This window comes from Cylindrospermopsis sp. CR12 (genome assembly GCF_001432185.1).
GTDB classification, from domain to species: Bacteria; Cyanobacteriota; Cyanobacteriia; order Cyanobacteriales; family Nostocaceae; genus Raphidiopsis; species Raphidiopsis raciborskii.
Genome location: NZ_LMVE01000048.1, coordinates 115,344 through 173,014, shown reverse-complemented (window position 1 = coordinate 173,014; position 57,671 = coordinate 115,344). Strand labels below are relative to the sequence as shown.

Here is a 57,671-nt window from a genome sequence, read left to right as displayed (position 1 = left end):
GATTATTTCAGATGTTGATCAAACCATTCCATTGGGACTGACATTTTCTTCCTGGTCTTTATGCTCTGAGAATTCTATGGGTGGTAATTCCTTGAGGATGGTAAACCGAATGTGGTTAATGGCTAATTCACCAATGGATAACTCTTCCTTGGTTAATCTTTGACCATTGCTGCTTATGGTTTCAAAGGAAACCCCTTTACCAATTTCAATATGGTACCAACATAAACCCATGAAAAATCTGGTGGGGTAGGGACCATAATCTCCAATGTCGTCTGGATTGGATTCCATGGGTAACCAACCAAAATTGGGAATGTAAAACTCTAACCACACGTGATTAAAGTCCGGTTGCAGGGGAACGCCTTTTAATTCTGGGTAGGGTGGACATTTATATCTACCCACTGTGCGACAGGGAATGCCATTTAAACGACATAAAGCTAGTAATACACCTACGTATTCTCCACAGGAACCAACTCCTCGATCTAGCACTATATCGGGTGTGTCTATATGGGGTTTGATTCCATACGATAGTTCATCATAAACGTAGTTGCGAATGCTATACATTTTGCGCAGCAGGTTGGTTTCTGAACCTACAGCTTCATGAGCAGCACGGCGCACGATGACCGTATTCATCGCTAAATCGTCGTCATCTACTAAATAGCGTGTCTGTAATTCCAAGTTTGGTTCTGGAATTTCTTCCGTATCTTTGGGAGTAATACGATACTTAATACCTCGTACTTCCAATAGTGCCTTCCACCCAAATATATGCCTTTCACCGGGAACAAGGGTATCAAATTTGAACACTGCAATCCTTTGTCCGGAAATTACCTCTTCGGTGAAGGGTAGACCAATGGGCTCTACCTGTTTGACTTTTTGCCTTTCAGTTTCCGATGGGAGTGCAATACGCCATTCAATATCGGTTAAGTAAACTTCTTCTAGGGGAGCAATTTCTTCAACATAGGACATTTCCACCAAATAACCATTAGATAGTCCATAGCGTTTATCTGAATCATAATGATAGTGCAATGGATGAATAAAGGTTACGTCCCGATAGGTTAATTCGTGATTAGGATCAGCATTAGGATTGTCACGAATGTAAGGCTCCTCCAAAGAATAGGAGACGTATAAAATATCTTTATCTGTATGGTCTTGATGGTATATGGCAATACCAGTTGGAGATGCAAAGGGAGTAAGGACACTAAAACGAACTTCTCCAGTGGCCCGATCCATTGAGTAGACAGTTTGTTCCGTGCGATCGCAGATCCAAAGGGTTTCCTGACTGACTGCTAAATTTTGTTTACCTACTCCAGGGGCGTAGAATCGGGTAATTTCTTTACGTGTGTCCCTGTCAAAAATCAGGATATAACCCATTCTTTGACAGCTAATATAAACAGTGGCATCCCAAACAGCAATGCCATCAGCATTATATGGTAAGGTGGCAAAATGTTCCAAACCCAGGGAGTTTAGTTTACATAAATAGACGCTATTACCACGGGTAACCCAAAGGGTGTCTTCCCAAACTGCTAAACCAGTGACATCAGTAAATTCTTTTACCTGGTGAGGATTGAGAATTTTACTATTGTCGGAAACCGGGTCAATTTGGAGTAAATGTCCCTTGAGGGAGTCAATGGCAAGAAGTTGATCTTTAATAAAAGCGATACCATGGATGGTAGCAGCAGTCACTGGTCGAATTGTTTTTTGCCCAAACATCTGGCTAACATTGAAATTAGGGAGTATCAAACTCATATTATTCCGTCATATTATTCATATTATTCTATTGGTGGTCTCCACTGTTTACAGTAACTACCTCACCAATAGGGTATTTGATGGAATTTCTGCCATCACTCAATTATGATCGAATTTTGTAACCATTTCCCGTAACTTACACAAACTTACACAATGTCTGCCCATTCTTTGCCTGAAGATGCCGCAGTTTGGCATAGTTTAGAGATAGATAAAGCTTTAGAGCTGCTTGACAGTAATGCTGATGATGGCTTAACACCATCCCAAGTTGAAGAACGTTTACTCAAGTATGGTTCTAATGAACTGGAAGAACACGGTGGACGTAGTCCCTGGCAAATTCTCCTCGACCAGTTCACTAACATCATGTTGTTGATGCTGATTGGTGTGGCCTTCATTTCTGGTTTTTTGGACTTTTTGTCCCTACAACAGGGGACCTTAAAGTTAGGGGAAGTTCCTTTTAAAGATACAATTGCAATTATGGCAATTGTGATTCTTAATGGTGTACTTGGATATGTCCAAGAAAGCCGAGCAGAAAAAGCTTTAGCAGCTTTGAAAAAGCTATCATCTCCCTCAGTGCGTGTACTTCGCAATGGCAAATTAGCGGATATAGCAGGGAAAGACCTTGTACCCGGTGATGTGATGTTGCTGGAAGCAGGAGTGCAGGTAGCTGCTGATGGACGTTTACTGGAACAGTCAAACCTGCAAATCAGAGAGTCCGCCCTGACCGGTGAAGCTGAAGCAGTAAGTAAACAAGCTGTACTTACCTTGCCTAAAGATGCTGCATTGGGCGATCGCCTAAATTTAGTTTTTCAGGGAACAGAAGTAGTTCAAGGTCGTGCCAAGGTTGTGGTCACTAATACTGGGATGACAACGGAGCTGGGAAAAATAGCTGCTATGCTCCAGTCGGTGGATAGTGAACCCACTCCTTTGCAGCAGCGCATGACCCAATTGGGTAATGTGTTAGTCACCGGTTCTTTAATATTAGTAGCGATTGTTGTTTTAGCTGGTATTATCCAAGCGCGTGGTTTTAGTAATATACAAGAACTGCTGGAAGTATCCCTCAGCATGGCGGTAGCAGTGGTTCCAGAAGGGTTACCTGCGGTAATTACCGTAACTCTGGCTTTGGGAACTCAACGCATGGTCCGTCATCAGGCTTTAATTCGCAAACTCCCAGCAGTGGAAACCTTGGGATCGGTAACCACTATCTGTTCTGATAAAACCGGGACTCTAACTCAAAACAAAATGGTGGTGCAGTCAGTTTACACCAATCAAAAAGGTTTTAGAGTTACAGGGGAAGGTTATGCTCCCCTGGGTAATTTTCAATTAAAAGGGCAGAATATTGATTTAGAGGAACATCCAGAAATATCTGGTTTATTAGTGGCCTGTGCTGTATGTAATGACTCCGTACTACAAAAGGAAGCTGGAGAATGGGCAATTTTGGGAGACCCCACTGAAGGAGCTTTAATGACCTTGGCGGGGAAAGCTGGTATTGAAAGAGATCAGTGGAATAGCAAATTACCCCGGGTGTGTGAGTTTCCCTTTTCTTCGGAACGCAAACGCATGAGCGTAATCTCTCAAATACAGGAAGTGGCCACTGGTAATCCTGGTATTAGTGATGTTGACCCCATAATAGCTGGATTTGTCAGTTCAGAACCCTATTTAATGTTCACTAAAGGTTCCCCGGAATTAACTTTAGCTCGCTGTAATCAAATTTACTTGGGTAATGGAAGTTTTCCCATAGAAGAGGAACAACGTAGTCAAATTCTGGTTGCCAATGACCAAATGGCTTCCCAGGGTTTACGAGTTCTGGGTTTGGCTTATAAACCTTTACGGGAAATCCCACCAGAAGCATCGGAGGATACCTCGGAAAATGAGTTGGTGTGGTTAGGTTTGGTGGGTATGTTGGATGCACCCCGCCCAGAAGTACGTGCAGCTGTCGCAGAATGTCGTCAAGCTGGAATTCGCCCCATTATGATTACTGGTGACCATCAGTTAACCGCACGGGCGATCGCTGTGGATCTGGGTATTGCTGATAAGGATGCTAGGGTGGTTACCGGTCAAGATTTACAACGAATGAGTGACAAGGAAATAGAAGACCAGGTAGATTTAGTCAGCATTTACGCTAGAGTTTCTCCGGAACACAAATTACGCATTGTTCAAGCATTACAAAGACGCGGTAGATTTGTGGCCATGACAGGTGATGGGGTAAATGATGCTCCTGCTCTTAAACAGGCTGATATTGGTATTGCAATGGGCATTACTGGTACGGATGTGAGCAAGGAAGCTAGCGATATGGTGTTGTTAGATGATAATTTTGCCACCATAGTAGCAGCTACTAAAGAAGGTAGAGTAGTTTACACGAATATTAGACGGTTTATTAAGTACATTTTGGGCAGTAATATAGGTGAGGTTCTCACCATTGCAGCAGCACCAATTTTAGGTTTGGGAGGTGTTCCCCTCACCCCTTTACAAATTCTGTGGATGAACCTGGTAACTGATGGTCTACCAGCTTTGGCTTTAGCTGTGGAACCCCCGGAACCGGATGTGATGCAGCGCCCCCCCTTTAGTCCCCGAGAAAGTATTTTTGCCAGAGGACTGGGATCTTACATGGTTCGCATTGGCATTGTATTTGCCATCATTACTATTATTCTGATGGAATGGGCTTATTTCCATGTTAAGTCCGCAACGGGAGATGGTCTGAGTCCTGAACGCTGGAAAACTATGGTTTTTACCTCTTTGTGTATCGCGCAAATGGGCCATGCGATCGCCATTCGTTCTAATAACCAACTGACAATTGAAATGAATCCCCTATCCAATATATTTGTGTTAGGAGCAGTAATTGCAACAACTATTTTACAGTTGTTGTTAATCTATGTTCCACCTCTGAGGGATTTCTTTGGTACCCATTATTTACCTTTGCATGAGTTGTTCATCTGTATAGGGTTTAGTGCCTTAATGTTTGTTTGGGTTGAGTGCGAAAAAATATGCTTCCGGTTTATGGGTAAGAAGAATGTTTAAGGGTTAATTGGGCAAATGGGGAAATGGGTTAAATCTTCCAGATCAAAATGTATTTACAATCTTTAGAGCTGCGACATTTTCGCAATTACCAGGAACAAAAAGTTGAGTTTACAGCGCCGAAAACCATCTTAGTTGGTAATAATGCCCAGGGAAAATCTAATTTATTGGAGTCAGTAGAGTTATTGGCCACATTAAGATCCCATCGTTTGGGTAAGGATCGTGATTTTATTCAGGAGGGTGCAGAAATAGCACAAGTCAGTGCCATATTAGAAAGAATCACAGGAGTGAATGACTTAACCTTACATTTGCGTCGAAATGGTCGTCGCAGCGTGGCTATAAATGGGGAGAAGGTTCGCAGACAAATGGATTTTCTGGGTATTTTAAATGCCGTAGAATTTTCTAGTTTAGACTTAGAATTAGTTAGGGGTAGTCCCGCCATTCGTCGGACTTGGCTGGACACTCTTTTAGTGCAGTTGGAACCCCTATATGCCCATATCTTACATCAATATAACCAGGTTCTGCGTCAACGTAATGCGTTTTTAAAAACTAGTCAACAGAAGGGAATCAAAAATCATGATTCTGAATTAGCAATTTGGGATGCGCAGTTAGTCACTACGGGAACAAAAGTTATGAGAAGGCGAAATAGGGCAATTCAGAGACTAGCACCCATTGCGACTAATTGGCATTCGAGCATTAGCGGTAAAACGGAAAAACTAGAAATCAATTATATGCCCAATGTACCAATACTAATAGATGAAGAATTACCACAATTTTTTTTGGACAGAGTGCAACAGCATTCTCCTATAGAATTACATCGGGGTACAACTTTAGTTGGACCTCACCGAGATGAAATAGAATTAATAGTTAATGGAACTCCCGCTCGTCAATATGCTTCCCAAGGTCAGCAGCGTACATTGGTTTTAGCGTTAAAATTGGCGGAACTACAGTTAATTGAAGAAGTGGTTAATGATACTCCTTTACTATTATTGGATGATGTGTTGGCAGAATTAGATCTTTCGCGCCAAAATCAATTATTGGATGCTATTCAAGATCGGTTTCAGACTTTAATTACGACCACCCACTTGGGAGCATTTGATGCCCAATGGCTAAATTCTTCACAAATTCTCTTTGTCAAATCCGGAACTGTTTCTAAATAATACAATGGAAATCAATCAACTAATCCACACCACCATACTGGTCACTGACTTAGAAAAGTCAGAACAATTTTATGGCACCATATTAGGACTGGCTAAAATTGAACGCCCCCTGAAATATCCAGGTGTATGGTATCAAATTGGTCACCATCAAATACATTTAATTCTCGCTCCATCTGTTCCTACTCAAAACCAAAATCAAAAATGGAGTCTGAATCCCCATATGGCTTTCTCTGTTCTAGATTTGACTACAGCACAGCTAGAACTACAAAACCAGAATGTGACCTTTCAAACCAGCTCATCTGGTCGTCGCGCCATTTTTATCCAAGATCCAGATGGTAATATTGTGGAGCTGGCCCAAGCAGGATAATTCCTGGTAAAATGACTTTCTATCACAAATTTTTTATCCCCAAGGAATCCAGGAAATTATGGCCCGTCTGGCATTAATAAGTGTATCTAATAAAACAGGTATAATTGACTTGGCCCGTACCTTAGTAGAGGAATTTCAGTTTGATATTGTTAGTAGTGGAGGAACAGCTAAAACCCTGAAGGAAGCTGGAATACCTGTCACTAAAGTGTCTGATTACACTGGATCTCCTGAAATATTAGGGGGACGAGTTAAAACTCTTCATCCTCGTGTCCATGGTGGTATTTTGGCACAACGTGACATTCCTCAAGATATGATGGATCTGGAAAACAATCAAATTCATCCCATTGATCTGGTTGTTGTCAATCTATATCCCTTTGAAGAAACTATTGCCCACTCTGATACCACCCTAACCCAAGCAGTAGAACAAATTGATATTGGGGGCCCAGCAATGTTGCGCGCTGCATCAAAGAACTTTGCCCATGTAACGGTATTATGTAATCCTGAACAATATGGTAGTTATTTGCAGCAATTACGCGAAAATGCCTCTGTCTCTTGGGAATTTCGCCAAAAATGCGCCTTGCAGGGATTCTCGCACACAGCTAGTTATGATCATGCGATCGCAACTTATCTCTCACAAAGAGAAGACCCCAGTTTATCCAAAAATGACCTGACAGAAAACTACAATATTTCGGGTAAACGAATTCAAACTCTACGTTATGGTGAAAACCCTCATCAACCTGCAACTTGGTATGGGACAGGTAGTAACCCAACTGGTTGGACCACAGCAATAAAGTTACAAGGTAAGGAACTTAGCTATAATAATTTAGTAGATTTAGAAGCTGCCAGACAAATTATTGCTGAATTTACAGATCTGCCAGCAGCGACAATTATTAAACATAATAATCCCTGTGGAACTGCTGAAGCTGATACTATTTTTACCGCCTATCAAAATGCCTACAATGCTGACAGTGTATCGGCTTTCGGTGGAATTGTGGCCCTCAATCGCCCTATTGATACTCTAACCGCATTGGAACTAACTAAGACATTTTTAGAATGCGTAGTTGCTCCCGATTGTGATCAAGAAGCACAAGAGATTTTAAATAAAAAGGGTAATGTCCGAGTCTTAATTTTACCAGACCTAGGGAGTGGACCAAAGGAAACAGTCAAAGCAATAGCAGGTGGTCTTTTAGTACAAACTGCTGATGACACAATTTCTGATAGTGCTAAATGGCAAGTTATCACTAAAGTTAAACCTACTCCAGAAGAATTGGCAGAATTACTATTCGCTTGGAAAGTTTGCAAGCACGTCAAATCTAATGCTATTGTAATTAGTAAACAGAGAACTACTTTAGGTGTGGGTGCAGGCCAAATGAATCGGGTTGGTTCAACCAAAATAGCTCTAGAACAAGCGGGAGCAGGAACTAAAGGTGCTGTTTTAGCCAGTGACGGTTTTTTCCCCTTCGATGATACAGTGAGAACAGCTGCTGCTGCTGGTATTACTGCTATTGTACAACCAGGAGGAAGCTTACGAGACCAAGATTCCATCAAAGCTGCTGACGAGCTTGGTTTATCAATGGTGATGACCGGTGTGAGGCATTTCTTGCATTAGCATGACAAGTAAAAACTAACACTAATTAACACTAGGTCAAAATTGCTCCTTCCATTAAACGCTTATACCTATACTGTAACTCATCCTTCATCAAAGGCCAGCGCTCTAAACTAACATCCATGTCAATCACCTTCTCCGCTGCTTGTCGCGCTAAGAGCAATACTTCCTCATCTTCCACTAAACTAGCGAGAGTAAAATCTGCTACTCCAGATTGACGAGTTCCCATGACCTCTCCTGGACCGCGAAAGCGCATATCCATTTCAGAAATAAAAAACCCATCTTGTGACTGCTCTAAAACCTTCAATCGTTGTTGAGCATCCGGGTTTCTGGAACTACTCATTAAGAGACAATAGGACTGGGCCATACCTCTACCTACACGCCCCCGCAGTTGGTGTAACTGGGACAGTCCAAATCTCTCCGCATGTTCAATTAACATTACAGTAGCATTAGGTACGTCTACACCTACTTCTACCACAGTAGTAGAGACCAAAATTTGGGTTTGGTTATCTCGGAACTGATTAATAGCTTCTTCTTTTTCTGCGGAAGTCATTTTTCCATGTAATAATCCCACTTGAAAAGTGGGAAAAACAGTTTCTTGTAATTTTTGATATTCATCTATAGCTGAGCGTAAATCTAATTTTTCCGACTCTTCTACCAGGGGTAAAACTACATATACTTGTCTACCTTGGGCAATTTCTCTTCTAATTAAATCGTAAGCTTGTGGTCTTTGATGACTTGTGAGGAGAGAAGTTTTGATTTGTTGTCTTCCTGGTGGTAACTCATCAATTTGACTTACATCCAAATCTCCATGTACTGTTAATGCTAAAGTTCTGGGAATGGGTGTAGCAGTCATGGTTAGGACGTGAGGTTGTTCCCCTTTTTGTTGTAGTTTAGCCCTTTGTTCTACGCCAAATCGGTGCTGTTCATCAATCACGACTAGACCTAAACGGTGAAATTTCACCTTGTCTTGAATTAAAGCATGGGTTCCCACCAGAAGAGGTAATTCTCCCGTTTCTAATTGGGAGTGAATTTCTCTTCTTTTGCTAGTTTTAGTAGAGCCAGTTAGTAATTCTACTGGTAAGTGCAAAAGATTAAACCAAGCTACTAATTTACGATAATGTTGTTCTGCTAATACTTCTGTAGGAGCCATTAAGGCTGCTTGATAACCTGATTGAATGGCTGCTAAGATGGCCACTACAGCAACAACAGTTTTACCTGAACCTACATCACCTTGTACCAAACGATTCATGGCTGTGGGTTTTTGTAAGTCATTGAGTATATCATTAATCACTCTTTGTTGGGCGTTAGTAAATTTAAAAGGTAAAATTTCATGAAATTGATCCAATAATTTACCACTAGGTGTAAGAATAGCACCAGTTTGGTTAGCTTTGGCTTGTTTTTGCCTTTGTAATAAACCTACTTGTAAGTAGAAAAATTCATCAAATACTAACCTTCTCCTAGCCATTTTCAAGGTGTCACTATCTTGGGGGAAATGAATGTTAGGAATTGCCTGTTTTAATTCAATTAAGTTGTATTTTTTACGTAGACCAGGTGGTAAAGGGTCTTGTAAACTTTTGGCAGAGGGCAAAACTGCCATTACTGCTTGTCTAACTGTGTTAGCAACCACACCCTCTGTTAAACTATAAATTGGTACAACCCTACCAATAGTGAAAGAGTCTATAGCATCCCCGGAATTGGCCAAGACTTCTATTTCTGGATTATCTAATGTTAGTCCATATCTACTAGGCTTGACTAACCCACAAGCTGCAACCAAGGTGCCAGGTGTATAACGTCGCTTTAAACCTTCTTGCCAACCTTTACTACTAAAGCGAGAACCAGCGTAAAATCTACTAACCTTTACTTGTCCAGTTTGGTCTTTTAACATCAGTTCTAAAATTGACAATTTCTGATTTTTAGGACTGGTAAAACAATTACAACGTCTGACCTCCCCAATGATGGTTACCGTTTCACCTCCTTTTAATTCTCGAATATTTACCTGACGTGCATAATCAATATAATCCCGTGGGTAATAAAACAGCAGATCTCTCACAGTTAGCAATTCTAACCGATACAGATTTTCAGCTCTTTTGATGCCAATTTCGGGTAAATCACGAAGTTTTTGATCGATTTTTGGAGCTGGTTTCTGGTTAACTTCATTCACAATGGGAGTGGTTTTCACCAATCTGGTGGTAGTTGGTTGATTTTCCCATGGAGATGATTCCATATCTGGTTGAGATTGTAATCGGTGTTGTAACTGACCCAGATAGGTTCCTAAGTCTTTGACTAGTTTCTCTCGAATTTCTATGGCTAAATGGGGATATTGGATAAATTGGGAGGTTATATAATCCCAATGTAATTTCTCTTCCCCTGGTAAACCCTGTGGAAACTGGCTAAAGGTTAAACTAATAAATTCACTAAAGCGGTATTGTTTACCTACCAAATCCCCAAAACCGGAATCGGCTTCTATTGATAATGCCTTATATATTCTTATCCAGTCAGGTGTTTGATTAGTCATAGTTATCAATTAGCTTAATTGATTCAATATCATCCTCAAATATCCTCAAACCAACTAGCACGCCAAGCGGATTCCGCTTGGGCTGTTTTTAATTCTTGATGTTTTTTATTATACTCCTTAGCTAAGTTGTTAATTTGCAGCAAAATAACACGAATTTGCTTTCTCTTTTCTAATAGTTTCTGATCGGCAAATTCAACATCTCCCAATCGCAAATTGACGGTGACTAACTGGGTGAAGGTGGAATCTTCCGATTCTTTTTCATTAGTAATTTCTATGACCAAGTTTAACAAATTTGGTGGTCCTGCTATTACTTCTGTGGTTGCTTCTGAAGCTGCTGCTGCTAAAATCGGTTCTGGTAATTTCTTGGGTAAAAGTCCTGCTTTTTGCAGCAGCAGGTTAGCTTCTAAGGAAACTGTCTTTAGTGTGTTTTGTATCCCCTCTTCTACATTGCGATGCCATTGTACCACTTCCATGGGATTAGAAAAATCTAAGGATTCTACCTGGGGAACCTGTGGATTTTCCGTATTTTCCATATTCTCTGGTTTGTTTATTTCTAAGTAACCCAGTAGTTGTTGGGCAGCTTTTCTTCCCAGTTGACGGGCACTTTGTTGTAGTTGTTGACGTTGGTTAAGGGATAGATGTAAGAACTTCTCTGGATATCCGTGAGTACATAAATGGTAAACAGCTAAAATTAATTGTTTGTGTATGGATTCTCCTAATTGAACTAGATAATCACCATAATTTTTTTGCAGTTCTGTTGCTACAGAACTAAAGTTTTGTTTTAAGTTGTGGATGTCTTCTTCTATTCGCTCTACTGGTCTTGTCATACATATAATAAGTCATAATAAATTTGAGCCACCCCCCGGATCAATCCGGGAGGTTTCAGTCTATCCTAACAACCAACTCACTTAGCGCCAATTTGAGCAGCTACTTCTTCCGCAAAGTTGCTTTCTTGCTTTTCAATGCCTTCACCTAAGATATAACGCACAAACTGATGTACTTTAATTGGCTCTGACACTTTTGATTCCACTTGCTTGATTAGTTCCGCCACGGAAATATTTTGATCCCGGATATAAGGCTGATCTAACAAGGTCATTTCTTTCAGACGTTTGTCAATCCTTCCTTGGACAATCTTTTCTTTAATGTTGGCTGGTTTATTGCCTAGATCTTCCTTACCCATTTCAATCTCTTTTTCCTTTTCGACAACCTGGTCAGGAATTTTATCCACACTTACATATTCAACATTGGGACAAGCTGCTACCTGCATGGCAGTATTCTTAGCCAGGCTTTGCAATTCTTCGTTTTTTGCAGCGGTTTCTGTGTCAACACCAATGGAAACTAACACACCTACTCTACCACCAGTGTGAATATATCCATCTATTGCTCCCGGTGCACCTTCCAAAGAAAAATTCACAAAACGACGCACCTGAATATTTTCACCCAAGGTAGCAATGGTTTCCTTTATATACTCATCTACCGTCACATCGGTCTTTTCAATGTACGGTTGGTCCAGCAAAGAGGCCACATTGTCAGCATTTACCGCCTGTTTAGCTAAATTCTTAACTAATAACTTAAAAGCGTCATTCCTAGCTACAAAATCTGTTTGGCAGTTAACTTCTATTATCACTCCCCCACTCTTATCCGGTGTAGTGTAGATGTCTACTAACCCTTCTGCAGTCACGCGATCGCTTTTCTTCCCTGCTGAAGCAATACCTTTTTTCCTTAGCCAATCTATAGCTTCGTCTATATTGCCCTGAGTTTCATTTAGAGCTTTTTTACAGTCCATCATGCCTGCACCAGTTTTCTGGCGTAGATCTTGCACGAGTTTTGCTGATATTTCTGCCATGTTTCCTCAATTTTGTTGCGATTGAATACTTAGTTAATTACGTTGTTAATTGTCACGACAAGAGTTACCAGGTTGATAAATTTTGGGATTATGGGATCAAGTGATCTACCTGATCCCAAACTCTCAATTTTTATTATTCTTCATCATCGTCATCTGAGAAAGAGTCTACAAACTCCGATTCATCGTATTCGTAATCTTCCTCAGCACTTTCGTACTCTTCATAATCAGATTCTACTTCTAGTTGACCATGACGACCTTCATAAATGGCATCTGCCAATTTGCCTACAATCAGCTTAATAGAGCGAATAGCATCATCATTGGCTGGAATAGGAATATCTACGGTATCTGGATCACAATTGGTATCCAGCATGGAAACAATGGGAATACTCAGTTTTTGACATTCCTGAACCGCATTATACTCCCGTCGTTGGTCAACAATTATCACCACGTCGGGTACTTTTCGCATGTTCTTAATGCCACCCAGGTATTTTTGTAACTTAGACATTTCTCGCCTCAGCATTGATGCTTCTTTCTTTGGCAATAAATCTAAGGCACCATTTTCTTCTCGTCGTTCTAAATCTTTTAGACGGTCTGCTCTGGTTTTAATCGTTGCCCAGTTGGTGAGCATTCCACCTAACCAACGCTGGTTAATATAGTGAGAACCACAACGGTTAGCTTCTTGGGCAATAATCCCTGCTGCTTGTCTTTTTGTGCCTACAAACAGGAACTTTTTTCCTTGCTCTGCTTGACTTCGCATATAATTGTATGCATCATCCATCAACTGTGCTGTTTGCACTAAGTCAATGATATGTACTCCATTGCGAGCAGTGTATATGTAGGGAGACATTTTGGGGTTCCAACGTCTGGTTTGATGACCAAAGTGAACTCCTGACTCCATCATTTGAGCCAAAGAAACTACGGGCATATTTAATCACTCCTATTCGGGTTAAACCTCCATCCAGGCGTATTTCTACAGCGGAAACACCCGAATCCCTGGATGTGCGGAATTTAATGAACTAATCTAGGATAGCAGAATCTTGGCCAATTGTGCCACTCCTGGCGGGGAATTCCAACAATTTTCATTTTTAAAAATAGGATACCTAGAAGAATTCTTCCCACTTCCCAAAAATATGACGGAAATTATGATACTATCTTGAGCGGATAGTGTTTTTACATTAGGGCCTAATAATGTGTGTGCAAAATTCCTATTTGTCAGTGATCTAGACCATACCTTAGTAGGTAATGACCTAGCTATGGTAAAGCTTTTGGACGATTTACAACTCCATCGCAGTCAACATGGTACAAAAATTGTCTACTCCACAGGGCGATCGCTTCACTTGTATCAAGAACTCCAAGAATCTCAAAAAAGGAAACAAAGGGAATTAATCAAACCGGACATTTTGGTTTGTGCAGTGGGTACAGAAATATACCACTGTAATAGTAAGGAGGAACTAGTTCTAGACCAGGAGTGGTCTAAGCATCTGTCTTATAATTGGGACAGGGAATTGGTAGCCACAACAGCAGCCAATTTTCCCAGCTTAAAACCCCAACCAGAAAGCGAACAGAGACCGTTTAAGGTCAGCTATTTTGTCCGAGAAGAAAAAGCTGTGCAAATTGTCTTAGAGTTAGAAAACTTGTTAGTCAAAGAAGCCAAAGTAGAAATTCAAATTATTTGTAGTCATAGTGACCATAAAGAATACAATAGAAATCTAGACATTTTACCAAGTTCAGCAAACAAAGGTATGGCTATGACCTTTGTGCGAGAAAAGTTGGCAATAGATGTAGAAAAAACCGTTGCCTGTGGTGATTCTGGTAATGATATTGCCCTGTTTGATAATAGGCAAGAAAAAGGCATTATTGTTGGCAATGCCCAACGGGAATTACTAGATTGGCATCATAATAATCCCAACCCCAACCGTTACTTGGCAAAAACTAATTTTGCCGATGGTATTGCTGAGGGTTTACGGTATTTTAGTCTGCTTTAGTCCTTGTCAAATTTTGCAGCTCTACCCCAATAAATCCAATAACATCTAAACTAATATGACCGATCACAGATCTTCAACAAAAAACAAACAAGCCGATCTTCTTGAAACCTACCTAAAGTTGTCTCCTGCTTATCAGAACATCCTGCAAGTATTATCCATAATTTATGAAAAAATAGACAAAAGTTCTATTTTACCCTGTTTGGTTAGTGCTAGTTTATCCGACGAGAGAAATGTTCCGTGGAATACTAGATCTCTCAATCGCCAGATTGATAGCTTAGCACAGCAGGATCTCGTGGTGCAAGGACCCAAAGGTATTGTTGAATGCCATCCTCTGATTAAAGAAGGTGTGATTCGTCATGCCATAGAAACGGAAATTTTTGAAATATTGGTTACAGCTATAGAGGAGAAACTACCAATTCGTAACGCCTATATAAAGGGTAGGAGAAATTTTACCAACTTGCACCAGTGTGTTAGAGAAATTCGTATTGGTATCTATCGTGGGGACACGGATTTTGTCTATAAACAAATTGATGACTATCATCATCTAAAAGGTGAATACGAATCTACAAAAAAACTGATTAGTTATGTATCAGAGGAAGTGTGCAACAATCCTTTTGATCCCACGTGGTTTGTTAAGTTACCACCAGAACTATATGAGATCTTCATGACCAATATTCTGTTTAATTCAGTACTAAATTTATCTAATTGTCAAGAGGTTTTTTCTCTCTTAGAAGAGGAGTGTGAGAATTCGGGTAAACACTCCTCGAATCATACCTATTCAATACTAATAGAGCAATTTTTGCTCAGGGCTTGTACAGAAGAAGCAGAAGAAAGTTTAAAAGATATGACGGATATTTCCATTGGTCAGAAAAATGGTTTTTGGGGTTGGTTAAGTTTCCTGCAAGGAAAAAATGATCAAGCCATCCAATACTATTCCGATGGATTGGAAACTCAACGGAAAATGATTGGCAAACGCCAAGTATATTTCAATTCCATAACGGGATTATTCTTTATTCTAGCCCTGCTAAAGGAGGGTTCACCAAAATCTCTGAGCAAAGCAGAGGAGTATGCAAATCTACTGAGTCAGTCAAGTAATTTTCTGAGTTTAATTTATAAAAACCTAACCGTCGTACTGCAAGTTCATCAAGGCAATATCAATGCCAAAAAAACCTTACTCCAAGAAGCAAATTTTGCATCCCTGAAGGGAAAAAACAGTTTAGAGTTACTATTCTACTCACTATGTATCTACTGGCTAGATATTGAAGTTGCCAGAAAGCTTCTACCCAAGGTATTACAAAAATTATACAGCAGTGCTGTCTTTGCTGGTTATCACTGGTTAGCCATAGAAGCGGCAAATTTGTTAGCTCGAATTGACTCTAATAGTAATTACCAAATAAGAGCACAAACTCTACAGGAATACACCAATATTCAAACCATAGTAGATATATTACAACCCCAGGAAGAATGGGAGATTCGCCTACAAGCTTTGGCTGGGATGCAAAAAGAATCCCAGACTATCAACCAATCGGACACAGGAACCCGTTTAGTCTGGCTAGTAAAATTTGATTCTGGCAAATGTTCTTTACAACCCAAGGAACAGAAAAATAGTGTGAAGGGAGAATGGAGTAAAGGTCGTCAAATTGCTCTAAAACGTTTGAGTACAAACTTATCGGAGCTAAACTACATCACACTCCAAGATATAAAAGTCTGTAGCTGTATTGAAGCCTCTAATTATAGAATTTCCTACAATAAACCTGAGTATCAGTTCAACGAAAGGGCAATTTTAGCTTTAATTGGACATCCCCTAGTATTTTGGGAAGATGCTCCTAATATTCGGGTAGAAATAGTAAAAGGAGAGATGGAATTTTTAGTAAAAAAAGATGATCAAGATAATTTAACCATAGAATTATCACCCAAAATAACAACCGACAATATTACTTGTATCAAGGAAACTCCCACCCGCATTAAAGTCATTGAAATCACACCCGAACATAGGCGCATGGGAGAGATTTTGGGTTATGAAAATAAGTTGACTGTTCCTAGAATTGCCGAGAAAAAGATTTTGGCAGCTATCAATGCTGTTTCTGGGATTGTCACCGTTCATTCTGATATTGGTGAGAATGTGGAGGGTATAGAAGAATTACCCGCTCAAACCCTACCATACGTTCATTTATTACCCACTAATACGGGTTTAAAGGTTAGCCTGCTATCACATCCCTTTACTGAAGGTGGACCATACTTTCATCCGGGTATTGGTGGAGAGAGGGTAATTGCTGAAATAGGTGGCAAACGTTTACAAACCAGACGTAATTTATCTCAAGAAAAGGAACTGTCCCAACATGTTATTCACAACTGTCCTACTTTAATGAGTGTTAACGAACAAGGGAGTGAATGGGTAATAGAAGACCCAGATAACTGTTTGGAACTGCTACTGGAATTACAAGCATTAAAGGATAAGATAGTTGTAGAATGGCCTCAAGGTGAAAAAATGCGTGTTAGCTATCATGCTGACTTGAAAGACTTTAACCTATCCATTGAACGCCAAAAAGATTGGTTTGCTGCAACTGGTGAATTGAAATTGAGCGAAGACCTAGTTTTGGATATGGAGCAACTGTTACAATTACTTGAGAAAACCCCTGGTCGGTTTATTCCCATGGGTGATGGTGAATTTTTAGCGTTAAGTGAAGTATTTCGTAAACAACTAGACGAGCTACAACTTTTTTCAGAAAAACATGGTAAGAAACTGATGTTTCATCCTCTAGCTGCATCTAACCTAGAAGAATTTGTGGATAATGTAGGTAATCTGAAAGCAGATAAACATTGGAAACAGCATATCAGCCGTCTTAAAGAAGTGCAAAGCCTGCAACCAGAACTACCGTCAACATTTCAAGCAGAACTGCGAGACTATCAGATGGAAGGTTTTTGCTGGTTAGCACGATTAGCTCATTGGGGTGTGGGAGCTTGTTTGGCTGACCAAATGGGACTGGGCAAAACGGTACAAGCATTAGCTGTTATTACTAGAAATGCCCACGCTGGACCAACCTTAATTATTGCCCCAACTTCTGTGTGCATGAACTGGGTCGTGGAAGCAAATAAATTTGCCCCTACCCTCAATGTTATTCAGTTTGGTGCCAACACTCGTATTAGCGATCGCACTTTATCTGACAAAGATTTAGATGGAGAGGAGACACCAGTTATTTCTAGTCGGCAAAAATTATTGGATCAGTTACAACCCTTAGATATGTTGGTATGTAGTTATGGTTTACTGCAACAGGATGATGTGGCTCGAATGCTATCTCAGGTAGAATGGCAAACCATAGTTTTAGATGAAGCTCAAGCTATCAAAAACCTCAATACTAAACGTTCCCAAGCTGCAATGGGTCTGAAAGGTAATTTTAAGTTAATTACTACTGGAACGCCCATTGAGAACCATTTGGGTGAATTATGGAATTTGTTCCGCTTTATTAATCCTGGGTTATTGGGTTCTTTTGATAGCTTTAATCAGCGGTTTTCTACACCAATTGAAAAACATCAGGACAAACAAGCCAGAAATAAACTGAAAAAACTGATTCAGCCATTTTTGCTGCGGCGGACAAAAAGTCAAGTGTTGCAAGAGTTACCTTCTCGTACGGAAATTCTCCTTCATGTAGAATTGAGTCGGGAGGAAAAGGTGTTCTATGAAGCTTTACGTCGTCAAGCCATTTCTAAACTGAATGAAAGTGATGCAGATCCGGGTAAAAAGCATTTGCAGGTTCTGGCAGAAATTATGAGACTACGTCGCGCTTGCTGTAATCCCAGTTTGGTTATGCCTAATACTGATTTATCTAGTTCTAAATTACAGCTGCTAGGTGAGGTGCTGGCGGAACTGCTGGAAAATCATCATAAAGCATTAGTATTTAGTCAGTTTGTAGATCATTTGCACATCATCCGTAATTATCTGGAGAGCAAAAGTATTAAATATCAATATTTAGATGGTAGTACGCCTATGGCGGAAAGGAAAAGAAGTGTGGACAGTTTTCAAGCTGGAGATGGGGATATATTTCTCATTAGCTTGAAAGCAGGAGGTACAGGATTAAATTTGACAGCTGCTGATTATGTAATTCACACAGATCCCTGGTGGAATCCAGCTGTTGAAGATCAGGCTTCTGACCGCGCCCACCGGATTGGACAGCAACGCCCTGTTACTATTTATAGGCTAGTAGCAAAGGATACTATTGAAGATAAAATTGTAGAACTACACCATCATAAGCGAGATTTGGCGGATACTTTATTGGAGGGTACTGATATGAGTGGTAAGATTTCCATGGAGGCTCTATTACAATTGATTAATGATAGTTAAGTAATCCTTTTTATTAGCCAAAACAGATGATTGTAGCCAAGGACCAAACCCCTTACCTGACTCCAGAGGAGTATTTCACCTGGGAGTCCACCCAACCGGAAAAATACGAATATATCGATGGTCAAGTTTATGCCATGGGTGGTGGTAGTATCAATCACGGTCGGATCTCTATACGCTTTACTTCTATGCTAGACAGTTACCTAGAAGACACCGGGTGTATTACTGGCAATTCCGATATCAAAGTGAATATTTTGGGTAGTAATAACTATACTTACCCAGATATCAGTGTTACCTGTGATGATAGAGATAAAGCTAATACTCAATATATTACCTACCCCTGTCTTATTATTGAAGTTTTATCCCCCAGTACGGAAGCATACGATAGGGGTGGCAAGTTCCGAATGTACCGCAAAAACCCAGCTTTGATAGATTATCTTCTAGTTAGTTCTACTAGTATGGAAGTTGATCTTTATCACAAAAATGACAGAGGTGACTGGTTGATTATTAACTACAAACCGGGGGAAGTTATTGAACTGCAAAGTATTAACTTCAATTTTCCTATTGACCAGGTCTACCGGGGTTTAGATTTGACTAAACAATGTTATTTCTAAATAGCTCTCTTAAAGATATCATTGTAGGCTTGATAAACACCTTTAACGTTGTACCAGTTAAGAAAGATTCTGGCTATTTCTAAAGCAAGCTGTGGTTTACCTAAATTAATTAACCACTGCAACAGGGGAGCCATTGTCTTTTCGTTTAATAGCCCGTTCAAGGATAGTATTCCCCATAGCAATCGGTGAAAGAACGTCATTTGAATCATCATTTTCACTTCCCAAGTGGGATGTTTCTGATAAAACAAAACCCCCATTTTTCCCCTTTGAATTTCCTTGTCAATTAAATTGTGAATTTGTTGCAAACTAAAGGGTGGGTGCCAATGATAACCTACTGCTTGGGGACATTTGATTAGTTGTAAACCCAGTTTTTTTAACCTCACACCTAATTCTAAATCCTCCCAACCATATAACTGGAAACCTGTGTCAAACAAACCTGCTTTCTCTAACCAGTGTTTGGGAATTGCTACATTACCCGTGGCAAAAAAAGCTGCGGAAAAATCTGTGATTTTATAGGGTTCGGCGGTGGGATCCTCAAAATTACAAGTGTTAATTACCGCACCATAGGTAAATAGGCGATCGCCGCCCAGTCTTTTTTTCCCCTGAGTTAAAGCATCACTATGAGCCTCTAAAAAGTTCTCTAGAACTACTAAATCGCTGTCAATAAAAATAATTGTATCCCCCATGGAATTTTGCACTCCTAAGTTTCGTGCTGCTGCTGGACCTGCATGATCCTGTTGAAAGCAGCGAACATGGGGAAATAGATCTTGATGTTTTGCTAACCAGTCCAAAGTGCCATCGGTGGATCCATCATCCACCAAAACTACTTCGTAACCTGTGACTTGACTGGTGTAACTCTGGTTTTCTAAAGCGGTAAGACACTTTTGTAAAATCGGTAGTCGGTTGTAAGTGGGAATAATAACACTAAAGAACACTATTTCACCTAGAATGTGATTTTAATGGCAATCAAAGTCAGGGTTTGTTGATGGACAATAAACGCTCTAATTATAGTAAATTGTATACTAAAATAGCAATGTTTTAAGAATCATCAATCAATGTTGTTCTAACTGGAGAAATTAATGGGTCGCGCCAAAAAGGTTGTTTTAGCATACTCCGGTGGGGTAGACACCTCCGTTTGTATCCCCTACCTGCAACACGAGTGGGGAGTGGAAGAAGTTATTACCCTAGCAGCAGATTTAGGTCAGGGAGACGAATTAGAGCCAGTCAAAGAAAAGGCCTTAAAATCCGGTGCCAGTGAATCATTGGTAGCAGATGTTAAAGAAAGTTTTGTCCAAGACTACGCATTTCCCGCGATTCAAGCTAATGCTCTCTATGAAAATCGCTATCCTCTGGGAACAGCTCTCGCTAGACCATTAATTGCTAAGGTACTAGTAGAAACTGCCGAAAAGTATGGTGCAGATGCGATCGCTCATGGTTGTACTGGCAAAGGTAATGATCAAGTTCGCTTTGATGTTTCCTGCACTGCACTGAACCCCAAGTTAAAGATTCTGGCACCTGCTAGAGAATGGGGAATGAGTAGGGAACAAACCATTGCCTACGGTGAAAAATTCGGTATTCCAGCACCTGTGAAAAAATCCTCCCCCTATAGTATTGACAAAAATCTACTGGGTCGGAGTATAGAAGCTGGTATATTAGAAGACCCGGCTAATGAACCGCCCGAGGAAATTTATGAAATGACTAAAGCCGTAGCTGATGCTCCCAATGAACCGGAATATCTGGAAATTGGCTTTGAAAAGGGCATTCCCGTTGCTATTAATGGAACTGTCAAAACACCAGTACAGCTAATTCAAGAAATCAACACCATAGTTGGCAATCATGGTATTGGACGTATTGATATGATTGAAAATAGACTGGTGGGAATTAAATCGCGGGAAATTTATGAATCACCAGCTATGGTGGTATTAATCAATGCTCATCGAGATTTAGAAAGTCTGACTCTGACTGCTGATGTGACACAGTACAAGCGTGGTCTTGAAGAAACTTATACTAAGCTCGTATATAATGGACTTTGGTATAGTCCATTAAAAAATGCTATAGATGCTTTTATACAGCAAACACAAATCCGAGTTTCTGGAGTAGTACGTCTAAAACTGTTTAAGGGCAATGCTACTATAGTGGGACGTTGCAGTGAAAATACTCTGTATACACCAGATTTAGCAACTTACGGCGCGGAGGATCAATTTGATCACAAAGCTGCGGAAGGATTCATTTATGTTTGGGGTTTACCAACCCGAATTTGGGCCCAATACAATAGGGATTAGTAAATAGGACAGCAGGTGATAGAGATATAATCTCCCATCACCTTGTTGCCTACTCGCCTAAATGTTTAACTTGACGTGACTCCCACCAAATGGGGAGTACAATCACTAAAACCAGTATCAGTAAAGCCAATAGGGCAAACTGACTCACCCAAGCCACCAACTGTTCTAAAGAAACTATTTTCCCAGCAAAAAATGCTAGGGTGACCATTATACTGGCCCAAGCGGAAGCACCAGCTAAGTTATATACTAAAAATTTGCCAAATGGCATTTCCGCAATACCAGCTAAGGGGGAAGCGAAAATCCTCAATAAGGCAAAAAATCTACCAAAAAACACGGTTTTACCAGCATTTTCACTAAATTGATCTTTAATACTAACTAGTCGCTCTTCAGATATACGAAATATCTTTCCCGCTTTTACTAGTAATGACCAACCACCAAGCCTACCAATCCAATAACCACAGATACCGCCAATTACAGCACCTGTAACAGCATCACCCAAAACTAGCCAGTAATTAAGCTCATCACTACCGGCTAAGAAACCTCCGACCAAGGTTAGGGTTTCACCAGGTAGAGGAATGCCCAAATTTTCTAGCAAAATCCCCACGAAAACCGCCCAGTAACCGTAGGTTTGGGCAAATTCTTGGATTTTTTCCAGTGAAAATAATTCCAAAGACATTCAACACCACCAACTTTATACAGTTCCATATTTTAGAATACTTTTTAATTGATGTTCAAATTTTTGCACGGTCTGCCAATTTTATAATTGTTAAGTTTGCTACTGAAATTTGGCAATTTTTATGCCTATACTATGAGAAATTAAGTTTGAAATCAAAATTTATACCTGATCGGATTCATTTTTGATTTGGATGTTATAACCCTTAGAAAACAGTATAAATACTGTTGATCAGGAGTTGTAATTGATGTATAATAGAGTGTCTCTAGTGAACATTTCAACTCTCCCGTTCAATTATCCAGTTAAAATCATGACTCTTACACAAGAACGCCAAGTGATTTTGTTCCAACCTCAAGGAAGCATTAACTTACAAGTTGGTACTGACCTAAGTGAAAAGATGGCTAAAATTACCCCCCAGCCAGATCAGCTATGGGTTATGGATTTAGCTAAGGTTGATTTTATGGATAGCTCGGGTTTAGTTCCCCTGGTTCAAGCACTGAAAACGGTGCGTGAAAGCGGTTGCCGTTTGGTGATTTGCAATGTACAAGCTCCCGTTAGGCTAGTATTAGAACTAACTCACCTAGATTCTGTGTTTGAGATAGTTAACAATTACCATATACCCGATTCTACTCCTAGTTTAGTTTCTACTACATTCTAGGATATATTATAATCATCCAAAGTTTAATTGAGCACAACCTATAGCCCTATCCAGTTACTACGGAGCTAGTCCATGACGCGTACTATACTGTAGGCGTTATGGACTGTGTCTATGAAAATTTAAAAACAATTTAAGGTTTTGCACAACCCTAGGGGAAATTTGGTAAGTCTATGCCACTATGGGTTGAATTTCGGCTTTTTAGAGCAAGTCTGTAACTAACGCTTTGTAATTCTGCTTGGAGTTGTCCATTTTCCTTTTCCAGCATGGCTATTTTTTCCTGCAATGGGTTAATTCTTTCTTCAAATTTTTGACTATAAATTTGTGGTAGCTCCTGTACCACCTGCTCCAACATGCGACTACGATCAGTTAGTTCTTGCACTGACTGTCTTAGCTGGCGAATTTCGGTATCGCGGACAGAAATTTGTTCCTGATAAAATGTTACTTGCTCTTCCATAGCTTGCAGTTGTTGCTGCAGTGCGGTTATTTGTCCCACATTACCCTTTAACTCTTTTTGCTCAGGGATAAAAGTATGATTACCTTTGACCAGTCGAAATAGTTCTTGGGATAACTGCTGCACCAATTGATCTCTCAGTTGCAGGTCTTGACGCAACTGCAACACTTCCGTAGCAAGCTCTTGGATGTTGGGATTCTCGGATTCAGTCACGGTGGGTTATATCTCTATAAGTTGTTTAGGTTGTTAAAATATGTACTTATATTTCTCATTAGGTCAAGGTTGCTCAGGTGAGAGCAACCGAGTTTTAGTACAAGTACTATTGGTGGTTAAGCTGGCAATGCTTCGCTATCGGGCGCTGTAGTTTTAACTTCCTGTTTAACAGTTAGGTAACGGATAACATCTTCATTTAGACGCATACTACGCTCAAAAACAGCAATAGCACCTGCAGGAGCTGTATAGTTAAACTGGACATAGACACCATCACGATGGCGATTTATTTCGTAAGCAAGACGACGCTTGCCACGATTTTGAATCTCCAAATTCTCTGCGCCCTGTTCGTTCAACAGGTTTTGGTATTTAACTATGGCCTGGTCTACCTGATCGTCTCCCAAATCAGGACGGAGAATGTAGGTTGTTTCGTAAACTGTAGTCATGTATTGTTAGTTCCCTTATGGACAACAAAGGCTGCTGATGTAGGTATGTGTGTAGAGTAACCTGATAGGTTACCAACCATTCCACATCCGAAGCAACAAGGAATTACAATTGTAGCAGTTTTCAGTTCCATTGTCTAACCCAAATTATGGCAGAAATTATGGCACAACGGTACGTGCGAGTTAAAAGTCAGGAAGGAAGGATTTACTACGGGTCACTAGAAATATCCCTGAGTGTGATAGTTTTAGATGGTCCCCCTTGGTTGGAGGGAGAACCGACGGGTTTGATTTTGGAACCGGGTAAATATCAATTACTGGCTCCCTGTTTGCCTTATAAGGTTGTTGCTGTGGGTAAGAATTATGTTGACCACGCAGCTGAAATGGGTGGATCTGTTCCCTGTGAACCCCTAATTTTTTTGAAACCACCCACCACTGTCATTGCTTCGGGGATGGAAATTAAATATCCCCGTCAGTCACAACGGGTAGACTATGAGGGTGAGTTAGCACTGGTTATTGGCGATCGCACTTGTGATTGTTCGCCACAGGAGGCTCAAAGCAAGATTTGGGGTTATACCATTGCTAATGATGTTACTGCTCGCGACTTACAAGGTAAGGACTCTCAATGGACTAGAGCTAAGGGTTTTGACACCTTTTGCCCTCTAGGTCCTTGGATTGTCCGGGAATTAAATCCCGGTGCTAGATTACAAACCTTTCTGAATGACCAGTCTCACCCTGTTCAATCTGCTTCTATTGATCAAATGGTCTTCCCTCCCGATATCTTAGTTTCTTATATTAGTCAAGTTATGACCCTCATACCGGGTGATGTAATCCTGACTGGAACTCCATCCGGTATAGGTCCGTTAAATTTGGGCGATCGCGTGTCCGTAGAAATTGAAGGAATTGGCAGATTAGAAAATATAGTTGTTGCCAGATATAGTTAATAGCCCGGTACTAACGAACTTGAATGTGAACTGCTTCTGAAATAGCTGGTATTTCTGGATAGCGACCATTTAAGGACTGAAATACGGAATAGACAACACAGGCGAATATCCCTAAAAATATGGTATTTTCCAAGATCTGCACTGCAAAATCGCTGCTGGGAAGAGTCCCAAATACTCTTAGTAGTATGGAAGATAAAAATATGATAATGTCTAAGAGGATCGCCTGCATGGCATTAAAGCGAATAAAGTGGTTAATTTTTTCATTTCTGACTACAAAGAAGAACAGGGCAAAAAACACTAGGATTTGACCATACCCGGATGCCTGATAAACCGTAGCAATTGGTAATATTGGTAACAAGACTATTCCCAGGATGGGAAACTGTTGCACTAAAAACCCGCTGAAAGCCAGACTATCAACTAAGGGTAGTAAATAGGGTAAACAGGCAAAGATTCTGTCAGGAATAGTAGTGGATCCGCGCCAAGACATTGTGATTTCTCCCGTGCTGCAATTTTGATAATTATGTTGACTTTGATAATCTTATGCCAACTTATGGTTGTGGCATAATTTCTTTTAGCAATCTTTTAAGATTGGGACATTGGGATATTAAGAATAACAATCCGTACCCCTCGATTGATAAAATCTTATTAAGGAATATTAGCCAGTCTAAAGCCCATTACACATTCATACTGTTCCGCTTGGTGTTCTGTACACTTTTTTACAGCTTGACCACAACGTAACCTACCTTCGTGCCAACGGGGTTGACCGCTATTATCAGCAAGTAAGCAAGATTGACAAACTTGCTCCGGGGCAAAGATCTGATCGTCTGTTAAAATGACTAACATTGCCACACGATAGTAAGATTAAAGAAAAGGAAATTTTTTCGCACCCGTTCCTATTGTATACTATAATTGTAATGTATGAAAAAATCTCGGGGTTGTCGCACCCATCCATAGGTGGTGAGGTTTTGGTAGTACGATTAAGGGGTAATTATAAGGATAATTATTGTGAATAAGACCAACTCAGAAATTCTCAAATCTGTTGACCCTACTATTAGTAATTTAATCAACCAAGAACTACAACGGCAAAGAGATCACTTAGAATTGATTGCTAGTGAAAATTTTACCTCCGCAGCTGTTTTGGCTGCGCAGGGTTCTGTACTAACTAACAAATACGCAGAAGGTTTACCTGGTAAAAGATATTATGGTGGTTGTGAATTTGTTGATGAAATTGAACAGGTAGCTATTGACAGAGCTAAAGAACTATTTGGTGCTGCCCATGCTAACGTGCAGCCTCACTCCGGTGCCCAAGCGAACTTTGCTGTATTCCTCACCTTGTTGCAACCGGGAGACACCATTATGGGCATGGATTTGTCCCATGGTGGACACCTAACCCACGGCTCACCAGTTAATGTTTCTGGTAAATGGTTTAAAGTATGTCACTATGGGGTCAGTAAAGAAACAGAACAGTTAGATTATGACCAAATTCGTGACTTAGTAATTAAAGAACGTCCTAAACTGCTCATTTGTGGTTATTCCGCCTATCCTAGAATTATTGACTTTGAAAAATTCCGTAGCATAGCGGATGAGGTAGGAGCATACTTATTGGCAGATATAGCCCACATAGCAGGTTTGGTTGCCACAGGTCATCATCCCAATCCCCTTCCTTACTGTGATGTAGTCACAACCACAACCCATAAAACTCTGCGGGGTCCCAGGGGAGGTTTGATTTTAACCCGGGATGGAGAACTAGGTAAAAAGCTGGATAAGTCGGTTTTCCCTGGCACTCAAGGTGGCCCTCTAGAACATGTGATTGCTGGTAAGGCGGTGGCCTTTGGAGAAGCATTAAAATCCGAGTTCAAAACCTATTCCGGTCAGGTAATTGCTAATGCTCGTGCCCTGGCTAATCAACTACAAAATAGGGGACTAAAATTGGTGTCTAACGGTACAGATAATCATCTTGTACTAGTAGATTTACGGTCTATTGGCATGACAGGTAAAAAGGCAGACCAGTTATTGAGTGGTGTTAATATCACAGCTAATAAAAATACAGTTCCCTTCGACTCAGAGTCACCATTTGTTACCAGTGGTTTGAGACTGGGTTCCCCAGCTATGACCACGAGAGGTCTAAATGTAGTAGACTTTACTGAAATTGCAAACATAATTAGCGATCGCCTGCTTGATCCAGAGTCCCAGATAGTTGGCAGGGATTGTAAACAGCGGGTAGCCGCACTGTGCGATCGCTTTCCTTTATACCCACACTTAGAACTGCCCAGTGCCGCGTTAGTATAGTGATATTAAAGTATCGACAATATTTGGACTAGTTCTAATGAATCCCCGTCTCTTTAGAGCGGGGAGAAGTCAATTTTCTAAGACCTGTGTAAACGGTCAATTAATATCCTTATATTCCCATATTCCCAAACATGAGCGCGGAAATTATTTGTGTTGGTACAGAATTACTGTTAGGAGATATCCTCAACAGTAACGCCCAATTTATTGCCCAGCAACTGGCACAGCTAGGTGTTCCCCACTACTATCAAACAGTAGTGGGAGATAACCCAGAAAGACTTAAAACAGTAATTGAAATTGCTGCTTCCAGGGTAGAAATTCTAATTTTTACTGGTGGACTAGGTCCCACACCAGATGATTTAACCTGTGAGACCATAGCTGATTACTTTGGCGTTCCCCTGATTGAAGACCCAGAAATAATTGAGGATATTAGGGAGAAATTCAGCCAAAGAGGAAGAGTAATGTCTCCCAGTAACCGTAAACAGGCCTTAATTCCGCAAGGGGCCCAAGTTTTACCCAATCTCACGGGAACTGCACCGGGTATAATTTGGCAACCTAGACCAAACCTGACGATTTTAACCTTTCCAGGTGTTCCCAGCGAAATGCACCAAATGTGGCAAGATACAGCAGTACCTTTCCTCAAAAGTCAAGGTTGGGGAAAGGAAATTATCTACAGTCGCAGTTTAAAATTCTGGGGTGTGGGTGAATCAGTCCTTGCGGAAAAGGTTTCTGATTACCTGAGTTTATCTAACCCCACGGTTGCTCCCTATGCGGGTAAAGGAGAAGTAAGACTGAGAATTTGTGCCAAAGCACCGGATACTGTGGCCGCAGAAGAGATAATTGCCCCCGTAGAAAAGAAACTTAAAGAAATTGGTGGACTGGACTATTATGGGGTTGATGGGGAAACATTAGCATCTGTTGTTGGTAAATTGCTGCGTCTTTCGGGAACAAGTTTGTCAGTAGCTGAGTCTTGCACTGGTGGAGGAGTGGGACAAATGCTGACGGAAATTCCCGGTAGTTCAGATTACTTTTGGGGGGGAGTGATTGCTTATGATAATTCGGTAAAAGTGAGATTATTAGGAGTTGATCCTGGGGATTTAGACCAATTTGGTGCTGTGAGTCCTGTGGTTGCCCAAAAAATGGCTATTGGTGTGAAAAATAGTTTAGGAACTACCTGGGGGTTAAGTATTACAGGTATTGCTGGACCAACTGGGGGTAGTGAGACCAAACCCATAGGTTTGGTGTACATTGGCATTTCAGGTCCTAATCATCAGGTACATAGCTACGAATGTAGATTCGGAACCATGAGGTCTCGTACTCTAGTCCGTTACCTAGCTGCTGCTAATGCTTTAGACCATCTCCGTCGTCTGCTCTTGACTGTGTAAACTTTTACTTACTCGATTGGTCTTGTTCCTCGCCATGCCACAATCAACTCATTAAGTTTTGTTAAGACTTAATTTTTTTAAGGTGAAAATGTTGCATCATTCGTGTTACTCTCAAACAGTTCTTATTACATACCTAATTAAAATTATGAAGTTGATTGCTATAGAAAATGTCGAAAGTTTTGATATCACTGGTGGTTTCCCCTAATGATTCTATAAACACCCATGGTTGGTAAACAGGAAAACCTGGTAATTATATAACAACAACTACCAAATTTATCTGCTTGTGACTTTTTGTATCAAATTAATTGAGCGAGGACCAAGTGCAAAGAAGGTGTGATAAGAATCGGAACCGTTCCAGAAGAAGGGCTATATACTGTCCCATTCATGATTGTTACCTTGACAGCGTCAGTCAAAAATATAGACTTTTTGCGGATAAACCAGGTCAGTTACAAAAAAGAGGTTTTGGTCGTCGTACTGCTTCTTTAGTAATATCTCAATACACAGCTGTGACTATTCAAGGAGAGTGGTTGGAGGCATTTTGGTGTCCAGAGTGTCAAGAAAAAAAATGGTATTACGTGCGTCAGTCTAATAATGGTATATATGAAATTTCTCCAGCTCCTATGGATCTGTGGAAGCAAGTATCGGGTGTAATCGATCCCTACGGCAATCCGTCTGTTAGTGAATTCACTCGATTAAGTGCTAAACAGATAACCTATAGGGGTCTTAGTGCTTTCTATTCTCTCTAAAACTCACAGATTGATCCAGTTTTTTGACTGTACCACTGGATCTAAAGTCAAAACTCTGTTATCATGATTTTTCAGTTGGGGTGACTAGCTCAACGGTAGAGCATCGGACTCTTAATCCGCTGGTTCTGAGTTCGAATCTCAGGTCACCCACTGAATAAATCAGATTGCTATATATTACCTGAACTAGATCTAATATTCCGGATGTAATTCCCAAATGTGAAATCTACCATGTTAGTAAATGATGAGTTGGGTCATTATATTAGATAATGTCTCAATCAGCATTATTAAGTTAAGCAAATTTTGGAGAAAATCGGATGTTAAACTTCAAAGGTATGGTGGATGACCTGTTGACCCCTATCCAAGCTGAAGCTGCTGCTGATATCAATGGAGGCGCGGAAATGATTGATAAAACCGTTGAAGAAGGCGCGGTACTGTTCAATCGTGATAGATATTTGCAAGCGTTGGGGGTAGCTTATTTAGCACCTCCAGGAATTGGTGAAATAACCAGTAAAGAAGCCTTATTAGCACAGTACGAAGGTTGGAGAAGCTAGTCGATTAGGGTCTTCGCCTTGTTGAGTCCTGAGTTTTTCGTTCCTAACTTGATAATTAACATTCATATTGCTCTTAGTCCAATTGCTTAACCTATAGACCCTGAAACTACAAAAGTGGTTCCAGGGTCTATTTATTCAATTAAGATCAAAACAACAGTTGATAGCAAGTTCTGCATGGTCAACTAATATCTGTTTTTCTAGGGGAAAAACCTCATATTGGGGGGTTTTAGTTAATAGTTGGGCAATTCTGTTATGGGAGTTTTCTATTACCGATGGGGTTAGAGAACCATTGTGCAAACAAGAAATGAAATTTTCAGCTACTTTATAGGTTTTTTCAATGGATGAAGAGCTTATATTGCGAGAAACTAAAAATAAATCACACCCAGCATTAAAAGCGCGTGCTACTGTTTCAGGATAAACAAACATATCTGCAACCGCTTTCATATCTAAGTCATCGGAAACCACTACTCCAGAAAAATTCAATTCCTGTCTTAAAATCTGATGAAGAATAGTAGTTGATATTGTAGCTGGGAGATCCGGGTCAATTTGTGGAAACAGTATGTGCGCTGTCATCATCAGTGGTATTTGTTCCTGAATAAGAATTTCAAAAGGTATTAACTCTCGATTCTTTAAATCTTCTAAACTCAAATTCAAGATTGGTAACTCCAGATGAGAGTCTTGACTAGTATCTCCATGACCAGGAAAATGTTTAGCACAACCAAGAATACCCGATTCCTTGAGTCCACGATAGTACTCTTTAGCGTTTTCTCCAGCCAAGTCAGCAGTTTGACCAAAAGCACGTAAACCAATCACAGGGTTTTGAGGATTAGAAAAAACATCCGCCACGGGAGCAAAAGAAAGGTTGATCCCTAAAGATCTCAATTCTAATCCAGTGGCTTTTGCTACTTGATATGCTCGAGATCTAACTAAATGAGCAACGGGGAACCGCGTGATAGGTAATGGCGTTCTAATTACCTTTCCACCCTCATGGTCTAGGGCTGTAAATAGTAATTCTCGCTCAGTATATTCACGAATATCAATAAGTAGTTTTTTGAACTCTTCTAACCAAATGGGATAGGGTGTACCATCGAGAAAGTTTTTGGCGAAAAAAATCACACCAACGGGTTTTAAATCGCTTAGTACCCGTTTGTCATCATCCGTGAGAGTTGTACCGGAAACTCCGAGAATTAAATGATTACCAAATTGCTGTAGATGTTGGGACATGGATTGCTAAAAACATGGGGATGCAACGGGACTTTTTCCCCAAGCCAGGTTAAATGTAACAGAATGCAAAGTATAATGAAAACGTCAAAACAATTAAGAAATATTGAAAACAGTAGGGTTAAATGCGAGTAGTCATCGCCGGTGCTGGTCTAGCAGGACTTTCCTGCGCAAAATATCTAGTAGATGCAGGTTACATCCCCATTGTCTTGGAGCGTAGGGATGTATTGGGTGGTCTAGTAGCGGCCTGGAAAGACTCCGATGGTGACTGGTATGAAACCGGTTTACACGCCTTTTTCGGGGCATATCCCAACATGCTACAACTGCTCAAGGAATTGGGCATTGAGGACAGACTTCAGTGGAAACAACACACGCTGATTTTTAACCAACCCGATAAGCCTGGAACGCTATCACGATTTGATGTTCCTGATATTCCTTCACCTTTTAATATCATTGTCTCGATTCTACGTAACAATGATATGTTGACATGGGAACAAAAACTTCGTTTTGCTGTTGGTTTGTTGCCCGCTATAGTCCGAGGTCAAGAATATGTGGAGGAAATGGATAAATACAGCTTTGCTGAATGGTTAAAAAGACAAGGTATAGGTGAAAGAGTGGTCAGTGATGTATTTATTGCTGCCTCTAAGGCTTTGACCTTTATCAACCCAGATGAGGTTTCTTCCACAATTTTACTGACTGCCCTTAATCGGTTTTTACAGGAACGATATGGCTCCAAAATCGCCTTTTTGGACGGATCTCCCACGGAAAGGCTTTGTCAACCTATTGTGGATTATATTACTAAAAAGGGAGGTGAGGTCAGACTTAATGCTCCTTTAAAAGAGATTTTGCTCAATCCTGATGGAACCGTTGGGGGCTTTCTGTTACGCGGGTTAGATGGAAAACCTGATGAGGTCATTACAGCTGATTTTTACGTTTCCGCTATGTCCGTTGATCCTCTAAAGGTCATGTTACCAGAACCTTGGCGACAAATGGAATTTTTCCAAAAGCTGGAAGGTTTGGAAGGTGTCCCGGTAATTAATCTCCATTTATGGTTTGATCAAAAATTGACGGATATTGATCACCTACTTTTTTCTCGGTCACCATTACTTAGTGTCTATGCTGATATGAGCAACACTTGTCGTGAATATTCTAATCCTGATCGATCAATGTTGGAACTAGTTCTAGCTCCAGCCCAAGATTGGATTGATAAGTCTGACGAGGAAATAGTATCAGCGACAATGACTGAGTTACAAAAGCTCTTTCCTCACCACTTTGGAGGAGAGGAACCAGCCAAACTGCTGAAATCTCACGTGGTGAAAACCCCCCGTTCAGTTTACAAAGCAACCCCCGGTCGTCAAAAGTATCGTCCACCCCAAAAAACTCCCATCACTAATTTCTTTCTAAGTGGGAGTTACACCATGCAACGTTATTTAGGCAGCATGGAAGGGGCCGTACTTTCCGGTAAACTGACAGCCCAGGCTATCTCCCATATCCCAACGCTAAATCGACCGCCTGCAAAGAATGCTGCAACTGCCTGATTCCCCTCCGCGCATGAAAACCCTGGTCTCTGTCCATGAGTCCTATAAACTTTGTCAGGAACTTACAGCCAAGTATGCTAAAACCTTCTACTTGGGTACCCTGTTGATGAGTCCGACAAAGCGTCAATCTGTTTGGGCAATATACGCTTGGTGTCGCCGTACAGATGAACTAGTTGATGGCCCTGCGGCCACTAAAACTACTCCAGAAACTCTCGCCCAGTGGGAAACCCAGTTAGATTCTATTTTTGCTGGTTGCCCATTGGATAATTATGATGTGGCCCTGGTTGATACTCTCCAGCACTTTCCCCTGGAAATTCAACCCTTTAGGGATATGATTGCTGGACAGCGCATGGATCTCTATCGCAGTCGTTATGAAACTTTTGAGGATTTATATCTCTACTGCTATCGTGTGGCGGGTACTGTTGGTTTGATGTCAACTGCTATTATGGGTGTAGATACTAATGTTTATTCTGCTCCTTGGTATCGAGATATACAACCTTATTTGCCCGTTGAGGAAGCGATCGCATTGGGTATAGCTAATCAGTTAACCAATATTCTCAGGGATGTGGGTGAAGACGCTCGTCGTGGTAGGATCTATATACCCTTGGAAGACTTGAAAAAATTCAGCTATTCTCCAGAAGAGCTATTACAGGGCGTTTTGGATGACCGTTGGCGTTCTCTCATGCGATTCCAGATTAAACGCGCTCGAGAATTTTATACCAAGGCTGACCGTGGCATTAGCTATCTGGCCCAGGATGCTCGCTGGCCAGTTTGGGCTGCTTCTATGCTCTATGGAAAAATTCTGGATGTGATAGAGCGTAATGACTATCAGGTGTTTAACCAACGTGCTTACGTTCCTCAACTGCAAAAGATCAGTACCTTGCCTTTGGCTTGGATGCGATCGCAAGTGTTGTGACATTTACTAACAATTGGAATGGGACAAGTATGACGGTGAGAATAACTTCCTGTTAAACTGATTGCATGCCCATTCCCTAATTTGCTGGTCTAAGCTGGTTTAGTTTATTTTCTGCAGTTGTGCTACCTTGGGATCGATAATTTTTTGACCCAAACTGGTAAATTTAATTGCCAGGGATATTTTTTCATCACTGCCAAAAACATGAGTAATTACACCTTTGCCAAAAGCTTTGTGCAGTACTTGTTCACCAACACGCCAGTTGTTAGTTTCTCCAGAAGTTTCTGGCGTGATTGTTGTGGATTTAGTAGACCTAGCAGCACGGATTTTTGACTTAGTGGTTAATAGGTGCTGGGGTAGTTCTCCCAGAAATTGTGATGGTAATGCTGGTTCTCTAGAGCCATATAACCTTCTTTCTCTGGCATGGGACAGGTACAATCGCTCTTGGGTACGGGTGATTCCCACATAACATAATCTTCTTTCTTCTTCTAAAGCTTTAGGATCTTGTAGAGAACGATAACCGGGAAATAGTCCCTGCTCTAAACCAACTAAAAACACTATGGGGAACTCCAACCCCTTAGAAGCGTGCAAGGTCATCAGAGAAACCACATCCCTGGTTTCGCTTAAATCGTCTAAATCTGAACTTAATGCTGCACTTTGCAAAAATGCTTGTAAAGAAATATCACTGCCCTTGTTTTCGTCTTGGAACTGGGATACAGCATTATATAGTTCCTTAACATTACTGATTCTATTATCAGCTTCATCTGTTCCCTGGTCCATTAAATCCCGGAGGTACCCAGAATCTTCCAGAATTCCTTCCAAGACTTCTGATGCAGGAACTTGAGTAGTTTGCCATTTTTTAATCATGCTAGTAAAACTAGTTACAGATTTTGCCGCACGTCCGGTCAAGGTGTTTACAGAAGTTTCATCACTCAATATCTCCCACAGGGTAGTACCCAATTGTTGGGAAGCATTAATCAAAACGTCTATAGTAGACTTGCCGATACCTCGTCGAGGAGTATTAATGACCCTTAATAAACTTACTGTATCTGCGGGATTATTAATTGCTCTTAAATAGGCAATAACATCTTTGATTTCCTTTCGGTCATAAAACTTCATGCCTCCCACCACGGTGTAGGGGATTTGATATTTTACCAGCAGTTCCTCAAAGGGTCGAGATTGGGCATTAGTGCGATAGAGAATGGCAAAACTTCCCCAATTAATATCAGGGTTATTAGTTGTTAAATTCCGAATTTGATTGATAACAAAATCTGCTTCAGCGACTTCATCATCGGCTTTATGAAAATAAATAGACTCGCCCACATCTCGCGTAGGTTTGAGGATTTTATCAATGCGTTCGGTATTATTTTCAATCAGTTCATTAGCAGCTTGCAGAATATTTTCACAGGAGCGATAGTTTTCCTCTAGTTTCACCATAGTCCTGGTGTCATCATCATCTAAACCATCTCCAAAATCCTGTTGAAACTCCAATAGAATGGTAAAATCAGCCATCCTAAAACTATAAATTGACTGGTCTGCATCACCAACCACAAACACGGAACGATTGTCCCAATTCCATTGGTTTTTGCGACATTCACCATTCGTAACTAATAAACGTAGTAGTTCATATTGAGTCCGATTGGTGTCCTGATATTCATCTACTAAAATATGACGGAACTTGTTATGCCAATAGCCCAAAACTTGCTCATTTTGCCCAAATAGTCTAGTGGGAACTAGAATTAAGTCATCAAAATCTAAACTGTTATTGGCCGCTAATTGATCTTGATAAAGGTTATAAACTTCCCCAATTACTCGACCACGATAGTTAGGTTGTTGCTCTTCAAATTCTCGTGGTGATAAACCTTGGTTTTTAGCATTACTAATGGCATACCTAACGGATTTAGGGTCGAACTTTTTACTGTCTAGGTTAAGTTGTTTTGTGACAATTTCTTTAATTAAAGTTTGTACATCAGATTCATCAAAGATAGAAAAGTTCTTCTGCCAGTGTCGACCCTTTTCGTCTTGATATTTTTCAACATCAAACCTCAAAATCCGGGAAAATAAACTATGGAAGGTTCCACACCAGATGTTTTTAATGTAGGTACGGTAAACACTGGATATGACCTCGCTTTGTTGTTGTGCGGGCAATAAATCTAATTTCTGACCATATTGATTTATGGCAAATTGATCCGCGAATAATCTTTGGATCCGGTCTTTCATTTCCCTTGCAGCTTTATTGGTGAAAGTTACTGCTAAAATGTTTTCGGGGTGCACACGGTTTTGTAAAATTAAATTAGCAATCCTATAGGTTAGAGCGCGGGTTTTACCTGAACCTGCACCAGCAACAACTAGTAAGGGACCGCAATAATGCTCAACTGCTATGCGCTGGCTAAAGTTGAGCTGACTAGTAAAGTCATTATTTGTGTTTATATGCATATTTGTTAGTTTACTAAGAATTAAGTTTTACTAGTTAGACAAGTCTAATTTGATTGAAAACCTTGTGATTAAGTCCAGCTGCAAAAAGCAGAACTATGTTTAACCGTTACCTTTGAAATAACTATGAGTAGATCTTAATCCATTGCCTAATCAACGATATTGTTGTCATAATTATACGAATTAGCAAACCCAAATTTGAAAGTTATGGAAGTCGAAATGCAAGAACCACAATACACAGAAACCAAAACCAAGGAAACTCCTATTCCAGATCTTAGTACTCAAACGGGGACTATAACTAAACTCCAATCCCCGCCCAAATCTCAGGAACAGTGGCTTAAATACGGTCAGGAGGTTTCTAACTTTTTAGGGACGCTGCCAGAATATCTAGTTGGGTTGCTTGACAAGTATAAACAACCACTTCTTACCCTGGGATTAATCGTGACTGCTGGAGTAACTGTTAAGGTCATACTGGCTGTGCTAGATTCCTTAAATGATATTCCTTTGGTAGCTCCCACTTTTGAGCTAATTGGCATTGGCTACTCTGGTTGGTTTGTGTATCGCTATTTACTCAAAGCTTCTACCAGAGAGGAACTCACAAGTGAAATTGACACTTTAAAATCACAAGTTTTTGGGCAAGACTAACCATTAGAAAACGCATTTGAATGCTTGCTGCACAAATTGCATTAGAAGTTTTGCGGCAAAGTATTGCAAAAGCCCATATAACAGTAGCTGGGTATGTAGGAGTGGTATATGAGCTTATCATTAAGTACCACTTCTACATAATAAATGTCAAGTCCCTAAGTTTGGTCGGTTTAATATAGATTTTTAAGACCTAGGCTAAAGCACCCGTAAAATGCTAGGGATGCTATCTATGGCTTCCATGGTGTGGATTTCCTCTAAGGATTGTCTGAAATCCCCTTCTTTGACATCGTGGGTAACAACAACAATTTCTGCCATTTCCCCCTGAAAACCAGTTTGCACCACAGATTCTAAACTTACTTGGTATTTACCAAAGCAAGTCCCCAATTTACCAATGACCCCTGGGTGGTCTTTAGTCAGAAATCGAGCATAAAACCGGGTAACTAGTTGGGATATGGGGGCTATGTGACAATACTCCTTATGTCTACAGGATAAGAGTGGATTAGCTTGAGCAGTATTAGTCTTGATTGTTGCTACTAGATTTAAGATATCTGAACAAACTGCACTCCCCGTCGGACCAGCACCCGCTCCCGGACCGAAAAACATCACTTGACCTATGGGTTCCCCCTCCACTAAAATCGCATTGTAAACACCATTGATACTAGCTAGGGGGTGGGTTTGAGAAACTAGGGTAGGGTGAACTCTCACTGACAACTGGGATTTGTCATCTGTTTGATTTTTGGCAATGGCTAGCAGTTTAATCACAAATCCTAATTTGCCAGCGTAGATAATGTCTGTTTTCGTGACTTGACGAATCCCTTCACAATAAACATCTTGTAAGTTAATTCTCTCTCCAAACCCCAATGAAGCTAAAATAGCAATCTTATCCCCAGCGTCTAAACCATCAATGTCAGCAGTTGGATCCGCTTCCGCATATCCCAGTTTTTGTGCATCAGCTAGGACTTCTTCTAGTTCACTCCCTTCCGTCTGCATCCTCGTGAGAATGTAATTGGTAGTGCCATTCACAATACCAATAATACTATGAACCTTGTTAACACTTAAAGACTGCTTTAAGGTTTTAATTACGGGAATGCCACCAGCTACAGCAGCTTCAAACATAACATATACACCAGCAGCATTGGCAGCATTAAATATTTCTTCTCCAAATCGTGAAATAACAGCTTTGTTTGCTGTTACTACATGTTTACCATTTTTAATAGCCTCCAGAATAAGCGATCGCGCGGGTTCCAATCCACCCATCAGCTCAACAATGATATCTATCTGAGGGTCATTGACAATAGCTGATAAATCCCCACTGAGGATTTCTTGGGGTAAGGTCACTGGGCGTGATTTGTCTGGCGATCGCACACCTATACGACATATTTCCACTTCCTGTAACAGTGGGTGACGACCTTGCAAGTCCTGTAACAGTTGTACAGTTCCAGTTCCCACCGTACCCAATCCTAAGATTCCTAATTTTACACCCACGGATTTGGCATCCTATTATATACAAAACACACATAAAACAATTGTAGGTGGGATGGAACCCCACCTACAAACTTGCAGACAAAAATTGAGAAACAAAGTCAAGAGTAGATTAATAGGTTTCTACATGCCAACGTCCTTCTTTTTTGATTGCCTTTTGATAATCACTCCAAGTGACACCCTCTTGAGCAGCGGCTTTAGACAAAGCAGCATCAATGCCATCTTCCATACCACGCAACCCGCAAATATACGTATGAGTTTTGGGGTTCTTGATCAGTTGCCACAGTTCATTAGCGTTTTCTGCTACACGGTCTTGGATATACATCCTACCACCTTCAGGATTGTTTTGTTCCCGACTGATAGCATAGGTAAGACGGAAGTTATTGGGATATTGAGCTTGCATTTCTTCCAGTTCCTCCTTATATAAAATATTAGGAGTAGTGGGTACACCGAACAATAGCCAAGCAAATCCGTTAAACTGGTATTGTGAGTTAACAGATCTTTCTGCATCCTTGAACATCCGCCATAAATAGGCTCGCATAGGAGCAATACCCGTACCCGTTGCCAACATAATTACATTAGCATCAGTGTTATCAGGTAGCAACATTTCCTTACCTACGGGACCGGTAATTTTTACATCATCACCTGGTTTAAGGTCAGTTAGATAGGTAGAGCAAACACCATATACTGTTTCTCCAGTTTGCGGGTGTTTATATTCCAGTTGACGCACACAGAGTGATATTGTTGTGTCATCCACATTATCACCGTGACGTGTAGAAGCGATTGAATAGAGTCTGAGTTTTTCTGGCTTACCGTTTTTGTCAACACCGGGGGGGATAATACCGATACTTTGACCTTCTATATACTTGAGTTGGCTACCAGAAAGGTCAAATTTAAGATGTTGAACCTTACCTATTCCGCCTTCTTTAACTAAGGTTTCATTGGAAATACACTTGCCAATAAAGGGAGCGTTAGGACGATAAGTGTTCACGGGAACATCAGCGTGTTTAGTTTTCGCTTGGGTCATGGTGTCGCCTTTTTTATCCTTAGCTGGTGGTTTAGCAAAACCTTGAGCTTCGCTACTAGTAGCTGGTATTGTGTTCTGTTTTGTCTCAACACCTACGGGTGCTGGGTTGCTGAGATCAATCTCAGTATTGGTGAGAAGAGTTCGATTAGCACCCTGCTCTAAAACCGATACCGGGTAAATACTAACAATTTTGCCACCCAGACGTGTAATTCTTCGCATTTCTTGATTCATGCGGTTGTAAGGTACTCTGATGAATACACTGCCACTTTTGCGAATTGGGTAGTTCGTTTGGTCAGATTCCTGGTTCTGACGCAGACCCACCACTTCGTATACGAAGACACGGCTACCTGATTCCATATTGGCAGCACCCTCAACAGGACCTTGATTGTTCATTCGTTCTACCACTCCAATATTCACTAACCGTTTATCAAAAATAATTCCCATCACATTATCAGCTTTCAGTTTACCGGATTTTCGTTGCACAAAACTGACTGTCTGGGAAAACCACATCATTAACGGTTATCAGCTATTAGTTTTTTTACTGTCGCTTAATAATACATAAACTAGATAATTGTTAAATTTGCCAGTTTGTGTATTGCTGTGCTTAGTAACTAATAACTGCTAACTGACACAATGCTACAATAAGAGGTATCGGTTAAGGTGAACCAAGAAGTTAAAGAACATACCAGCGTATCTTTTAAGATAGATGATGTGTCCTTGAAAGAATGTTAGTCGTAAAGCAATTTAATTAAATCTTCTTAGTTGTTATTTTTTAGTAAATTTCGGCTATTGTATAGCTCTAGCCATCTGGCGATCCCCATGACTAAAATGTTTGCCAAGAAGTACCAGATATATGTTCAAATATGATTAGTACACTGATTTAGCAACTTTAACAGCCAATTTGATTACAAAATAGGTTTTTTTCATTTTTTTGTTTATCGCGGGGGGTGGATCAATAGTCTGATATGCTTTTTTTGTGACGGTAGTGATATTACCTCCCAGGTAAACAAACTCCTAACTGCAAAAATCTGTTGTGAGAAAAAATATTTTGTTTAGTCATTTCAATTAGTATTGAGAGGAGATTTATGACAGGTAAACCGGAAAGGGTAGTATTAATTGGAGTAGCAGGGGACTCAGGATGCGGCAAATCTACGTTTTTGCGCCGTTTGATTGACCTGTTCGGTGAAGATTTTATGACAGTGATCTGTTTAGATGACTATCACTGCTTAGACCGCAAACAACGTAAAGAAACTGGTATTACTGCCTTAGATCCTAGAGCTAATAACTTCGATCTCATGTACGAGCAAATTAAAGCTCTGAAAGAAGGCTATGCTGTTGATAAACCAATTTACAACCATGAGACCGGCATGATTGATCCGCCGGAACGAATTAAACCTAATCACATTATTGTGGTTGAAGGTTTGCATCCTTTATATGATGAAAGAGTGCGCTCCCTTTTAGATTTCAGTGTTTATTTTGATATCAGCGATGAGGTAAAAATTGCCTGGAAGATTCAGAGAGACATGGCAGAGCGTGGTCATAGATATGAAGATGTTTTAGCTCAAATTAACTCTCGCAAGCCCGACTTTGATAAGTTCATTGAGCCTCAAAGAGAATTTGCCGATGTAGTTTTACAGGTGTTGCCTACAAACTTAATCAAAAACGACACTGAGCGCAAGGTTCTGCGGGTAAGAATGCTGCAAAAAGAGGGTAAAGAGGGATTTGCACCGGTTTACCTATTTGATGAAGGTTCAACCATCCAATGGACTCCTTGTGGAAGGAAGTTAACCTGTTCCTATCCTGGCATGCAAATGTACTACGGTTCTGATGTTTATTATGGTCGCTATGTTTCTGTTTTGGAAGTAGATGGCCAGTTTGATAATTTAGATGAAGTAATCTATGTGGAAAAACATCTGAGCAATACATCCACTAAATACATTGGTGAAATGACCCACTTGTTGTTGCAGCATCGTGAATATCCTGGTTCTAATAATGGCACTGGTTTATTCCAAGTCTTAACCGGGTTAAAAATGCGCTCTGTTTACGAAATTTTGACAGCTAAGGAAGCAAAATTAGCAGTGAAAGCCTAAATTTTGCCATGTTGGTAAACTCAAAAGGGGAACATCTACCGGGTGAACCCCTTTTTCATATCTAGTAATTAATGTAATTAATAAGTAAAAGTTATGACTAATATAAACTCTAATAAGCACAAAAAGTCAAAAGCACTGAAACCTGGTAGTCGTCGTCCAGCTAAGGAACTTTGTAGCGAATGTGGACTGTGTGACACTTACTATATCCACTACGTTAAAGAAGCTTGTGCTTTTATAACTCAAAGAATAGAGGAGTTAGAAGTAAATACTCATCAGCGTTGTCGAGATCTAGATAAAGAAAATGAGCTTTACTTTGGTGTACATCAAGAGATGATGGCAGCTCGGAAACAATTACCTATCGTTGGTGCCCAATGGACAGGAATTGTGAGTACCATAGCTATAGAAATGTTAAATCGTGGTTTAGTAGAAGGGGTTGTCTGCGTGCAGAATAGCCAAGAAGATCGCTTTCAACCCATGCCCATTATTGCGCGCACTCCTGAAGCCATACTAGCTGCTAAGGTCAATAAACCTACCCTTTCACCCAATCTCTCGGTTTTAGAGGAAATTGAGCAATCAGGGATGAAAAAGCTATTGGTTATTGGAGTAGGTTGTCAAATTCAAGCCTTGCGTGCAGTAGAAAAACAACTGGGACTGGAAAAACTCTATGTTCTGGGTACACCGTGTGTGGATAATGTTACTAGAGCCGGACTGCAAAAATTTTTAGAAACTACTAGTCGTTCTCCTGGAACGGTTGTTAGTTACGAGTTTATGCAGGACTTTCGTGTACATTTTAAACATGAAGACGGGTCGGAAGAAAAAGTGCCCTTCTTCGGTTTAAAAACCAACATCCTCAAGGATATATTTGCCCCGTCCTGTATGAGTTGCTTTGATTATGTTAACTCCCTAGCAGATCTAGTGGTGGGGTATATGGGTGCACCCTATCCCTGGCAATGGATAGTTGTTAGAAATGATACAGGCAAGCAAATGTTAGATCTGGTGAAGGAACAACTAGAAATTCAACCAGTCATGTCTCAAGGTAACCGTCAACCTGCTGTACAGCAGGGAATAAAAGCCTACGATGAGGCAGTGACATTGCCGATGTGGGTAGCCCAATTAATGGGAATCGTGATAGATAGAATTGGGCCCAAAGGTTTAGAATACGGAAAGTTTTCCATAGATTCTCACTTTGCCAGAAATTATTTATACGTCAAGCGCCATCATCCTCAAAAACTAGAAGCCCACGTCCCCGAGTTTGCTAAGCGGATTGTAGCCCAGTATAATTTACCAGAAACTGACTAAAATTCTCCTACTGCTTCCATAGCTGCTTGTAGAGCTAATGAAACATGAGTCCAATGAGTACCACCTTGGCAATATACAATATAAGGCTCCCTTAACGGACCATCAGCAGATAACTCCAGAGTGCTGCCCTCAATGAAAGTTCCCCCCGCCATAACCACCTGACTTTCATAACCTGGCATAGCATCGGGAACCGGATCCAAATAGGAACCAACAGGAGAAGACTGTTGAATGGCCTTACAAAAGGCAAGGAGTTTTTTGGCCGAACCCAGTTTAACAGCTTGAATCACATCTCCCCGGGGTGCTAGGGGTGGGGGATTAACAGGATATCCTAGTTTATCAAATACGTAACCAGTAAGATATGTTCCCTTCATGGCTTCCCCCACCATTTGAGGTGCTAAAAATAATCCCTGGAATAATAACCGATTTTGATCGAAAGTTGCTCCTCCCGCACTACCAATACCAGGAGCAGTCAGTCTACAAGCTGCTGCTTCCACCAGATCAGCTTTGCCCGCTATGTAACCTCCTGCTGTAACAATTGTGCCACCGGGATTTTTGATGAGTGACCCAGCCATGAGATCCACCCCTACATGGGTGGGTTCCCTAGTATCAATAAATTCGCCGTAACAGTTATCTACAAAACAGATTGTCCGGGGGTTTTGTTGTTTAACTATCTCAACTACCCTTTTTATTTCATCAATAGAAAGACTAGAACGCCAGGAATATCCACAGGATCTTTGAATCAAGACTAACCGGGTGTTTTGCTGGATGGCAGTGCTTAATTTCTGCCAATTTATTTTTCCCTGGTCTGTTAGTTCCAGTTGGCGATATTTTATGCCAAAATCAATCAGGGAGCCTTGATTTTGCCCTCGCAAACCAATGACCTCCTCCAGTGTATCGTAGGGAGAACCAACCACTGCCAACATCTCATCCCCAGGACGGAGTACCCCATAAAGCGCACAGGCGATCGCGTGAGTACCTGACACAATCTGTACTCTCACCAAAGCTGACTCAGCTCCCATGACCTGAGCAAAGACTTGATCCAATGTATCCCTTCCTAAATCATCGTGTCCATACCCGCTCACGCCTGCGAAATGGTGTGATCCCAGATGATGATCACGAAAGGCGTTCAAGACTCTTTGAAGATTATGCTTGACCTGAGCGTCAATACCATAAAAAATTTCTAATAGTACCCGTTCTGCTGCTCGCAGCTGTTCTAAGTTGTTCATTGTTTCCTCATTCAAAAAAACATTTAAGAATATGCAGATTCTTCAATCGGGCATATTAGTCTGGACAATTCCTATCAAGGTTACTGCATGACAATTGCTACTTCAACTAAACATCAAATCAACTGGGTGAACACCCTGTTTTTCATCTTCCTGCACATCGGTGCCCTATTTGCTTTTATTCCCGGTAACTTTAGCTGGACAGCAGTTGGTGTGGCATTATTACTCTACTGGGTTACTGGTGGTTTGGGGATTACCCTGGGTTTTCACCGTCTGATTACCCATCGTAGTTTTCAAAGTCCAAAATGGTTAGAGTATTTTTTAGCCTTGTGTGGTACTCTTGCTTGCCAAGGAGGTCCTATTGAGTGGGTAGGAACACATCGTATTCATCATTTACACTCTGACACCCAAGAAGATCCTCATGATTCCAACAAAGGTTTCTGGTGGAGTCATATTGGTTGGTTAATTTTCCATTCTCCCGCACATGCTCAAATTCCCCGCTTTACAAAAGATATTGCGGAGGACAGAGTTTATCAGTTCTTGCAAAAATATTTCATTCCTATCCAGCTCTTCCTAGGTCTGTTCCTATTAATGTTAGGCGGATGGTCTTTTGTAGTTTGGGGCATTTTTGCTCGCATAGTTTGGGTTTATCACTGTACATGGCTAGTTAATAGTGCTACCCATAAATTTGGATATCGTACTTATCCTGAATCCGGAGATAGGTCGACTAACTGCTGGTGGGTGGCGGTTCTAGTTTTTGGTGAAGGGTGGCATAATAATCACCATGCCTTTCAGTATTCAGCTCGTCATGGATTGGAATGGTGGGAAATTGACCTAACGTGGATGACCATTCAACTGCTACAAGTTCTGGGTCTAGCTACAAATATTAAACTAGCGCCGAGAAAAGCGTAAGTGGGTGGGTGGAATTAAACATAAGATCAACGTAGGTTGGGTTGAAGTATGAAACCCAACGCCCGCATGGGTCTCGTCCCTCGAACCATCCTACAAATAATTTTGCCTCCCTACTTGAACCATAATTTAGGTCTCATGTCAATAGTTTTGAGGTCATGAAACTATTGGCTTTTTGTTAGTAAATTTGGATTTTAGCTGGGTTATCAGAAATTTCAGATTTGGGATTTTTGGGATTTTAAATTTGAGAATTTCCCGTTGAGAATTGTCGTCGAGGGAAAATTAGAAAACGAAAATTAATTTATTTGGTATGGCTATAATATAATTACTTAAAGTGGCAAAAATTAACTTATCTGCTGTAAAATAATTTTGCCAGCGTATTTACATTGGTTGTTTCTCAGGTGTTCATGACTACATCACTTATTAAAGACCAGGAAAATATCGTTTATCCCACCCTGGGTGAGGACGAGGTCAAATTCAAACACATTATCAAAAGTCTACCCAAGGAATGTTTTCAGAAGAATAGACGTAAAGCATGGACTACGGCCATCATCAGTTTAACCACAGTTGGGTTAGGCTATTATTTTCTGGCAATTTCTCCCTGGTTTCTTTTACCCATAGCATGGATTTTCACGGGGACTGCTTTAACAGGGTTTTTTGTTATAGGTCATGACTGTGGACATCGTTCCTTTGCTAACCGTCGTTGGGTAAATGACTTGGTTGGGCACCTGTTCATGATGCCTTTAATTTATCCGTTTCACAGTTGGAGAATTAAACATAATTACCACCATAAACATACCAATAAACTGGAAGAAGACAATGCGTGGCATCCCATAAGAGTAGAAGTTTTTGCAAATTGGGGGAAAGTCCGACAGTCCGCATTTGAATTATTCATACGCAAGCGCCTGTGGTGGATAGGTTCTATTGGGCACTGGGCAGTAGTTCATTTTAACCCTGGTAAATTCCAGAGAAAAGACCGAGCTAGTGTCAAGTTATCTGTAGGTGTGGTGATAGCTTTTGCCATCATAGTTTTCCCAACATTGATATTCACTACTGGGTTATGGGGCTTTATTAAGTTTTGGTTTATCCCCTGGATGGTTTATCATTTTTGGATGAGCACATTTACCATTGTTCACCATACAACCGCAGATGTTCCCTTTAAAACAGCAGATAAATGGAATGAGGCCTTAGCCCAATTGTTTGGGACAATTCACTGTGATTATCCTCGCTGGGTAGAGATACTCTGTCATGATATCAATGTTCATGTTCCCCATCATATTTCTACGGCAATTCCTTCCTATAATCTACGGTCAGCTTACAAAAGCATCAAGCAAAATTGGCGACCATTTCTTCATAAAGAATGTAAGTTTTCCTGGAATTTAATGAAGAAAATTACTAACGAGTGTCAACTTTATCAAACGGACATTGGTTACATCACCTTTGACGAGTATTACGCCCAAAAACAACCCACTCGCAAATAACCCCCAAATGAGTTTCAGGACAGGCGTTTTGCCTGTCAAATATCCAATTGTGACCTTCATTTAAGAAGAAAAAATCCAGTGCAATTAAAAACTGTTCAATCAAACCAAAATCTTGACATTGAATCTTCTCAAAGTGAAGACAAGTTGCCATTTACTCTTCAAGATTTAAAAGCTGCCATTCCCCCCGAATGTTTTCAACCCAGTGTACTTAAATCACTGTATTATTTTTTTCGTGATATTGCGATTATCATCGGGTTATATGCGCTAGCAAGTTATCTAGACTCCTGGTATTTTTGGCCGGTTTTCTGGATAATGCAAGGCACAATGTTTTGGGCCTTATTTGTTGTTGGTCATGATTGTGGACACCAATCTTTTTCCAAGTATAAATGGCTAAATGATTTGGTAGGTCATCTTTCTCATATTCCCATTCTCGTACCCTATCATGGTTGGAGAATTAGTCACCGAACTCATCATAAAAACACCGGTAGCTTGGAAAATGACGAGAGTTGGTATCCGTTGAATGAGTCTAGTTATCAAAAATTACCTTTTTTACAAAAGTTAATTCGCTACTATCTGTTTTTACCACTAGCCTATCCTATTTATTTATTCCAACGTACCCCCGGAAAAAGTGGTTCCCACTTCAATCCTCAAAGTAGTTTGTTTAAACCTTCCGAAAAGGGAGACATTATTACCAGCACTACCTTATGGATTGCTATGGTAACTTTATTGGGTTTCTTGACCTATCAATGGGGTTGGTTGTGGTTATTGAAATACTATGCTGCTCCTTATATTGTATTTGTAATTTGGTTGGATTTAGTCACCTATTTACATCATACTGAACAGGACTTACCCTGGTATCGTGGTGAGAATTGGAATTTCCTAAAGGGTGCAATTTCCACTATTGATAGGGACTATGGAATTTTCAACCACATTCACCATGATATTGGCACCCATGTTGCCCATCATATCTTTTTGAATATGCCTCATTATAATTTATTGAAGGCAACAAAAGCGATTAAACCAATTTTAGGTGAATACTATCACCAATCTCAGGTTCCTATTTGGAAAGCATTATTACATTCTGCCAAAGTTTGTCATTTTGTTCCCGATCAAGGTGGCCAGGTTTATTACACCTCTTATGGAAGTAATGGCAAGTAATTGTTAGATTATTGATTTTGTAGTTTTAGCCAGAACGTCAGTCAAAGTTAGTTAGGCGTTCTGGTTTACTTTGGGGTTTTTCTTTTTACCTAAGGTACAATAAAACCATATTTTTTAAAAACAGTTTTTGACAGATTACTCACTAAAAATTTAGAGAAATTTTTGGCAGCATCAACATTTTTACTTCCCCTAATTATTGCTAACGGATAGATGATGGGAGAATGAAATTTTTCATCAGCTACAACCACCACTTTTACCTGTCCAGAAATTTTTGCATCGGTTGCATATACCAATCCCGCATCAGCATTACCACTTTCTACAGCAGCTAAAACCTGACGTACATTGTTGCCATAAACCAGTTTTGATTTTATATTTGACCAGATTTTCAACTGCTCTAAAACTTGTTTTGCATATTGTCCAGCAGGTACGCTCCTAGGTTCACCAATAGCAATCCTTTTTACTTTTTCATCTTGAAGACTGTAAAAACTATTGACACCAGAACTATTCTTTGGTGTAATCAAGACTAGACGGTTTTTAGCTATGATCACTCTACTCTCAGGAAGTAAGAGGTTCTTTTTTTCTAAAGCATCTACTTGTTTTTTAGCAGCAGATATAAAAATATCCACGGATGCTCCCTGTTCTATTTGTTGTTGTAATGGTCCGGAAGCAGCAAAGTTGAAGCTAATGTTCACATTCTTTTGCTCTTTTTGGTATATGGGTTTAAGTTCGTTTAATACATCTTGCAAACTTCCAGCAGCGGACACCAATAGGTTGGTAGTTGACTGACCTACTGTCCAGTTTGATATACCAATGGCTAGGAACATTGTGATTAGAGCTGTAGCAATTAGTATGGGTAATTTTCTCCATAATATGGTAAAATCAATTTTGGGCAATTTTATTGTCATTTCAATTATTACTCCGTATTTTTGCTAGACTATATTAGGCTGCGCGACACAGCTTATTCTACTGTTGTTAACAAGTTAACCTTCTTATACAATTCCTTCAATGGTAATTTTAGCTTAATTGATGCTACATTTAAAACCGCATCTTCCGTTTCATATTCAGTCAAAAACCACTGATTTTCATTATTTTTTACGTATTGCATTACATAATGCCTAGTCTGATCAATTAAAATATATTCTTTAAATTGGGGAATTGAACGATAATAAAGAAATTTATCTCCCTGATCATAATCTTTTGTGGATTTGGATAAAACCTCAGTTATTAATAAGGGATTGGTAATTATGGTGGTGTTATTTCCATAATAAATAGGTTCACTCTCAATTACCATCAGGTCGGGATAAGTAAATTGGCGATATTTTGGTATCCACAGTTTGACATCACTAATATAAACTTCATAGTTTAAGTCATTTAGTGCTAAATTAAGATGGAAATAAAAGTTACCTGCTAGTTTGTTATGATTTGTTGTTCCACCAGCCATATTTATAATTTCTCCATTTCTATATTCATTTTTACAATCAGATTTTTCCTCCAGTTCTAAATATTCTTCTGGTGTATAGTGGACTGTAACTATTTTGATTTCTTGTGTAATAGTTTCTAGTTTCATACTTCTTTTGTGGATTAATAGAGCTGTTGCTATTAGACTAAGTAGGGAGGCACGATTATTTATAGGATAGGTTAGCGGTAGGGTAACCCGTGGGGTTGTTCAACCTACAAGATCCTGGGTCTAGGACACAATTCAGAATTATATTTAGCCATTCCATCGATTGCGAAGCACTCCCTAGGATGTAAGGTAGTTGGATTTTTTGGCTTATGTTGCTAGTATAGCAGATAATTCAAAAATTATCTTAAAATGTCCAGTGATTTAAATATTTAGTCTCAGCAGTACGGGCATCAAATCGGTAAAAATTGTGGCGTAATTTTGGTGTAGCTTGACACTCCCAGGCGTGTTACTGTATCTTTTTTGATGGCACAAATTATCCAATTGCTATAGGTACGCGTGTAGGTTGGGTTTTATCAACCCAACCTACACGCGTTGCAACAATTAGGGTGTATATGAATTTATTTTAAATGAAAAGAGCGATTGATTGCGTCCCTATGAGAGATCGTCCAGTGTTGCTGCAATTTATTTTGCACAACTACTTAGCTATTCCACTCCCCTATTTTCACTAGACTATGGGCCTTTTACCAGCTAAGTTAGTAGTAAACAGATGGTTATAGAACAATGTTCTGTTTTTTATACGGAATAATGTTATAATTATGGAAGTGTATTTGACTATAAAAGGATATACGTACTAATGAAAGCCTCAGAAAGTAACCTAAGAGAGATAATTCAGGGAGATAAGCAATTTATTATTCCCTTATTTCAAAGACAATATAGTTGGGATAAGCAGCAATGGGAAGTATTGTGGAGTGATATTGAAGAGCTATGTTGGATGGAAAACCCTCATCCCCATTTTATGGGTCCTATGGTTAGCATACCAGAATCAGATATCACAGGAGGAGTAGATAAATATATACTGATAGATGGACAGCAACGATTGACTACTATTTTTATTCTTATTTGTGTTTTAAGAAACAAAGCAAAGGAAAAAAATAAAGGTTCACAACTGTCAGATGAGTTACACAACAAGTTTTTGATTAATCAATATCAAGAGGGAACAGAAGTTTATAAACTGCAACCTGCACAAACCGACAGGGAAGCATTTTACGGTTTAATTGAGAATAAATATAATCCGGACTCTAACGCGAAAATAGGTCAATGCTATACGTTTTTTGAGAAGAAAATTAGGCGAACGGATTTACAGATTGACAGAATCAAGAAGGTTATTTCTAATCACTTGTGTGTTGTAAACATTGTTTTAAGTACAGATGATAATCCCTATTTAGTTTTTGAAAGCCTTAATTACAAGGGTCAATCTTTGACCCAGGCTGATTTAGTTCGCAACTATTTTTTCTTAAGCATTTCTCCAGATGAACAGGAACAAGCTTATGAGGAATATTGGTTAAAAATGCAGGAAAATTTAGATGATAACTTAACGGAATTCATTAGACATTATTTAACTAAAAGTGGGGACGAAATCAAGAAAGATCAAATTTATTTTGCAATCAAGGAAAAAATCAGAAACGATGCACTTGCTATTCTAAAGGATTTGTATAAATTTTCTCAATACTATACAAAATTTTTAGACCCCCACAAAGAAGAAGATCTAATTGTTAGTCGTTACTTAAATAGAATTAAAAGACTAGAAGTAGCTACTGTTTATCCGTTTCTGCTCAATTGTTATGACGATTATCAAAATAATAAACTATCAAAGCAGGATTTGATCTCAGTCTTTGATATTTTGGAAAATTTTGTCATTCGTCGTTTTGTTTGTAATATTCAAACAAGGGGATTAAATAAAATATTTGCTGGACTTTACAAGCAAGTTAGCAAAAATAGTAATCTCAATAATACTAGTTTTGTTGAAACACTAAAACTTGATTTACAAAAACATGAATACCCGGTAGACGAAAAGTTTAAAACCTGTTTATCAGAGGTGCAATTATATGGTAGACAAGGGCGATCTGAAAAAGGAAAGTTAATTTTGGAATCTATTGAAGAGTCTTTTGGTCGTAAAGAACAGTTATCTTTTGAGAGTCTTTTTATCGAACATATTATGCCACAGAAATTGAGTACATGGTGGGAAAAACACCTGGGTGAAGATTATGGAACAACTCATAATTTGTTAATTCACTCTTTGGGAAATCTTACTCTCATTGCTTATAATGGTCAGTTATCTAACAATAACTTTTTTGAAAAGAAAGAAACATTGAAAAGAAGCCATTTAGAGATCAATAAGTATTTTGACAAACAGGAAAGTTGGAAACGAGAGGATATAGAAAAGCGTAGCTCATATTTGGTGGATAAGGTTCTGGAAATTTGGCCTTACTTTGGTAATCAAGATTATGCGAACTCATCTAATCAGTCTCACAACCAAATAACTTTCACAACTCCAAGAAAACTTACATTCTTTGAGACATATAGTGTAAGAAGTTGGCGAGATGTTTTGCAAAAAACTCTAAATGTGATAGCAGATTTAGAACCGGACAAGTTGGAAAAAATCACCGAGCAATTTCCTCGTTTTATTGGCAAAGATGAGAAATATTTTCGTGAATCTAGAAAGTTAGAATGCGGATTATTTATTGAGGTAAATTTATCCGCTAAAGATATTTATTCTTTTTGCGTGAAAGCCATTCAAGCAGCAGAAATTCCCATGGAAGAATGGAAAGTGGAAAATGACTAGTTAAGATACAATCAAATATGCTGTAATTTATCTGTGGTGAACTTTTGTTGAGCAATGTCTAGGAATTTGTTAAGCTATCTAAACTACTCTGGTTTTTTTCACCCCGACCAGTTATTGTCCAAAATATGGGAAATGTCAAATTGAGGATATAGATGACCAAAAGATTTTTTTTGACTGGTATCACCCTATTATCACTGGTTTTATTGGGCTTATCCCTATTTGCTAGTTGGCAAAAACCCCAATTCCAAAGTATTTTAGAACTATACCAAACCAATATTGTTCTGCAAGCCCAAACCTGGGAAGCATACAATAGTAATGATAACCAATTATCCGAGATTCTGCAAGCAATAGTGGGCGATGGTGCTATACAAAATGCAAATAACCAATATGAAGAAACACGAAACTCTGTACAAAAAAGTATAGATAAAGCTGAAACAGTTACAAATTCTGTTCAAGAGATCTCAAAAACTAGACTAGAAGAATTATTTAGGTTGCGGGACGAATTAGACCTACAACTGGGAATATTACAAGCAAAACAGAGCAATATTAAAACTGCTATCAGCACTTGGAATCAAATCCAACCTAGCGAAAGAACAGAAATTACCAAAACCGCTCAAGTGCTTATTGGAATATGGAATACCCCTCCTCGATTACTCCCCAATGCTCAACCCCTAATCCAAAAAAATTTGGCAGGTTGGTTTCGCTATACTGCCTTAACCCAATTATATGAAGTTCAGCAACGTCTTGATGCTTTGACAGATCTTCAAGCTGCACAGGAAGAAGTCGCGAAGCAAGCAATATTTAAACTAGCTATAATCACTGTGGTTCCTGGATCCATATCTTTGATTGGTGTTATACTACTGATATCCCTGATGATTCAGCGTCTCATCAAGGGTAGGGAATCTATCCTAGCTCAAAATGCCCAAAGGGTATGGTTAACCCCCTGGAATTTGGAAATAGTCCTTCAAGTGTTTATCGTGGGATTTTTCCTCATGGGACAAGTATTTGTACCCACAATACTCCAACTACTACCTATTTCTCCCTATTCAGAAAACCTGCAAATTCAGGCTTTTTCTGTTTTGATTAGTTACATATTAGTATCCTTTGGTGCACTGTCAGTTTTATATATTTCCATTAAGCGTTATTTACCCTTACCAGAAGAATGGTTTAAGTTCCGGTTGTTCGATAATTGGTTGTTGTGGGGAATAGGTGGGTACTGTGCAGCAGTTCCCATCGTGATCATAGTATCACTGATAAATCAAATTTTATGGAAGGGAGAAGGTGGAAGTAATCCTCTCTTACAAATGGCATTGGAAAACAGGGATGGTGTAGCTTTAGGAATATTTTTCCTCACCGCTGCGATCGCAGCACCTTTGTTTGAGGAATTTTTGTTTCGTGGGTTCTTATTGCCATCCCTTACTTCCCATCTACCGGTTTCGTGGGCAATAGTAGTTAGTAGTTTTATATTTGCTATTGCTCACCTGAGTTTATCTGAAATGCTCCCACTGACCGCCTTGGGTATAGTTTTAGGTGTAGTGTATACCCGGTCTCGTAATCTTTTGGCCCCTATGCTTCTCCATGGACTATGGAATAGTGGTACTTTAGTCAGTTTATTTATTTTGGGTGGCAGCAATAGTTAGGGACCCATAGCAACACACCTCTATAAGCTTTGCTCCAGGGAGATCCACTACCTGGATCCCCTTTTAATAGGCCAAGGTTTCTAAGGTCTCTCTTAAATACTTTTGCACTTGCTGTTCTAATCGTAAACCTGTTAGCTTTGATTTGCTTTCTAGTTGCCAGCGTTGAAAACCAGAGGTAGTAGAGATGGCATATTTTAGGTTTTGCCAAACTTGGTCGTCATAAGTAAGGTCTGGACTCTTAGGTGCCGAAATACGAATCATAGTTTATCACTCTTCTTCTAAAACTTATATGTACTGTGTTTAGCTTTTTGTAGTCTACCTACGGTGAAGTAGGATTTAACGGGTATGGCATTACCAAAAGGTAATGGAGGCAAAAATTTTATTTAATCTTTTCTCAATATAACCTTCTCCTTCCATTAAATTCTGTGTAACGGATCACTAAAACCCAGAATATATCGGATACTTAACATTAGAAATAATAAGCAGGTAAGTGCCGGGTTGTAAAAAGGTTGCACCATTTTGTAACCCAGCATCCCAGAACCACAACGCCTACTTAGTTAAGGTGAGGGTACGACGTTTAGTTACCATTTGATAAGCTTCAATTATATCACCCTCGATCCAATCATGAAACTTTTCAATACCAATACCACATTCGTAGCCAGAGTTCACCTCCCGAACGTCTTCCTTCATGCGTTTCAGAGAATCCAATACTCCTTCATAGATGACCTTACTATGGCGACGAATTCTCACCTTACAATTACGCACCAGTTTTCCAGATTGAACATAACAACCAGCAACTGCACCGCGTCCCACGGGGAAAACAGCACGCACTTCCGTTTGTCCGAGGGGTTCTTCAACTAGCTCCGGTTCTAGCAGACCTTCTAGGGCACCTTGGATATCTTCCAATAGTTTGTAGATGATATTGTATTCCCTCACATCCACACCTGCTTCGTCAGCTGCCTGTCTAGCACCACTAGCATAAGTAGTGTTAAAACCAATAATTACTGCATTACTAGCAGCAGCTAGGTCAATATCAGTTTCTGTGATTTCCCCTGCTGTAGCCAACAACAGACGAATTTGTACTTCATTTTGAGGTATTTGCTTGAGGGAGCCAATAATCGCTTCCACAGAACCCTGAACATCCCCCTTGAGAATTAAGTTCAGTTCCTTCAACTCGCCCTCTTGAGCTTGAGCAGATAGGGTTGTGAGAGTAACCCTACCTTGTAGTAATCGAGACTGACGTTGCTTATCTGCACGTTCACCAGCGATCGCTCGTGCTTCCTTCTCATTTTCAAAGACTTCAAACTCATCTCCTGCAGCAGGAACATCGCTTAAGCCCAGGACTTCCACAGCGGAGGAGGGGGTAGCAGCATCTACCCTACGACCTCTGTCATCAACCATGGCTCGAACCTTACCGAATGCGGATCCTGCTACTAACATATCCCCCACATGGAGACTACCATTTTGAATTAACAAGGTAGCCACAGCTCCCTTAGCCTTATCCAAATGAGCTTCAATCACCGTTCCCTTAGCAGCGCGATTGGGATTAGCGGAAAGTTCAGCCACCTCTGCTACCAATAAGACCATTTCCAGTAGGGTATCCAGATTTTCACCCTTAATAGCGCTAACAGGAACCATAATTGTTTCTCCACCCCAGTCTTCTGCGGTTAATCCATAATTAGTCAATTCCTGTTTAACCCTTTCTGGTTGGGCACCCTCTTTATCAATCTTATTAATAGCTACAACAATAGGTACACCAGCTGCTTGAGCGTGACTAATAGCCTCTATCGTTTGAGGGCGCACACCATCATCAGCAGCTACCACTAAGATGGCAATATCTGTTACTCTCGCCCCCCTAGCTCGCATGGCAGTAAAAGCTTCGTGACCGGGAGTATCCAGGAAGACGATTTGTTGAGTTTTCCCCTCATGTTCCACATCTACATGGTAAGCGCCAATGTGCTGAGTAATACCACCAGCTTCCCCAGCAGCCACCTTAGTTTTACGGATAGAATCCAGGAGAGTAGTTTTCCCGTGGTCCACATGACCCATAATAGTTACTACGGGAGGACGACGAATCAGATGGTCTAGATCCTCAATGTCAATCATTTCCGTAACCTTGCGGGCCTCAGCTTCCGGTTCCGCCGTTTCCACTTCTACCTCTAGTTCTTTGGCCACCAGGGTAATAGTAGGAATATCCAGACTTTGGGTGATACTTACCGCCATAGCCTTCATAAACAGAATTTTGACGATTTCCGTATCAGCAACTAGCAGGGCTTCTGCTAATTCTTGCACTGTCATTGGTCCTGTCACAATTAGCTTGTTGGGTCGTTCTTGTAATTCAACCTCCGTTGTTTGTTGGCGACGATTTTGGTCACGCTGAGCACCGGGTTTTTTATGGCGACCTGTTGGGGGAGCCACCGCCAAAGCAGGTTGTTGGATAGCCTTGGGTGCTTTCGGTTTAGGTGGACGAGCTATAGATAAACTAACTTGAACACTGGCGGGAATTTCCAACCCCTGTTCATTCATTAGATCATCATCCTCAAAATCATCCTCCAAAATGGGTTTAACCCGTTTGCTCTTAATACCGACCTTGGATTTTTCCTTCAGCTCGTCAATTACTTCCTCTTCTTGCCACTTCTTACCAGTTTTAGCATTGCGTGGCGGGGTTGGACGTTTCAAATCCAGCAGCGGTGGTGCTATAACCTCTTCCACCAACAGATCCTTCTTCCCTCCTCCCACCATGGGTTTTAGTGAAGTATCACCTGCTGTTTCCGACGGTCTTGTTGGTCTGGTGGGGCGTTGGATATCACCCGGTTTAGCCCCCCGATGCTCTGCTCTGATTGGGGGCGGGGTAGGACGACCGGTTTTTTGAGGTGGCGCTTGGTCTGTCGGGGGCTTAGTGGCTCTGGGTTTGCCATGTTCCTCCTCCCGACGCTGTTGACGCTCCCGTTTGAGGATGGGTTTTTCCGCTGTGGATAGGGGTTGTTCTGTATCCGAAGTTTTCTCCCCTGCTGGTCTGGATGGGGGACTGACCAATTGGGGTTTTTGTGGCTTTTCCGTTCTAGGTTTGGGCGCAGGAGGTTTTTCAGGTTTTTCCCCCTTAATTTTTTCCGGCGCTGGAGCATGGGGCTTATGATCTGTGTCTACCACCGATTTATGTGGGTTTTCAGATTGATTCTTGGGTATGGGTCGAGTTGGTGCCGTCGGTTTCATGGGTGAGGCTGATGTAGCAAAAGTTCGTGGTTGTGATGGAAGTGTGACCGATGGGTCGGTCATATTGACACTGTCAGATGAAGCAAACTGTCCGTTGGTAGCAACTGATGCCTCTAAGGCACTGGAGGTAGTGTTTCTCAAGATTTTGGGTTTACGAATCTCCAAAATTTGTTGTTGACGAGGTGCAGCAGATCGGTTTCGGAAGCCAGGTTTCTGGGAATTTGGTTTATGGTTATTTATACCTAATTCTTTTTTTTGCGCCATTCTCGCTGCTGTCAGCTTTTGTGACACTTCGCGAATTTGTGTCGCTTCTGTTTCAGAAATTGTGCTGCTGTGGCTTTTGACCGCGATATTGAGCTGGTCGCAAATTGCTAATAGCTCTTTGTTATCCAAATTCAATTCCTTTGATAATTCGTAGATTCTAACTTTGCCGTTGTTCATCCACTCTTTCCCCTTTAATTTACAGTTTTAACGGACGGTTGCCTGGTTTCCGACATCTCCATCCTTTGATCACTGTTTTTTAGGTTGCCCTTGGTGATGTTGTCGGTGCCTCCAAATAATTAGGAAAGAGAGATGTTCCGGTTTCATACTGGCATCCCCACCGGTAATGATGGTTGACTGGATCCCGCAAAATTTTTTTTCATAAAAAATTTCCTTGGGCATCCTTGATGCCGAACTGCGCTTTGACGCTACCAGGTTGCCATGGTTTAGGTTTAGGTTTTGCTGATTCTGAGTTTTCCACTACAAAGTCGAGTAAAACTTATTACGGTTTTCCGGGCGTTCAGGTTTCGCGGGGTCTCCACGCACCATGTCGAATGCTCCATATAATTCTAGCAACTGAATGCTACCCTTTTTGGGGATAACATCTGTGGTATGATAATCGGATCATAACTAGCACCAGGATTTTCTTTGGTCAACCCTGGTTGTGGTTATTTTCCTGACCGAGTCTTTGCCACAATGTTTCATAGACTGTTTCTGGAACTGTTCCCTTTAGGGAGCGCCCTAGTTTATTTTTCCTCTGTGCCTTATGCAGGCAGTCGGCTTGAGGGCAAATATAAGCAGAACGCCCCATGCCCTGATCCAATTCTACCTTGCCAGATGGAAACAGACGAACAATCCTCCAAAACTCTGTCTTTGTTCCTACCCGACGACAACTAATGCAACGCCGATAGTTTGGTTTCATTTGCTATTTCCTTTAATTTTCCTCCTCCATTGAGTTAAAGTCATCTTCCCCTGCGTCTGGATCATCTTCATATTCCTCTTCCATAACTTCAAACTGATTATCCAGTTGATTACTCTCCTCCTGATAGTTGGCTCTAACTGCTGCAAATTTGGCATC

At 40.4% G+C, this 57,671-nt stretch carries 46 protein-coding genes and 1 tRNA gene (1 of these 47 only partly in view); 25 read left to right on the top strand and 22 right to left on the bottom strand.

Annotated elements, in window-relative coordinates; all coding sequences use genetic code 11:
• Positions 1 to 18 precede the first annotated feature (18 nt).
• Positions 19 to 1,743, bottom strand: coding sequence for a transglutaminase domain-containing protein (locus ASL19_RS07200; protein WP_006275576.1), 1,725 nt, complete (start codon positions 1,741 to 1,743; stop codon positions 19 to 21).
• A gap of 153 nt (positions 1,744 to 1,896) precedes the next feature.
• Here ASL19_RS07200 and ASL19_RS07195 point away from each other — a divergent pair, with 153 nt between their 5' ends.
• Genes ASL19_RS07195 through purH form a run of 4 tightly spaced genes read left to right on the top strand, consistent with a single transcriptional unit; the run spans position 1,897 to position 7,891 of the window.
• Positions 1,897 to 4,758: a cation-translocating P-type ATPase gene (locus ASL19_RS07195; RefSeq protein ID WP_057177798.1), complete on the top strand. Its 2,862-nt coding sequence runs from the start codon at positions 1,897 to 1,899 to the stop codon at positions 4,756 to 4,758.
• Between the two features lie 47 nt (positions 4,759 to 4,805).
• Entirely contained in the window at positions 4,806 to 5,915 is a 1,110-nt protein-coding gene (gene recF / locus ASL19_RS07190; protein ID WP_057177797.1) for a DNA replication/repair protein RecF, read from the top strand.
• A 4-nt stretch (positions 5,916 to 5,919) separates the two neighbouring features.
• Positions 5,920 to 6,282 carry a VOC family protein gene (locus ASL19_RS07185; RefSeq protein WP_057177796.1) on the top strand — a complete coding sequence of 121 codons (363 nt, stop codon included), beginning with the start codon at positions 5,920 to 5,922 and terminating at the stop codon, positions 6,280 to 6,282.
• Positions 6,283 to 6,340: 58 nt separating this feature from the next.
• Complete coding sequence (gene purH, locus ASL19_RS07180; RefSeq protein ID WP_057177795.1) at positions 6,341 to 7,891, top strand: bifunctional phosphoribosylaminoimidazolecarboxamide formyltransferase/IMP cyclohydrolase; 1,551 nt, start codon at positions 6,341 to 6,343, stop codon at positions 7,889 to 7,891.
• A gap of 31 nt (positions 7,892 to 7,922) precedes the next feature.
• On the opposite strand, the gene recG is transcribed toward purH, so the two are convergent.
• The 4 genes from recG to rpsB form a co-directional block, all read right to left on the bottom strand.
• Positions 7,923 to 10,406, bottom strand: a complete 2,484-nt coding sequence (recG, locus tag ASL19_RS07175) for an ATP-dependent DNA helicase RecG (protein ID WP_057177794.1) — start codon at positions 10,404 to 10,406, stop codon at positions 7,923 to 7,925.
• A 35-nt stretch (positions 10,407 to 10,441) separates the two neighbouring features.
• Positions 10,442 to 11,233: a hypothetical protein gene (locus tag ASL19_RS07170; protein WP_006275582.1), complete on the bottom strand. Its 792-nt coding sequence runs from the start codon at positions 11,231 to 11,233 to the stop codon at positions 10,442 to 10,444.
• Positions 11,234 to 11,310: 77 nt separating this feature from the next.
• On the bottom strand, positions 11,311 to 12,252 hold the full coding sequence (tsf, locus tag ASL19_RS07165; RefSeq protein WP_057177793.1) for a translation elongation factor Ts: 942 nt from the start codon (positions 12,250 to 12,252) through the stop codon (positions 11,311 to 11,313).
• A gap of 133 nt (positions 12,253 to 12,385) precedes the next feature.
• Positions 12,386 to 13,177 carry a 30S ribosomal protein S2 gene (gene rpsB / locus ASL19_RS07160; RefSeq protein ID WP_006275584.1) on the bottom strand — a complete coding sequence of 264 codons (792 nt, stop codon included), beginning with the start codon at positions 13,175 to 13,177 and terminating at the stop codon, positions 12,386 to 12,388.
• 265 nt (positions 13,178 to 13,442) lie between these two features.
• Between rpsB and ASL19_RS07155 the strand changes: the two genes are divergently transcribed.
• The 3 genes from ASL19_RS07155 to ASL19_RS07145 are packed head-to-tail and all read left to right on the top strand — an operon-like array spanning position 13,443 to position 19,187.
• Positions 13,443 to 14,237, top strand: a complete 795-nt coding sequence (locus ASL19_RS07155) for a sucrose-phosphate phosphatase (RefSeq protein WP_057177792.1) — start codon at positions 13,443 to 13,445, stop codon at positions 14,235 to 14,237.
• Positions 14,238 to 14,292: 55 nt separating this feature from the next.
• On the top strand, positions 14,293 to 18,576 hold the full coding sequence (locus ASL19_RS07150) for a DEAD/DEAH box helicase (protein WP_057177791.1): 4,284 nt from the start codon (positions 14,293 to 14,295) through the stop codon (positions 18,574 to 18,576).
• A gap of 26 nt (positions 18,577 to 18,602) precedes the next feature.
• Entirely contained in the window at positions 18,603 to 19,187 is a 585-nt protein-coding gene (locus ASL19_RS07145; protein WP_057177790.1) for a Uma2 family endonuclease, read from the top strand.
• Here ASL19_RS07145 and ASL19_RS07140 read toward each other — a convergent pair.
• Positions 19,184 to 20,122, bottom strand: coding sequence for a glycosyltransferase family 2 protein (locus ASL19_RS07140; RefSeq protein ID WP_057177789.1), 939 nt, complete (start codon positions 20,120 to 20,122; stop codon positions 19,184 to 19,186). The genes ASL19_RS07145 and ASL19_RS07140 overlap by 4 nt on opposite strands.
• 144 nt (positions 20,123 to 20,266) lie before the next feature.
• On the opposite strand from ASL19_RS07140, the gene ASL19_RS07135 reads away from it, so the two are divergent.
• Entirely contained in the window at positions 20,267 to 21,469 is a 1,203-nt protein-coding gene (locus ASL19_RS07135) for an argininosuccinate synthase (protein WP_057177788.1), read from the top strand.
• Positions 21,470 to 21,518: 49 nt separating this feature from the next.
• Here the strand turns inward: ASL19_RS07135 and ASL19_RS07130 are convergent, their stop codons facing one another.
• Positions 21,519 to 22,145: a DedA family protein gene (locus ASL19_RS07130; protein WP_057177787.1), complete on the bottom strand. Its 627-nt coding sequence runs from the start codon at positions 22,143 to 22,145 to the stop codon at positions 21,519 to 21,521.
• Positions 22,146 to 22,452: 307 nt separating this feature from the next.
• Between ASL19_RS07130 and ASL19_RS07125 the strand changes: the two genes are divergently transcribed.
• Entirely contained in the window at positions 22,453 to 22,800 is a 348-nt protein-coding gene (locus ASL19_RS07125) for an STAS domain-containing protein (protein ID WP_057177832.1), read from the top strand.
• A gap of 148 nt (positions 22,801 to 22,948) precedes the next feature.
• Here the strand turns inward: ASL19_RS07125 and ASL19_RS07120 are convergent, their stop codons facing one another.
• Together ASL19_RS07120 and rpsF are read right to left on the bottom strand one after the other, a co-directional pair.
• Entirely contained in the window at positions 22,949 to 23,464 is a 516-nt protein-coding gene (locus ASL19_RS07120; RefSeq protein WP_006275592.1) for an Npun_F5560 family protein, read from the bottom strand.
• A gap of 116 nt (positions 23,465 to 23,580) precedes the next feature.
• The gene (gene rpsF, locus ASL19_RS07115; protein WP_057177786.1) at positions 23,581 to 23,907 is read right to left on the bottom strand and encodes a 30S ribosomal protein S6; all 327 of its coding nucleotides are present in this window, start codon (positions 23,905 to 23,907) and stop codon (positions 23,581 to 23,583) included.
• A gap of 158 nt (positions 23,908 to 24,065) precedes the next feature.
• Between rpsF and ASL19_RS07110 the strand changes: the two genes are divergently transcribed.
• A complete protein-coding gene (locus ASL19_RS07110) occupies positions 24,066 to 24,845 on the top strand; it encodes a fumarylacetoacetate hydrolase family protein (RefSeq protein ID WP_057177831.1) in 780 nt (259 codons plus the stop codon).
• Between the two features lie 10 nt (positions 24,846 to 24,855).
• Here the strand turns inward: ASL19_RS07110 and ASL19_RS07105 are convergent, their stop codons facing one another.
• Both ASL19_RS07105 and ASL19_RS07100 read right to left on the bottom strand, forming a co-directional pair.
• On the bottom strand, positions 24,856 to 25,332 hold the full coding sequence (locus tag ASL19_RS07105) for a Tic20 family protein (protein ID WP_057177785.1): 477 nt from the start codon (positions 25,330 to 25,332) through the stop codon (positions 24,856 to 24,858).
• A gap of 158 nt (positions 25,333 to 25,490) precedes the next feature.
• Entirely contained in the window at positions 25,491 to 25,688 is a 198-nt protein-coding gene (locus tag ASL19_RS07100) for a hypothetical protein (RefSeq protein ID WP_057177784.1), read from the bottom strand.
• A gap of 162 nt (positions 25,689 to 25,850) precedes the next feature.
• Between ASL19_RS07100 and glyA the strand changes: the two genes are divergently transcribed.
• The 5 genes from glyA (at position 25,851) to ASL19_RS07075 (ending at position 29,813) form a co-directional block, all read left to right on the top strand.
• On the top strand, positions 25,851 to 27,134 hold the full coding sequence (gene glyA / locus ASL19_RS07095; RefSeq protein ID WP_006275597.1) for a serine hydroxymethyltransferase: 1,284 nt from the start codon (positions 25,851 to 25,853) through the stop codon (positions 27,132 to 27,134).
• A 131-nt stretch (positions 27,135 to 27,265) separates the two neighbouring features.
• The gene (locus tag ASL19_RS07090) at positions 27,266 to 28,516 is read left to right on the top strand and encodes a competence/damage-inducible protein A (RefSeq protein WP_006275598.1); all 1,251 of its coding nucleotides are present in this window, start codon (positions 27,266 to 27,268) and stop codon (positions 28,514 to 28,516) included.
• 320 nt (positions 28,517 to 28,836) lie between these two features.
• Positions 28,837 to 29,262 carry a hypothetical protein gene (locus ASL19_RS07085; protein ID WP_057177783.1) on the top strand — a complete coding sequence of 142 codons (426 nt, stop codon included), beginning with the start codon at positions 28,837 to 28,839 and terminating at the stop codon, positions 29,260 to 29,262.
• A 78-nt stretch (positions 29,263 to 29,340) separates the two neighbouring features.
• Positions 29,341 to 29,412 (top strand) — tRNA-Lys (locus tag ASL19_RS07080).
• Positions 29,413 to 29,576: 164 nt separating this feature from the next.
• Entirely contained in the window at positions 29,577 to 29,813 is a 237-nt protein-coding gene (locus ASL19_RS07075; RefSeq protein ID WP_006275600.1) for a hypothetical protein, read from the top strand.
• Between the two features lie 135 nt (positions 29,814 to 29,948).
• Here the strand turns inward: ASL19_RS07075 and nagZ are convergent, their stop codons facing one another.
• Entirely contained in the window at positions 29,949 to 31,037 is a 1,089-nt protein-coding gene (gene nagZ, locus ASL19_RS07070; RefSeq protein ID WP_057177782.1) for a beta-N-acetylhexosaminidase, read from the bottom strand.
• Between the two features lie 122 nt (positions 31,038 to 31,159).
• Between nagZ and pds the strand changes: the two genes are divergently transcribed.
• Both pds and crtB read left to right on the top strand, forming a co-directional pair.
• Positions 31,160 to 32,572: a 15-cis-phytoene desaturase gene (gene pds / locus ASL19_RS07065; protein WP_057177781.1), complete on the top strand. Its 1,413-nt coding sequence runs from the start codon at positions 31,160 to 31,162 to the stop codon at positions 32,570 to 32,572.
• Complete coding sequence (gene crtB, locus ASL19_RS07060; RefSeq protein WP_057177780.1) at positions 32,556 to 33,488, top strand: 15-cis-phytoene synthase CrtB; 933 nt, start codon at positions 32,556 to 32,558, stop codon at positions 33,486 to 33,488. The genes pds and crtB overlap by 17 nt, the downstream gene beginning before the upstream one ends.
• Before the next feature lie 99 nt (positions 33,489 to 33,587).
• On the opposite strand, the gene pcrA is transcribed toward crtB, so the two are convergent.
• Entirely contained in the window at positions 33,588 to 35,915 is a 2,328-nt protein-coding gene (gene pcrA / locus ASL19_RS07055; protein WP_057177830.1) for a DNA helicase PcrA, read from the bottom strand.
• 210 nt (positions 35,916 to 36,125) lie between these two features.
• Between pcrA and ASL19_RS07050 the strand changes: the two genes are divergently transcribed.
• The gene (locus ASL19_RS07050; RefSeq protein ID WP_006275605.1) at positions 36,126 to 36,563 is read left to right on the top strand and encodes a CAAD domain-containing protein; all 438 of its coding nucleotides are present in this window, start codon (positions 36,126 to 36,128) and stop codon (positions 36,561 to 36,563) included.
• Positions 36,564 to 36,758: 195 nt separating this feature from the next.
• Here ASL19_RS07050 and ASL19_RS07045 read toward each other — a convergent pair whose 3' ends face one another.
• A complete protein-coding gene (locus ASL19_RS07045) occupies positions 36,759 to 38,048 on the bottom strand; it encodes a homoserine dehydrogenase (protein ID WP_006275607.1) in 1,290 nt (429 codons plus the stop codon).
• Between the two features lie 109 nt (positions 38,049 to 38,157).
• On the bottom strand, positions 38,158 to 39,465 hold the full coding sequence (gene petH / locus ASL19_RS07040; RefSeq protein ID WP_040007861.1) for a ferredoxin--NADP reductase: 1,308 nt from the start codon (positions 39,463 to 39,465) through the stop codon (positions 38,158 to 38,160).
• A 692-nt stretch (positions 39,466 to 40,157) separates the two neighbouring features.
• Between petH and ASL19_RS07035 the strand changes: the two genes are divergently transcribed.
• Together ASL19_RS07035 and ASL19_RS07030 are read left to right on the top strand one after the other, a co-directional pair.
• Entirely contained in the window at positions 40,158 to 41,162 is a 1,005-nt protein-coding gene (locus ASL19_RS07035) for a phosphoribulokinase (protein WP_006275609.1), read from the top strand.
• Positions 41,163 to 41,255: 93 nt separating this feature from the next.
• Positions 41,256 to 42,461 (top strand): Coenzyme F420 hydrogenase/dehydrogenase, beta subunit C-terminal domain, encoded by a 1,206-nt coding sequence (locus ASL19_RS07030; RefSeq protein WP_057177779.1) that lies wholly within the window; start codon positions 41,256 to 41,258, stop codon positions 42,459 to 42,461.
• Here the strand turns inward: ASL19_RS07030 and ASL19_RS07025 are convergent.
• Positions 42,458 to 43,687 (bottom strand): methionine gamma-lyase family protein, encoded by a 1,230-nt coding sequence (locus ASL19_RS07025; protein ID WP_057177778.1) that lies wholly within the window; start codon positions 43,685 to 43,687, stop codon positions 42,458 to 42,460. The genes ASL19_RS07030 and ASL19_RS07025 overlap by 4 nt on opposite strands.
• Before the next feature lie 87 nt (positions 43,688 to 43,774).
• On the opposite strand from ASL19_RS07025, the gene ASL19_RS07020 reads away from it, so the two are divergent.
• The 3 genes from ASL19_RS07020 to ASL19_RS07010 all read left to right on the top strand — a co-directional run bounded on the left by ASL19_RS07020 (position 43,775) and on the right by ASL19_RS07010 (position 47,232).
• A complete protein-coding gene (locus ASL19_RS07020; protein ID WP_006275612.1) occupies positions 43,775 to 44,596 on the top strand; it encodes an acyl-CoA desaturase in 822 nt (273 codons plus the stop codon).
• A 404-nt stretch (positions 44,597 to 45,000) separates the two neighbouring features.
• Positions 45,001 to 46,074, top strand: coding sequence for a fatty acid desaturase (locus ASL19_RS07015; RefSeq protein ID WP_057177777.1), 1,074 nt, complete (start codon positions 45,001 to 45,003; stop codon positions 46,072 to 46,074).
• Positions 46,075 to 46,152: 78 nt separating this feature from the next.
• Entirely contained in the window at positions 46,153 to 47,232 is a 1,080-nt protein-coding gene (locus ASL19_RS07010; protein WP_057177776.1) for a fatty acid desaturase, read from the top strand.
• Positions 47,233 to 47,321: 89 nt separating this feature from the next.
• On the opposite strand, the gene modA is transcribed toward ASL19_RS07010, so the two are convergent.
• Both modA and ASL19_RS07000 read right to left on the bottom strand, forming a co-directional pair.
• Positions 47,322 to 48,137, bottom strand: coding sequence for a molybdate ABC transporter substrate-binding protein (modA, locus tag ASL19_RS07005; RefSeq protein WP_006275615.1), 816 nt, complete (start codon positions 48,135 to 48,137; stop codon positions 47,322 to 47,324).
• Between the two features lie 53 nt (positions 48,138 to 48,190).
• Positions 48,191 to 48,799 carry a Uma2 family endonuclease gene (locus tag ASL19_RS07000; RefSeq protein WP_057177775.1) on the bottom strand — a complete coding sequence of 203 codons (609 nt, stop codon included), beginning with the start codon at positions 48,797 to 48,799 and terminating at the stop codon, positions 48,191 to 48,193.
• Between the two features lie 691 nt (positions 48,800 to 49,490).
• Here ASL19_RS07000 and ASL19_RS06995 point away from each other — a divergent pair.
• Positions 49,491 to 51,479, top strand: coding sequence for a DUF262 domain-containing protein (locus ASL19_RS06995; protein WP_057177774.1), 1,989 nt, complete (start codon positions 49,491 to 49,493; stop codon positions 51,477 to 51,479).
• Positions 51,480 to 51,631: 152 nt separating this feature from the next.
• The gene (locus ASL19_RS06990; RefSeq protein WP_057177773.1) at positions 51,632 to 53,119 is read left to right on the top strand and encodes a CPBP family intramembrane glutamic endopeptidase; all 1,488 of its coding nucleotides are present in this window, start codon (positions 51,632 to 51,634) and stop codon (positions 53,117 to 53,119) included.
• A 63-nt stretch (positions 53,120 to 53,182) separates the two neighbouring features.
• Here the strand turns inward: ASL19_RS06990 and ASL19_RS06985 are convergent, their stop codons facing one another.
• From ASL19_RS06985 to nusA, 4 genes are all read right to left on the bottom strand, one after another.
• Positions 53,183 to 53,380 carry a hypothetical protein gene (locus ASL19_RS06985; RefSeq protein ID WP_006275618.1) on the bottom strand — a complete coding sequence of 66 codons (198 nt, stop codon included), beginning with the start codon at positions 53,378 to 53,380 and terminating at the stop codon, positions 53,183 to 53,185.
• A 288-nt stretch (positions 53,381 to 53,668) separates the two neighbouring features.
• Positions 53,669 to 56,773, bottom strand: coding sequence for a translation initiation factor IF-2 (gene infB, locus ASL19_RS06980; RefSeq protein ID WP_057177772.1), 3,105 nt, complete (start codon positions 56,771 to 56,773; stop codon positions 53,669 to 53,671).
• Between the two features lie 472 nt (positions 56,774 to 57,245).
• The gene (locus ASL19_RS06975) at positions 57,246 to 57,515 is read right to left on the bottom strand and encodes a YlxR family protein (RefSeq protein WP_006275620.1); all 270 of its coding nucleotides are present in this window, start codon (positions 57,513 to 57,515) and stop codon (positions 57,246 to 57,248) included.
• 12 nt (positions 57,516 to 57,527) lie between these two features.
• Positions 57,528 to 57,671: the 3' end of a transcription termination factor NusA gene (gene nusA / locus ASL19_RS06970; protein WP_057177771.1), read on the bottom strand. Its footprint extends 1,143 nt past the window's final position; 144 of the gene's 1,287 nt are visible here — the last part of the coding sequence; its start codon lies beyond the right edge, outside the window — the gene reads right to left on this strand; its stop codon occupies positions 57,528 to 57,530.

What these genes read in the sequence shown, in the direction of transcription:
- ASL19_RS07200 (WP_006275576.1), bottom strand. Translation starts at nt 1,743, where the DNA reads ATGAGTTTGATACTCCCTAATTTCAATGTTAGCCAGATGTTTGGGCAA.
- ASL19_RS07195 (WP_057177798.1), top strand. Translation starts at nt 1,897, where the DNA reads ATGTCTGCCCATTCTTTGCCTGAAGATGCCGCAGTTTGGCATAGTTTA.
- recF (WP_057177797.1), top strand. Translation starts at nt 4,806, where the DNA reads ATGTATTTACAATCTTTAGAGCTGCGACATTTTCGCAATTACCAGGAA.
- ASL19_RS07185 (WP_057177796.1), top strand. Translation starts at nt 5,920, where the DNA reads ATGGAAATCAATCAACTAATCCACACCACCATACTGGTCACTGACTTA.
- purH (WP_057177795.1), top strand. Translation starts at nt 6,341, where the DNA reads ATGGCCCGTCTGGCATTAATAAGTGTATCTAATAAAACAGGTATAATT.
- recG (WP_057177794.1), bottom strand. Translation starts at nt 10,406, where the DNA reads ATGACTAATCAAACACCTGACTGGATAAGAATATATAAGGCATTATCA.
- ASL19_RS07170 (WP_006275582.1), bottom strand. Translation starts at nt 11,233, where the DNA reads ATGACAAGACCAGTAGAGCGAATAGAAGAAGACATCCACAACTTAAAA.
- tsf (WP_057177793.1), bottom strand. Translation starts at nt 12,252, where the DNA reads ATGGCAGAAATATCAGCAAAACTCGTGCAAGATCTACGCCAGAAAACT.
- rpsB (WP_006275584.1), bottom strand. Translation starts at nt 13,177, where the DNA reads ATGCCCGTAGTTTCTTTGGCTCAAATGATGGAGTCAGGAGTTCACTTT.
- ASL19_RS07150 (WP_057177791.1), top strand. Translation starts at nt 14,293, where the DNA reads ATGACCGATCACAGATCTTCAACAAAAAACAAACAAGCCGATCTTCTT.
- ASL19_RS07145 (WP_057177790.1), top strand. Translation starts at nt 18,603, where the DNA reads ATGATTGTAGCCAAGGACCAAACCCCTTACCTGACTCCAGAGGAGTAT.
- ASL19_RS07135 (WP_057177788.1), top strand. Translation starts at nt 20,267, where the DNA reads ATGGGTCGCGCCAAAAAGGTTGTTTTAGCATACTCCGGTGGGGTAGAC.
- ASL19_RS07130 (WP_057177787.1), bottom strand. Translation starts at nt 22,145, where the DNA reads ATGTCTTTGGAATTATTTTCACTGGAAAAAATCCAAGAATTTGCCCAA.
- ASL19_RS07125 (WP_057177832.1), top strand. Translation starts at nt 22,453, where the DNA reads ATGACTCTTACACAAGAACGCCAAGTGATTTTGTTCCAACCTCAAGGA.
- rpsF (WP_057177786.1), bottom strand. Translation starts at nt 23,907, where the DNA reads ATGACTACAGTTTACGAAACAACCTACATTCTCCGTCCTGATTTGGGA.
- ASL19_RS07110 (WP_057177831.1), top strand. Translation starts at nt 24,066, where the DNA reads ATGGCACAACGGTACGTGCGAGTTAAAAGTCAGGAAGGAAGGATTTAC.
- ASL19_RS07105 (WP_057177785.1), bottom strand. Translation starts at nt 25,332, where the DNA reads ATGTCTTGGCGCGGATCCACTACTATTCCTGACAGAATCTTTGCCTGT.
- ASL19_RS07100 (WP_057177784.1), bottom strand. Translation starts at nt 25,688, where the DNA reads ATGTTAGTCATTTTAACAGACGATCAGATCTTTGCCCCGGAGCAAGTT.
- ASL19_RS07090 (WP_006275598.1), top strand. Translation starts at nt 27,266, where the DNA reads ATGAGCGCGGAAATTATTTGTGTTGGTACAGAATTACTGTTAGGAGAT.
- ASL19_RS07075 (WP_006275600.1), top strand. Translation starts at nt 29,577, where the DNA reads ATGTTAAACTTCAAAGGTATGGTGGATGACCTGTTGACCCCTATCCAA.
- nagZ (WP_057177782.1), bottom strand. Translation starts at nt 31,037, where the DNA reads ATGTCCCAACATCTACAGCAATTTGGTAATCATTTAATTCTCGGAGTT.
- pds (WP_057177781.1), top strand. Translation starts at nt 31,160, where the DNA reads ATGCGAGTAGTCATCGCCGGTGCTGGTCTAGCAGGACTTTCCTGCGCA.
- crtB (WP_057177780.1), top strand. Translation starts at nt 32,556, where the DNA reads ATGCTGCAACTGCCTGATTCCCCTCCGCGCATGAAAACCCTGGTCTCT.
- ASL19_RS07050 (WP_006275605.1), top strand. Translation starts at nt 36,126, where the DNA reads ATGGAAGTCGAAATGCAAGAACCACAATACACAGAAACCAAAACCAAG.
- petH (WP_040007861.1), bottom strand. Translation starts at nt 39,465, where the DNA reads ATGAACAATCAAGGTCCTGTTGAGGGTGCTGCCAATATGGAATCAGGT.
- ASL19_RS07035 (WP_006275609.1), top strand. Translation starts at nt 40,158, where the DNA reads ATGACAGGTAAACCGGAAAGGGTAGTATTAATTGGAGTAGCAGGGGAC.
- ASL19_RS07030 (WP_057177779.1), top strand. Translation starts at nt 41,256, where the DNA reads ATGACTAATATAAACTCTAATAAGCACAAAAAGTCAAAAGCACTGAAA.
- ASL19_RS07025 (WP_057177778.1), bottom strand. Translation starts at nt 43,687, where the DNA reads ATGAACAACTTAGAACAGCTGCGAGCAGCAGAACGGGTACTATTAGAA.
- ASL19_RS07020 (WP_006275612.1), top strand. Translation starts at nt 43,775, where the DNA reads ATGACAATTGCTACTTCAACTAAACATCAAATCAACTGGGTGAACACC.
- ASL19_RS07015 (WP_057177777.1), top strand. Translation starts at nt 45,001, where the DNA reads ATGACTACATCACTTATTAAAGACCAGGAAAATATCGTTTATCCCACC.
- modA (WP_006275615.1), bottom strand. Translation starts at nt 48,137, where the DNA reads ATGACAATAAAATTGCCCAAAATTGATTTTACCATATTATGGAGAAAA.
- ASL19_RS07000 (WP_057177775.1), bottom strand. Translation starts at nt 48,799, where the DNA reads ATGAAACTAGAAACTATTACACAAGAAATCAAAATAGTTACAGTCCAC.
- ASL19_RS06995 (WP_057177774.1), top strand. Translation starts at nt 49,491, where the DNA reads ATGAAAGCCTCAGAAAGTAACCTAAGAGAGATAATTCAGGGAGATAAG.
- ASL19_RS06990 (WP_057177773.1), top strand. Translation starts at nt 51,632, where the DNA reads ATGACCAAAAGATTTTTTTTGACTGGTATCACCCTATTATCACTGGTT.
- ASL19_RS06985 (WP_006275618.1), bottom strand. Translation starts at nt 53,380, where the DNA reads ATGATTCGTATTTCGGCACCTAAGAGTCCAGACCTTACTTATGACGAC.
- infB (WP_057177772.1), bottom strand. Translation starts at nt 56,773, where the DNA reads ATGAACAACGGCAAAGTTAGAATCTACGAATTATCAAAGGAATTGAAT.
- ASL19_RS06975 (WP_006275620.1), bottom strand. Translation starts at nt 57,515, where the DNA reads ATGAAACCAAACTATCGGCGTTGCATTAGTTGTCGTCGGGTAGGAACA.